Below are 43,509 nucleotides of genomic sequence, written 5' to 3'. Positions count from 1 at the left end.
AACGAGGAGCGCCTGTCGTACGTTGTCAAAGCATTGCGGCTGCAAAAATACCGGAAACCCATAAAAAGAGGGCGCCAGGCGCTCTCTTTTTATTTTTCAATGGCCAACCTGGTTGGTGCACTTCAATAGGGCGCCGCCTGGCCATGCACAAACACCCTCAGCTCCCCGTTCTGGAAGGGGATCCACTGCTCGTTCTGTGTCAGAGGGGCGGTGACGATGATGGCCACCTTGTCCTGGGGGGTGGTTTCGCGGGAGAAGTCCACGCTGAGATCTTCGTCGGACAGCTGTGCCTGGGTGAAGGGATGTCTACGCTCGATATAGCAGAGGTGGGTCGTGGCATGGGCCCAGAGCGCTTCGCCGTTGGAGAGCAGGAAGTTGAACGTGCCGTGGGGTGCGATCTTGGCGGCCAGCTCGCGCAGGGTGTGGGTCAGCTCTTCGATGCTGGGCACGCCGGCATGGGACTTCCACAGCTCCTGCATGATCCAGCAGAAGGCCCGCTCGCTGTCCGTGTTGCCAATGGGCTGGAAGTGGGCATGCAGCTTGGGGGCGAAGTTCTTGAGGTCGCCGTTGTGCGCGAAGACCCAGTTGCGGCCCCAGAGCTCGCGCACGAAGGGGTGGCAGTTCTGCAGGCTGACCACGCCCTGGGTGGCCTTGCGGATATGGGCGATGACGTTGGTGCTCTTGATCGGGTATTCGCGGATGAGCTTGGCGATCTGGGAGTCGACGGCGCGTTCGTGATCGACGAAGTGGCGCAGGCCCTTGTCTTCGAAGAAGGCGATGCCCCAGCCGTCGGTGTGGTCGCCGGTGTTGCCTGCGCGCTGTGTGAAGCCTGAGAAGCTAAAGCGCACATCGGTGGGCGTGTTGCAGTTCATTCCAAGCAGCTGGCACATGGCTTCGTCATATCTTTCAAGCAAAAAAGCTTTATAGCCCAAGAATCTATGGACGATCTCGTCAATGATGGTGCTGTATGGCAGAGATCGTCAACCGCTGCCCAGCCGGCATGAAAAAAGCAGCCGAAGCTGCTTTGCGCAAGAGGGCTGCGGCGACCTATTCGCGGTCCAGCCAGAGCTTGCCGCCAGTGGCCCAGTCGTGACGCTTGATGTCGGTGATGATGATGTCCACCGATTCGGGCGAGCCGCCCAGCACTTCCACGCTGACGCGGGTGATTTCTTCGACCAGCTTGCGCTTTTGTTCGACGGTACGGCCTTCCATCATTTCGACATGGTAGGTGGGCATGTGCAGGTTTCCTTGCTGGCTTGGGGTTGGGAAAAGAGGCCCATCATAAGGCCGGGCTGGCCAAGAGCCGTCCCAGGACGGCCTCGGCCGCGTGCGGGTCGGTCAGCTTTGCTCCGACCAGAGCTTGCCGCCGCTGGCCCAGTTGTGGCGCGGCACGTCGGTGATGATGATGTCCACGGATTCGGGTGCGCTGCCCAGCACCTCGGTGGTCACGCGGGTGATTTCTTCGGCCAGCTTGCGCTTTTGTTCAACGCTGCGGCCTTCAAACAGTTCAATGCGATAGGTGGGCATCAAGGTCTCCTTGCTGAATGTGGAATGCCCAAGCTGCACGCAGGATCAGGCAGGGGTGGAATCGTTGTCGAGCGGCCGCGCACAGGCGGGGCAGATGCAGGCCTTGCCACGTGCGTCTGCGGGCAGCCTCTGCAGCGCATCCCGGGAAACCGGGGTCTGCATGCACCAGCAGCTTTGCGGCGGCAGGCCGGCGCTGATGGCGCACTGGTTGGGCTGGCCGCACAGAGGGCAGCGGCTGGCGTCTATGAGGGGATCGGTGGGCATGGCCGCAGTGTAGAAGCGATAACGCACTGCGAGTGGCGAGGTCAAGAAAAATGCACTCGATGTACTGACATGGAGTACATTTTCGATAGCTGCCTGCGCTTTTGAGTCAATGGATTCAGGTAGAAATACCTTCAAGATCCATTGACATCAAGCGAAAGCTACTCCTTATTCAGGAGCAGCCTTGCCCGGCAATAATCAAGCGCCGGCCTTGACCTTCAGGCGCCAGGCGTGCAGCAGGGGTTCGGTGTAGCCGGAAGGCTGTTCCTTGCCCTTGAACACCAGGTCCAGAGCGGCCTGGTAGGCTGCGCCATCAGGGTTGGCCACCAGGCTCTTGTAGGCGGCGTCGCCGGCGTTCTGCTCGTCCACGATCTTGGCCATGCGGGCATAGCTGTCGCGCACCATGGCTTCGGTGACGATGCCGTGCTGCAGCCAGTTGGCGATGTGCTGGCTGGAGATACGCAGCGTGGCGCGGTCTTCCATCAGGCCCACATTGTGGATGTCGGGCACCTTGGAGCAGCCCACGCCCTGGTCGATCCAGCGCACCACATAACCCAGGATGCCTTGCACGTTGTTGTCCACTTCCTGCTGCTTTTCCGCATCGCTCCAGTTGGGGTTGGTGGACACGGGCACTTGCAGGATGGCGTTGAGCAGCTCATCGCACTCGGCGTCGGCGTTGGGGCTTTCCAGACCCTTTTGAACGTCGGCCACATTGATCTGGTGATAGTGCAGGGCGTGCAGGGTGGCACCGGTGGGCGAGGGCACCCAGGCGGTGTTGGCACCGGCCTTGGGCTGGGCAATCTTCTGCTCCAGCATGGCCTTCATCAGGTCGGGCATGGCCCACATGCCCTTGCCGATCTGGGCGCGGCCGCGCAGGCCCATGTTCAGGCCGACCAGCACGTTGTTCTTTTCATAGGCGGGCAGCCAGGCGCAGGTCTTCATGTCGGCCTTGCGGACCATGGGGCCGGCATACATGGCGGTGTGCATTTCATCGCCGGTGCGGTCCAGGAAGCCGGTGTTGATGAAGGCAACGCGTGCCGGTGCGGCTGCAATGGCGGCCTTCAGATTGGTCGAGGTGCGGCGCTCTTCGTCCATGATGCCGAGCTTGACGGTGTTCTCGGGCAGGCCCAGAACCTGCTCCACGCGGCCGAACAGCTCGTTGGCAAAAGCGGCTTCGGCGGGGCCGTGCATCTTGGGCTTGACGATGTAGACGGAGCCGGTGCGGCTGTTCTTGATGCCGTTGGCACCGTTGCCCTTGATATCGTGGATGGCAATGGCAGTAGTCACCAGCGCGTCCATGATGCCTTCGGGGATTTCCTTGCCTTCGACGCCCCACAGAATGGCGGGGTTGGTCATCAGGTGACCCACGTTGCGCACGAACATCAGCGAGCGGCCGTGCAGCTTCACGCTCTTGCCATCGGCGCCGGTGTATTCGCGGTCGGGGTTCAGGCCGCGGGTCACGGTCTTGCCGCCCTTTTCAAAGGATTCGGTCAGCGTGCCTTTCAGAATGCCCAGCCAGTTGGCGTAGCCGTTGACTTTGTCTTCGGCATCCACGGCGGCCACGGAGTCTTCCAGATCCAGAATGGTGGACAGGGCGGCTTCGACCACCACGTCGGCCACGCCGGCGGCGTCAGTGCTGCCGATGGGGGTGGACTTGTTGACGATGATGTCGATGTGGATGCCGTTGTTCTTGAGCAGCACCGATTTGGGAGCTGCGGCATCGCCCTGGTAGCCGATGAACTTGGCTTCTTCCTTCAGGCCGGTCTTGCTGCCGTCCTTCAGGGACACGACCAGCTTGCCGCCTTCGACGGCGTAGCCGGTGGAGTCCTTGTGCGAGCCCGAGGCCAGGGGCACGGCCTGATCGAGGAAGTTGCGTGCGAACTCGATGACCTTGGCGCCGCGCACGGGGTTGTAGCCCTTGCCCTTCTCGGCGCCGCCTTCTTCGCTGATGGCATCCGTGCCATACAGCGCGTCGTACAGCGAGCCCCAGCGGGCGTTGGCGGCGTTCAGGGCGTAGCGGGCGTTCAGAATGGGTACCACGAGCTGGGGGCCGGCCTGGATGGCCAGCTCGGCATCCACGTTCTCGGTCGTGGCCTTGGCGTCCTTGGGGGACTCGACCAGATAGCCGATGGTCGTCAGAAACTTGCGGTAGGCCACCATGTCAGTGATGGGGCCGGGGTTGGCCTTGTGCCAGGTATCGAGCTGCGTCTGCAGGCGATCGCGCTCGGCCAGCAGGGCTGCGTTCTTGGGGGCCAGATCGGCCACGATGGCATCGAAGCCCTTCCAGTAGGTGTCCTGGTCAACGCCCGTGCCAGGCAGCACTTGCGTGTTCACAAAGTTGTACAGCTCGGTGGCGACTTGCAGGCCGTGGACTTGGGTGCGATCAGTCATTGGAAACCTCTGGTTGTGATGTCTCTGGATTCAGGAGTCGTTGCCCATCACGGGCAGCATGTGGGGAGACTGTATTTGAATTTTTTGAGTACATAAATAGCCTAAATAGTTCAGAACTCATGATGTTTTTATATGGAGTTCCTGGAATTTATGCGTTTTACGTACCAAAGACGCCAGAGTTCGTCAGTTCTGACCGGGATGCTCGGCGGCTTCGGCGGTGACCGGCTCAGCAATGGATGAATGCGACTTGGAGGATGCAGCGCGAGGCCTCTCCCGAAGCAATAGCTTCAATCGCGTGCCAGGCCTGAGCTTGCGGCAGTTTGGACGGTGTTCTTACGGCCTTATTCTTGAGATTGAAGTAAGTGCGCGCAATCAAATGACAAGGCGTTGTCTGTCATAAGTCGATATCCGCGCTCAGAAATGATTTGTTAATCTTGAAACAAATTGAGCATCTTCCGATATCGGCCAGCCAATCTTTACCAAGGAGCTTCTGATGGCGAATCTGAACGAAAGCCTGCAAGATCTGATGACCCTGGATGGCGCCATGTGCGCGGCAGTGGTGGATTACAACAGCGGCATGCTGCTGGGCAGCATAGGTTCCGGCGTGGACCTGGAGCTGGCTGCCGCCGGCAATACCGAAGTGGTGCGCGCCAAGATGAAGACCATGAAGTCCCTGGGTCTGAACGACAACATCGAAGACATTCTGATCACCCTGGGCAAGCAATATCACATCCTGCGCCCTGCCGAGAAGATCAACGGCATCTTCATCTACTACGTGCTGGACAACGGCCGTGCCAACCTGGCCCTGGCCAGGCGCAAGGTCTCGGACGTGGAGTCCAAGTTCGTCATGTGATTCAGCCGGCCTGAAGACGCGTAACGGGCGTGGAGGCCCGTTCTTGTTTTTCGCGCCGCACCGGACTGATCAGGCCGCGATCAACGGGGCGCGGAACTGGTAGCCCACTTTCTGCTGGGACTGCAGCGGCACGGCCACGGGCGTCGCCTTTTCGATGCGGCGGCGCAGGCGGTAGATGGTGGCGTGCAGGTTGTTGTCGGACTCGGCTGCGCTGGTATGGGTCAGCAGGCTGCGGATATGGTCGCGACTGACGGTTTCGCCCTGGGCCTGCAAAAAGCACTCCATCAGCATCAGGTCGGTGGCGCCCAGCTCCACGTTCTGGCCGTCGGGAGCGGTCAGCAGGCTGCGGCGGCTGTCCAGCTTCCAGGCCGTGGCCGTCCGGGCCGTGGTCATGATGCGCCGGTGCACGGCGCGTACGGCCAGTTCCACCTGCTCGAAGGTCACGGGCTTGGTCAGATACATATCTGCACCGGCATTGATGACCTCGGCAAACACTTCGGGCCCCAGGCGCCCCGAGACGATCAGCACGCCCGCCTGGCTGCGCTTGCGGATGATGCGCAGCAGCTCGGTGCCTGCCACCCCGGGCAGCATCAGATCCAGTACATAGAAATCAAAGCGATAGGGGGCGTCGTCGGCCAGCAGGTCGCTGCTATCGCTGTATGCCGTGACCTCCACACCTTGTCCGCGCAGATGCTGGGCCAGAAATTCGCAGTACTCGGTGTCGTCGTCGACCAGGGCAAGAGTGGCAGGCAGCATGGGCGGCGGACCTCATTCGGCAAGACCTTGGGGAATGACCAGGCGCATGATCGTGCCATGCGGGCTGTGCGGCAGAGCTTGTACTGTACCTTGGTGCAACTGCAAGACCGAATGCACGATGAACAGGCCCAGGCCGGCCCCGGGGCGGCTGTGGCTGTGATGACCGCGCGCGCCTTTTGTGAATAGACGCGGGAGCAGCTCCTCGGAAATGCCGGGGCCCTGGTCCATGACTTCCAGAATCAGCGCCAGAGGTTCGTCGGACTCGGAGATGCGCAGCTGCACCCGGGTATCTGCGGGCGCATAGGCCAGGGCGTTGTTGAGCAGATTGCGAAGCGTCAGCCGCATCAGCGCCGGATGCAGCTGTACGGTGCGTGCCGTGGTCAGCCATTGAACATCGATGCGCGGGCGCAGGTCGGCAGCAATATCGTGCAGCACCAGCTTGATCAAGGTTGGCAGATCGGTTTCGCTGGAGGCGCCGGCCTTGCCGCCTGCAGCCAAAATCGTGCCGGCGGTCAGGGTGTTGTCCAGTGTGCCTATCACCTGCTGCAGCACATGCTCGGCGCGCAGCAAGGCCCTGGCGGCGGGCGCTGCATCGGCCAGATGCAGATCTTCGATGGCCTTGAGCGTGGCCTGCATGGCAGCCGAGGCGTTGTTCAGCGGCTGGCGGATTTCGTGCGACAGCAGCTGCAGCATCTCGTTGTGTTCGCTCAGCATGGCCGTGCGCCAGTTCAGCAGGGTACGCAGCCTGTCGAGCTCGCCCGCGTCCTGGCGGCTGCTGCGCAGTTGCTCGTGCAAGGCCTGCAACTGCTCGCGCTGGCGTGCAATGACTTCGCCACGCGCATATTCGCGTCCTGTGTCGCTGAGCTGCATCAGCACCTCGTGCCGGCCCTGGGCATCGGCGGCTCCCGGCGTGAGCTGTATGCGGCGGTGGCGCTGCGCACCGAAGTCGCCGCTGCGGGTGTCGTCGTACTCCTGGCGCAGACCCCGAGCGGCGGCGGCGAAGCGCTGGCCATGGGTGTGCCAGATGCTGGCAGGCAGCAGACCCCGCAGCGGCTGGCCGATGGGGCTTGCGCCCTCGGGCACATCCAGCCATTGGCACCAGGCGGGAGTGGCCATGAGCAGCAGCCCTTCGGCATTCCAGAGCGCGCAGCCCTGGCCGGAGCGGCCCAGCAGATCGGCCAGTTGGGCGGCAGAAATGGGTGAAAAGCTCATGACGGCAGGCGGCAGCGGATTTGTAAATGTGTTTTGCAAATCATAGGTTTAACGCCTGGCTCTGCCCACCAGCTCATGGCGCTGGCGAATAAGCGATATTCCTGCCTCAGGGAAAACGGTAAATTTTGATATAAACATATATAAACATCAAAGATTCACTGGCAACTTGTGACTTCTAAGTAAGATATATCGCAATGAAGTCACATGCGAGACAGGCATGCGGCGCTGATTGATGACTTTTATAGTGATAGCACTCAGCGCTCTTGTTTAAAGAACTTTCGATAAAAACATTTGAGAAATCAAGACTGCTTGTGCGGTATGTGCTCTTGTATTAATAGTGCACGCTACCGCAGCAGGAGACAACACGGACCAGACAGGAGCAGCGGTCATGGACAAACTCAAGGCATTTGAGTCTTTTGTATCGGTAGCGACCAGGGGCAGCTTGACGGCTGCCGCCAAGGCCGAGGGTGTGGCGCCCGCCATCATGGGGCGCCGTCTGGACGCTCTGGAAGAGCACCTGGGCGTCAAGCTCATGGTGCGCACCACGCGCCGCATCTCGCTGACCCATGAAGGCAGCGCCTTCTTGGAGGATTGCCAGCGCCTGCTCTCCGATGTGTGCAATGCCGAAGCCAGCGTGTCGGCCGGCGGTGTCAAGGCCACGGGCCATCTGCGCATTACGGCGCCTGCCGGTTTCGGGCGCCGCCATGTGGCGCCGCTGGTGCCGCGTTTTCGCGACCTGCATCCCGATGTCACCATTTCGCTGAACCTCAGCGATCGCGTGGTCGATCTGGCGGGCGAGGGCTTCGATTGCGCGGTGCGCGTGGGGGATCTGCCGGACTCGGCCCTGGTCAGCGTGCGCATTGCCGACAACCGCCGCCTGTGCGTGGCCACGCCCGGCTATCTGGAGCGCCGCGGCACGCCCAAGCATCCCAGCGAGCTGACCCAGCATGACTGCCTGACGCTGTCGTCCGACGCCTCGCAAACGCGGGGCTGGGCCTTTCGCATCCCGCATCCCGAAAGTGGCACCAGCGAGGTCGTGCACTTCAAGCCGGGCGGCCCGCTGGACTGCTCCGACGGGCAGGTGCTGCACGACTGGTGCCTTGGGGGCTGGGGCATTGCCTGGCGCAGCACCTGGGAGGTGGAGGCCGAGATCGCCGCAGGCCGCCTCGTGCCCGTGCTGGAAGAGTTTGCCGCACCTCCCAACGGTATTTTCGTGGTCTTCCCCCAGCGCAAGCACATGCCGCTGCGCGTGCGCATGTGGATCGACTACCTCAAGCACCACTACAACCAGCCGGACTTCTTTCGTCTTGGCGTGGATATCTGAGCGGGCCTGAAACGGTAGACAATGGACCGGTCGCCGTGGCCTCATGTGGGCCGCTGAATCCGTCCTTTTTTCTACTGTGAAGCCATGACCTTTGAAGCTGTTCTTGCCAGCGCCCATCTGCTGGCGATTCTGACCCTGGTGGTGTTTCTGACCAGTCAGGCCGCCCTGTGCCGTGTGGAGTGGATGAATGCCGCCGTGGTGCAGCGTCTGGCCAGGTTGGACATGATTTACGGCATTGCCGCCGTCGTCCTGCTGCTGACCGGTATTGCGCGCCTGCTCTGGGGCGTCAAGGGCATGGGGGCCTATACGGCCTCGCCGCTGTTCCACCTCAAGATGACGCTGTTTGTCATCGCCTTTTTGCTCTCGCTCAAGCCCACGCTGACCTTCCGCCGCTGGAAGAAGACGCTGGATTCGAGCGGCCAGCTGCCGGCGCCCGAGGAGGTCAGGCAGACGCGCAAATGGGTGATGTGGCAGGGCCATGTGGTGCCGGTGATCGCCGTGGTTGCCGTCTTCTGGGCTCGCGGCATGTAATCTGCGCCAGACCCTGCAAAAGACAAAGGCCGCTGCAAAGCGGCCTTTTTCATGCCTGCGGCATTCAGAACGTGCCGCGCAGCGTCAGCATCACATTGTGTGGATCGCCATAGTGGCTGCTGTTGACCAGGTTGCCGATCCAGGTGTAGCAGCGCTTGTCGAACAAATTGTTGAAGTTCAGCGATGCCTGCCACTGCCTGTTGATCTGGTAGCGCACATAACTGCTCCACAGGGCAGGCCCGGCGCGGTGATGTCCACCGTGCCGATCTTGGGGTCGCAAGCACTCTGGGTGATCACGCCGCCGCCTGGCCTGAAGGCACTCCTGGCGCCGGGCAACGGGTAGGTGGTCCAGAGGCGCAGCATGTGCTCGGGCGGGTGGGTATTGAAGTCCAGGCCCTGGTTGTTGATGTCGTGCTCGTAGGTGTTGCGGTTGGGGTTTAGCCGGCAGACAGGTCCCAGCCGCAGCTGAGCTCGCCGCCGAATGTGGTCAAGGTCTGCATTCCGGGCTTAAACGAGAATGACTTCCCTTCGCGCAGTGACTGTGCATGGCCGGCGAAACATACGGATACCGCCCACCGCTCTGAAACCTGTGAACCGGCCCCGTAACAAGGGTGTGGCGCCAGCGATTCGGCAGGACTTGAATCCGGCACGTAAAATCCCTCGATGCTCTCCGTCAAACAGGAATTGCTCGCAGCCCTGGCTGCTGAGCTCGAAACACTCTCGCCCGGCGCCGGCGCACGCGCTGCGTTTGAAAACCCCAAAGTGGCAGCCCATGGCGATTTCGCCTGCACGGCGGCCATGCAGCTGGCCAAGCCTCTGAAGGCCAACCCGCGCGCCCTGGGCGAGCAGCTCAAGACCGCGCTGGAGGCTACAGCCGCCTTCCAGCAGTGGGTAGATGCGATTGAAATCGCGGGCCCGGGCTTTCTCAACATCCGCCTCAAGCCTGCTGCCAAGCAGGAGGTGGTGCGCGAAGTGCTGGCGCAGGCCCAGAAGTTCGGCTACCAGGCAGATCGCGGCGAGAACATCCTCGTCGAGTTCGTTTCCGCCAACCCCACCGGCCCTCTGCATGTGGGCCATGGCCGCCAGGCGGCCATTGGCGATGCGATCAGCAATCTGTATTCCACCCAGGGCTGGAAGGTTCACCGCGAGTTCTATTACAACGACGCGGGCGTGCAGATCGACACCCTGACCAAGAGCACCCAGCTGCGCGCCAAGGGCTTCAAGCCCGGTGACGAATGCTGGCCCACCGACAGCGACAACCCGCTGGCCAAGAATTTCTACAACGGCGACTACATTGCCGACATCGCCAAGGCTTTCCTGGCCAAGGAAACCATCAAGGCCGATGACCGCGAGTTCACCGCCAACGGCGATGTCGAGGACTACGACAACATCCGTCAGTTCGCCGTGGCCTATCTGCGCAACGAACAGGACAAGGACCTGCAGGCGTTCAACCTGAAGTTCGACGAGTACTACCTGGAGTCCAGCCTCTATGAAAACGGTCATGTCGAAGCGACCGTGAACCGCCTGATCGCCAATGGCAAGACCTATGAGCAGGACGGCGCGCTGTGGCTCAGGTCCACCGACTACGGCGACGACAAAGACCGCGTGATGCGCAAGACTGACGGCGGCTACACCTACTTTGTGCCCGATGTGGCCTATCACATCCAGAAGTTCAAGCGCGGCTTCACCAAGGTGGTGAACATTCAGGGCACGGACCACCACGGCACCATTGCCCGTGTGCGTGCCGGCCTGCAGGCTGCCGATGTAGGCATCCCCGAGGGCTACCCCGACTACGTGCTGCACACCATGGTGCGCGTGGTGCGCAACGGCGAAGAGGTCAAGATCAGCAAGCGTGCCGGCTCCTACGTCACGCTGCGCGATCTGATCGAGTGGACCAGCAAGGACGCCGTGCGCTTCTTCCTGCTCTCGCGCAAGCCCGACACCGAGTACACCTTCGACGTGGACCTGGCCGTGGCCCAGAACAACGACAACCCCGTGTACTACGTGCAGTACGCCCATGCGCGCATCCAGTCCGTGCTGCGCGCCTGGCAGGAGGCCGGCGGTGCAGGCCTGGCGGCACTCAAGGATGTGGACCTGTCCGCTCTGGAAGGCCCGCAGGCCCAGGCGCTGATGCTGCTGCTGGCCAAGTACCCCGAGATGCTGACTGCTGCTGCCGAAGGCAATGCACCGCACGACGTGACCTTCTACCTGCGTGATCTGGCCTCCAGCTACCACAGCTACTACGACGCAGAGCGTATCTTGGTGGACGACGAAAAGGTCAAGCTCGCACGCCTGGCCCTGGTCGCTGCCACGGCCCAGGTGTTGCACAATGGCCTGGCGGTGCTGGGTGTGAGCGCACCCGAGCGCATGTAATCCCAGTTTCCTGTCCATCGGCCGCCTTGCCGGCCTTGCCTGTCAGGGGTCGATGGATCTGAGAGTGGAATAACTGAAGCAGAAAGCGTTAAGCGACTGATATGAAGAACCAGCAACGCGGTGGAACCATCCTGGGGCTTATCTTTGGCATGGTCATCGGTCTGGCTGCGGCTCTGGCCGTGGCCATCTATGTGACCAAGGTGCCGGTGCCCTTCCTCAACAAGGGCGGAAACAACACTCAGCGCGATGCGGCTGAGGCCGAGCGCAACAAGAACTGGGACCCCAACGCACCACTGCAGAGCCGCCAGCCTGCACCGCCCCCGGTGACGCCACCAGTTCCTCCGAGCGACGTGACGGTGTCGCCGCCCACGCCTGCGGTTCAACCTACTGCAACCGGCGGGGTCACCACGCCGCCGCCCTCTACGCCGGACAAGCCTGTCAAGCCTGCATCGGGTGATCCGCTGGGTGATCTGGTCAAGGAGCGCTCCGCCGCCGCCGACAAGGCAGAAAAGGCGCGTGCAGACAAGGAAAAGGCGGCTGCGCAGACGGCATCCTCTTCGGACTCTGCATTCAACTACTTTGTGCAGGCCGGTGCTTTCCGTGGCCAGAGCGAAGCGGAAGCGCAGCGTGCCAAGCTGGCCATGCTGGGCTGGGAGTCGCGCATCAGCGAGCGTGAGCAGAACGGCATCACCGTTTTCCGCGTGCGTGTGGGGCCGTTCAGCAAGCGTGACGACGCCGAGCAGCTCAAGGGCAAGCTCGATGGCGCGGGCGTGGACTCGACTCTGGTGCGCGCGGCCAGATAACAAGGCCCTGAGACGCGGAGCGCCTTCTCCTCGGAACGGGGGGCACCTTAGGTGCGAGGCGGCCCTTGCTTGAGGTTTCAGGCTTGTGCCACTGGTAGTTTTGACAACGCTGAACTTTTTTGGGCCTGTTGGCTCTGATACTGCAGACCTGATACAGGAGTTTGTTTAGATGAAACGTCGCGAATTCTCTCTGGCTGCCTCGGCAGCTGCTGCCGGTGCCCTGAGTCTGGGTGCCTCCTCCAGCTGGGCCCAGGGCGCTGCGCCCAAAGAAGGCAAGGACTACATCAAGCTCGGCAAGCCCGCCAGCGTGAGCGCGCCGGCCGGCAAGGTCGAGGTGGTCGAGTTCTTCTGGTACAGCTGCCCGCATTGCAATGTCTTCGAGCCCCAGTTCGAAGCCTGGGCCAAGAGCCAGCCTGCCGATGTGGTGGTGCGCCGCGTGCCCGTGGCTTTCAATGCCTCTTTCGTGCCGCAGCAGAAGCTCTACTACGCTCTGGAGGGCATGAACCTGCTGCCCCAGCTGCACGCCAAGGTGTTCCGTACCATTCACGTGGATCGCAATCTGCTCAAGACCGACGATGCCATCTTTGACTGGGTCGGCAAGCAGGGCGTGGATCTGGCTAAGTTCAAGGAGGTCTACAACTCCTTCACCGTGGCCAATCAGGCGCGCAAGGCTGCTCAGCTGCAAAACGAATATGACGTGGAAGGTGTGCCCGCCATGGGTGTGGCCGGCCGCTACTACACGGACGGCACCAAGGCCGGCAATATGGACAATGTGCTGCGCGTGGTCAATGCGCTGATCGCCTCCAGCCGCAAGGCCTGAGATCAGGCAGCAGACGCCAGTGACGTTTGACGCCCAACAAGCCCGCCGCCGTGCGGGCTTTTTTGTGGGTGTTTTTTACGCAAGTTGCAAAAAGGGAATGACTACAATGGATGCAAGAAACGTGCCTTCCATGAAAAAAACACTCCTACCTCTTGCGCTGGCCTGCGCCCTGGCAGCAGCGACCGGCATTGTCCATGCCGAAAAGGCCGACAGCGCCAAGCCCATGAATATCGAGGCGGATGCGTTGCGTCATGACGAGTTGCAGCAGACCAGTGTCTTCACTGGCAATGTGGTGATGACCAAGGGCACCATCGTGCTGCGCGGTGCTCAGCTCGATGTGCGGCAGGACGCCGAGGGCTATCAGTACGGTGTGATCAAGGCCGAGGCCGGCAAGCGGGCGTTCTTCCGTCAGAAGCGCGATACGGTGGCCGGTCAGCCCGAGGAGTTCATCGAAGGCGAAGGCGAAGTCATCGAATACGACGGCAAGGCCGATATCGTCAAGTTCATCCGTCGTGGCGAGATGCGCCGCTACCGTGGCGGTCAGCTCAGCGATCAGGTCACGGGCTCCATCATCGTCTACAACAACATCACAGATGTCTATACCGTCGATGGCCAGAAGACCAGTGGTGGCCTGCCCAGCTCCTCCGTGGGGCAGGGCGGTCGTGTGCGCGCCATCATGGCGCCCAAGGACGGAACGCCGGGGGCCCAGCCCAAACCTGCAACACCTGCCACGCAGCTGCGCCAGAGCATGACACTGGGCGGCGAGAAAGCCGACGAGAAGAAATGAGCGAGCCGACTTTCTCCAGCAGCCGCAGCGGCGAGTCCGACAGCCGCCTGGAGGCCAAGCATCTGGCCAAGTCCTACGGCAGCCGCAAGGTGGTCAAGGATGTGTCCCTGTCCGTGCAAAAAGGCGAGGTGGTCGGTCTGCTCGGCCCCAACGGTGCGGGCAAGACCACATCGTTCTACATGATCGTGGGCCTGGTGCGCAGCGACGGCGGCGAGATCTTCATCGACGGCCAGCCGGTGGGCGGCATGCCGATCCACCAGCGTTCGCGCCTGGGCCTGTCCTATCTGCCCCAGGAAGCCTCTATCTTTCGCAAGCTCAGCGTGGAAGACAATGTGCGTGCCGTGCTGGAGCTGCAAAAAGACGAGCAGGGCAAGACACTGACGCAGGGCGAGATCGAAAAGCGCCTCACCGGCCTGTTGCAGGAGCTGCGCGTCGAGCATCTGCGCCAGTCGCCGGCGCTGGCGCTGTCCGGCGGTGAACGCCGGCGCGTGGAAATCGCGCGTGCCCTGGCCACGCAGCCGCGCTTCATCCTGCTTGACGAGCCGTTTGCCGGTATCGATCCGATTGCGGTGATCGAGATCCAGCGCATCATCGGCTTCCTCAAGGAACGCGGCATCGGCGTGCTGATTACCGACCACAACGTGCGCGAGACGCTGGGCATCTGCGACCACGCCTTCATCATCAGCGACGGCCATGTGCTGGCCGAAGGCACGCCCGAGGAGATCGTGGAGAACGCCGATGTGCGCCGCGTCTATCTGGGCGAACATTTCAGGATGTGATGACTCCCACGCTCCCTCACTTTGTGTGGTCGCTGCCCCCGGAAGGGACCCTGACCGGCAGCGCCGAGGTTTGCCTTGGGGCAGCCCGGCGGCAAACCCATAGCACTGCGCGCGTTTGCAATGATTGTCTGGGGGCCGCGCCTCGATGAAGCCAGGTCTCTCGCTACGCGTTTCGCAGCATTTGTCGCTTACGCCGCAGCTGCAGCAATCCATTCAGCTGCTGCAGCTCTCCACTCTGGAGCTGGCGCAGGAAGTCGAGCAGATGCTGGTCGACAACCCTTTTCTGGAGCGTGCGGGCGATGAGGCTGAAACTGCGGGAGATGCTCCTGTAGATGTAGCTGCTAGCGCCAGTGAATACAGCACTTCAGATGGTATTCGTTCTGAAAATGAATCATTGCAAGCGCAATCAGCTACTGAAACGGTAGCGGAAGCATCAACCCCCGAAACCCCTGAAACGCTGAACTGGGAGGCCGACGGCATGGACGGCCAGGACGGGGAGTGGGGCGGCGAATCCAGCAGCGAGTGGGAGACGCCCTCGGCCAGCAGCTCCACGCGCAACCGCGATGGCGATGACGAAACCGATGCCATCGATCTGGCGCGCGAGCACCAGAGCCTGACCGACTTTCTCCATCGTCAGGCGCTGAGCCTGCATCTGGGCGCGGCGGACATGGCGGCACTGCGCTTTCTCATCGAGTCGCTCAGCGACGATGGCTATCTCGAGGATTCCCTGCAGGAGCTGGCGCAAAGCCTTGCCGGCGACGACCTGGAAGAGCGCGAGGAGCTGGAGCAGCACTTTGTCATTGCTCTGAAGCTGCTGCAAAGTCTGGAGCCCGTGGGCGTGGGCGCGCGTGATCTGGCCGAGTGCCTGCAGCTGCAGCTGCGCGACCTGATCCGCACTGCCGAGGACGAGGGCACGACCGAGGCGCATATGAACCGGCTGCTGCTGGCGCAATCCATCTGTGCGCAGCCCATGGACCTGCTGGCGCGGCGCGATCTGCGCAAGCTCACCAGCCTGTGCGGCGCGCGCGAAGAGCAACTGCGCGAAGCCATGGCCCTGATCGCCAGGCTGGAGCCGCGTCCGGGGCGCCGCTTTGTCGACGTGGAGCGCCATATCGTGGTGCCCGATGTCATCGTGCGCCCGGTGCGGGCCGGCGCCGGCCGGGCGGACTTTTCCGTGCAGCTCAACCCCGAGGTCATGCCACGTCTGCGCGTGCACGACATCTATGCCAGCGTGCTGCGTCGCCACAAGAACAGCGACGGTCATGCAGCGCTGCAGCAGCAGTTGCAGGAGGCGCGCTGGTTCATCAAGAACATCCAGCAGCGCTTCGACACCATCTTGCGTGTTTCCGAAGCCATCGTGGAGCGGCAGAAGAACTTCTTTGTGCATGGCGAGCTGGCCATGCGCCCGCTGGTGCTGCGCGATATCGCCGATACGCTGGGCCTGCACGAGTCCACCATCAGCCGCGTGACCACCGCCAAGTACATGGCCACGCCCCAGGGCACGTTCGAGCTCAAGTATTTCTTCGGCTCGGGCCTGGGCACGGAAACCGGCGGCAGTGCCTCCAGCACGGCCGTGCGTGCGCTGATCAAGCAGTTTGTCGATGCCGAAGATGCCAAGAAGCCGCTGTCGGACGCCAAGCTGGCAGACATGCTCAAGGAGCAGGGCATCGAGTGCGCGCGCCGCACGGTGGCCAAGTACCGCGAGCAGCTCAAGATACCGACGACCACGCTGCGCAAGGCGCTGTAGGGCGCCTTAGAAACAAGAAAGCCGCTGATGCATCGCACAGCGGCTTTTTGTTTAGAGCCATATGTCTTGATGAAGCAAGATCCAAGTGAGGGACAGCAAGCAAAGGCCGCCCTGCAGCGAAGATGTCGTCCCCCTTCCGAAGAGAAAGGGGGAAGGCGCAAAGCGCCTCAGGGGGTTAATTCGGTACCAACCACCAGATAAACCAGACCAGCACGCCAATCATCAGTCCGAACTTGAGGATCTTGTAGAAGGTCGGATTCCAGTCGCGGAAGGCACGGCGGTACTTGCCGGCATAGAACGAGATCTTGAACAGCTTGCTGATCATGCCGCGCGGATCGCCCTCGTTGTTGGGCGAGCTGGCGGCGGCCACCACGTTCTTGCCCAGCCAGTGATTGAGCCACTGGGCAAAGCCATTGGTCATGGGGCGTTCCACGTCGCAGAACAGCACGATGCGGTTGCCTTCCGAGCGGTTCTCGGCCCAGTGCATATAGGTCTCGTCGAAGATCACGCCTTCGCCTTCGCGCCAGCTATAGGGCTTGCCGTCGACCTCGATCATGCAGCGGTCGTCGTTGGGGGCCAGCACGGCCAGGTGATAGCGCAGCGAGCCCGCATAGGGGTCGCGGTGCAGATTGAGCTTGGCGCCGGGCGGCAGCTCGGCAAACATGGCGGCCTTGACGCTGGGAATCGACTTCACCAGGGCCGTGGTCTTGGGGCACAGCTCCATGGCCGAAGGGTGGGCATCGCCGTACCACTTGAGGTAGAAGCGCTTCCAGCCGGTCTTGAAGAAGGAGTTGAAGCCTGCGTCATCGTTGTTGGCGGCAGCCTTGATCTGCATGTTCTTTTGCAGATTGACGGCTTCCTCGCGGATCTCGCGCCAATTGGCCTGCAGCGGCGCCAGTTCGGGAAAGGTGCTGGTGGGCAGATAGGGCGTGCGCGGCACCTTGCTGAACATCAGCATGAAGACGTTGAACGGCGCTGTGAACGTGGAGTGGTCAAACAATTGCTTGACCACCTTGTGGCGCACCTTGCCGCGCAGATGCATGTACAGCCCGCAGCCAAAGAAAAGCAGCACCAGTGCCAGAACGATAATTTTTGCCATAAGGGCCAATTTTACCGGGGGCACCCCGGCGGCCACCATGGGGGCAGGTCAAACAGAACCGGGGTAGGGGAATATCAAAAGCTATAGCTGCCGGCGCTTGACGGCCAAGCGCAGCAGCCCGCTTGTTAGATATTCAAGGCAGAGCCAGCACGGCGCAGTTGCACAGATCCGCGCTCTCGAAGGCCGTTGTGTCGCCTGCTTTGAGCCCCGGCACGGGGAACAGGCGCACCGTCAGCGGCTTGTTGAGGCGAAAAGCCATGGTGCCCGTATCGCGCATGACGGCGGCGATCTGCTCGGCGCTGCTGTCGCCCGGCACAGGCACGGTATCGAGGCCGATGCCGCAGACGCTGCTGTAGGTCAGCAGGGCGCGGATATCGAATTCGTCATTCAGACTGGCCTGGGCCAGGCCTTGGTCCTCGGTCACGGCCAGCATCAGGCCGCTGAAGCCGATCTGCGTCACGCCGCTTACCGATTTGAAGACGCGGGTCAGCAGGGCCGACGCTTCCACCGTGCCGCTGGCGCCGAAATGGGGCACACCCAGCAGTTGGTAGACATCGACCATGGAGGCGCAGGACTTGGACGGCGCAGCCGAGGTGTCCATGCCCGCGATATGCCAGCCCTCGGCCAGTTTCACGCCGTCGGCACAGCGCTGGATGGCAGTGGCATGCTCGTTCAGGGTCTGGCTCAGGCGATCGAATGCGAGCTTGAACCACGCCGCGTGATCGAGTTGCAGGCGCTGCTGCTGCAGCGCCTGCAGTTCAGCCACCATGAGGTCTGGCGTTTCCAGGCCCAGCACCAGGGCGCCGTGGTGCTGTCCGCGGTGGTAGCTGGCCGGGAAATAGGGAATGCCGGGTGCGCAGTTGAAGTTGACCGTGAAGTTGAAATTGCCTTCGCCGCGAGGCGTGATGCGCGCGATTTGCTGAATCGCCTGCACGCTGTGGGCCAGCAAGCCGGTCTGCACAAAGCCATGTTCATCCAGATCGATGTTCACGCAGGCGTTGCACAGGTCGCCATAGGCTGCAATCAGCTGCGGCAGCAGCGCCACCTCCTGCGCATTGCGCGCTTCGCCCACGGCAAAGCGGATGCGGCGTTTGCCGGTGTTGATGGCCTTGAGCGTTTCGGCAATGTGCTGCAGGCCGGCGAGGGCGCTGTCTATGCCGCTGACGTCCAGGTATTCGCCGAACGGGTTGCTCACGATGCGGATGGACTGTACTTGGTAGCCCCGCGCTTCGATGGCATCGGCCACGGCATCGCATTGCTGCTTGGCCTGGGTCAGGCCGGCCTGCCACTGTGCCTCATCGGCGCTCAGGTTGACAAAGGCGGTGACGGTGCGCACGCGCACCAGCGGGTTGAAGCTGATATTCATAGCAGTATCCGTAGGCAGGAGAATGGCTGGCGGCCATTTTGCATCTGAATATGCCGATCACAGCAGGCGCGTTCCCAGCGGCACCTCCCTGTCGGGTACGCACAGGGCCACGGCTCCTGTGGCATCGTGAAAGCCGGTCACAAGACATTCGCTCATCAAGGGCCCAATCTGCTTCTTCGGAAAGTTGACCACGGCCACCACCAGGCGGCCAATCAAGTCCTCGGGCCGGTAATGCTCGGTGATCTGTGCGCTGGACTTGCGTTGGCCCAGCTCGGGACCCAGGTCCAGCAGCAGCTTGTAGGCGGGTTTGCGGGCCTCGGCAAAGACCTCGGCCTGCAGTATGCGGCCCACGCGCAGCTCCACCTTCATAAAGTCGTTCCAGCTGATTTCTTCCATGTTGTCATTGCTCCTTGGTCTGGCATCATGCCTGGGGCCCTGCATGCATCTGTAGAGCAACGCTTGTCGTGCGCGGGCACCGGAAAAGGCCTAGCGCGTATGCTTATGCCCTGTAAAGCGCACAACAGGCTCCCGTGAGCGTCCGGCGCCTGAGCCGTTGCTGGCGCGCACTGATTTCTATGAACCAACTGCATTTGTTTCTGCCCTGCGCCGCCGGCGTCGAGGGCTTTCTGGCCGACGAGGTCCACGCCATCACCGGCGCCAGCGGGCAGGATCTGCTCGTGGGCCGGGGCGGCGTCATGCTGCGCGGCATGTGGCGCGATGCCATGCTGCTCAATCTGCACAGCCGTCTGGCTCAGCGCGTGCTGATCGAGCTCTCGCACACCATGTACCGCAGCGAGAACGATCTGTACCGTGCCGCCAGCGAGGTGGCCTGGGAGATCTGGTTTAGCCCCAAGGAAACCTTCAAGATCGAAGTCACGGCCCAGCACAGTCCGCTGACCAGCCTGAACTTTGCGGCACTCAAGGTCAAGGACGCGATTGCCGACCGTTTTCGCGCCAAGCGCAACGGCGTGCGTCCCAGCGTGGAGACCCATCACCCCGATGTGCGCGTGCATCTGCACCTGACGACCGACGGGGCCACCCTCTATATCGACACCTCGGGCGAGGCGCTGTTCAAGCGCGGCTGGCGCGAGGACAAGGGCGATGCCCCGCTCAAGGAAACCCTGGCCGCAGCCATGATTGCGGCCTCGGGCTGGAACCCGCATGGCGACAACCCCCAGCCGCTGTACGACCCCTGCTGCGGCAGCGGTACCCTGGTGATCGAGGCCGCGCAGATCGCGCGCAGGATTCCGGCCGGCATTCTGCGTCGCTTTGCGTTCGAGAAGCTCGTGCCTTTTCAGCGCCATGTCTGGGAAGCCATGCTGGACGAGGCCGAGAGCCAGATCCTGCCTGAATCGCCGGTGGGCATTTACGGCTCGGACATCGCCTTCCGCATGGTGGACTTTGCCCAGCGCAATGCCGAGCGTGCGGGTGTGTCCGATACCGTCAGCCTGCGCGGCGGTGATGCCTTGCAGCGCATGCCGCCCAGCGAGCAGCCCGGCATGATGATCCTGAACCCGCCCTATGGCGAGCGTATCGCGGCCGCCGGCAGCGCAGGCCGCAATGCGGCCGAGCGCATGGGCCAGGTCGAACGCGCAGGCCGTGAAACCGCGCAGACCGAGGACGGCGGCGAATTCTTCAGTCAGCTGGCCAGCCACTGGAAGAAGAACTACAGCGGCTGGAGCGCCTGGATGCTGACCCCCGACCTCAAGCTGCCCAGCAAGATGCGCCTCAAGGAGTCGCGCCGCACACCCATGTGGAACGGCCCCATCGAGTGCCGTCTGTTCTGCTTTGACATGGTCAAGGGATCGACCAAGCCCCGCAAGGCCGCAGAAGGTGACGCACAGCAATGAAGATCGCCCCCCTGCGCTGGCCGGCCTGCAATGCCGGCTATGACGGCCCGTTGCCGCGCCCCATGATTCTGGACACCAATGTGGTGCTGGACATGCTGATCTTTGACGACCCGGATATCCCGACCATCCGCGAGCTGGTCGCCCGTGGCGACGTGCGCTGGATTGCCGACGAAGCCCAGCGCATCGAGCTGGGTCGCGTGCTGCACTACAGCCAGATTGCGCCGCGCGTCAGCTACTACGGCAAGACGCCCGAAGGCGTGATGGCCGCATTTGACGCAGCCGTCGAATATGTGTCCGCTGCCCCCAAGATCCGCTTTACCTGCACCGATCCCGACGACCAGCATTTCCTCGATCTGGCCAGCCAGCACAAGGCCTTGCTGGTCAGCAAGGACAGGGCCGTGCTCAAGCAGCGCAAGCGTGTGGCAACGCACTATGGCGCGACGGTTGGCAATGTGGTGGTGCTGGAAGAGGAGCGGCTGGCAGCCTAGTGTGGCGCAGCCGGGCGTGCTTCCCTGTATCGACTGGCCGCGCTCCTTGGAGCGCTGCTATATCAGACAGGCTCTTGTGCCTTTTCTTGCCTTCGTTGCCTGGCCGCCGATTCAGTCGAAAAACTGCATGCCTGCATAAGGCCGCAAGCGGCATTGCGCCAGGCGGCTTTGCAGCGAACCGACATGGGCTTCGAGCTGGTGGCCGTCCGGGTCCAGAAAGTAGAAGGAATCGCCTTCGCTGCGGTTGCTCTTCCATTCCTGGACACCGCATGACCTGGCATGCTCCACAAAGTGCGCGAAGTCCCGTTGGGCAATCGTGAATGCGTAGTGGGTGTAGTCAGAGCTGCGGGCCTGGCTTCGCTGTTCGACTGACGACAGGCACAGCCACAGATCGCTGAGTTCCAGATAGGCGCCCATATCCCACTGCGCGCGTGGACGAAACCCCAGCACGCGCACGTAGAAGTCCACGCTGCGCTGCAGGTCTGTTACGGCAAGTGTGAGGTGATTCAATCCGGCAAGCATGGGGGCGGTGGGCGCGAGCAGCACAAGGCGTGGAGTGTGCCACTGCAATGCATCACTTCGTTTTGGGTAGCCAGGGCACGCCGTTGATGTGACTGCCGCCATCGACAAATAGCGTGTTGCCCGTGACATAGCGGCAGTCTTCGCTGGCCAGGAATAGGGCCGCGCCGCCAATGTCCTGCTCGGGGTCGCCCATATGCCCCATGGGGTTCAGACGCAGCATGTCGGCCGCGTTCTCGGGCTGGCTTGCCGCAAATTTTTGATAGGCTTCGGTGGCCGCGCCGGGGCACAGTGCGTTGCAGCAGATGCCAAAGGCCGCCCATTCGCGAGCGGCAGAGCGGGTGAGCGTGCGCAGCGCTTCCTTGGCCATGTTGTAGTCCACCGAATAAGGGTGGGCATTGACGCCGTTGAGCGAGCACATATTGATGACCCGGCCCCAGCGCCGCTCCTGCATGCCGGGGAAGACTGCCTGCATGGCCCAGAGCGCCGATTGCGCACCTATGCGCCAGGCCCAGTCGGAATCGAGATCGCTGAGCGTTTCGACCCTGGCAAAGCCGGGCTGGCTGCCGGGGCGCCGGCCCCAGGCATTGTTGACGAGGATGTCGATGTGGCCGAACTGCGCCAGGGCGGCATCGACCATGCTCTGCACGGCGGCGTGCTCGCTCACATCGGCCACCGCATGTCCCACCTGAACGCCAAATTCGGCGCGGATTTCTGCGGCGACCCCGGCACAGGTTTCGGCATTGATATCGGCCAGCCACAGGCTGGCGCCTTCAGCCGCAAAGCGGCGTGCCACGCCTTTGCCAATGCCGGCACCTGCGCCCGTGATCAGGGCCACGCGGTCTTGCAGTCGGTTCATTGTTCAGTTCTCCTCGTTCCATGGACGAGTCACTGTGCGGCGTTACCAGCGTTGCGACATCGTCGAATCGGACGAGAAATCGGCCCATGAATGTGGCGGCCGAACCACCCATGGCTGGCCCGGATTTGCCCATGCGGATTAGGATTCATGCCGCAGGGACGACCTTGCCGGGCGATGCGATGCATGGCCTGATTTCCTGCCGGGACGGCCTGGCCATTCGATCTTCAAAGAGGTTTTCTATGGCTTGGGTTTATCTGCTGGTGGCCGGCGTTCTGGAAGTGGTCTGGGCCTTCACCATGAAGCAGTCCCATGGTTTCACCAACCTCAAATACAGCGCCATCACCATCGTGGCCATGATCGCCAGCTTCGGCCTGCTGTCGGTGGCCATGCGCAGTCTGCCCCTGGGCACGGCGTATACGATCTGGACTGGTATCGGTGCCGTGGGTGCATTCCTGGTGGGCGTCACGGTGCTGGGCGAGCAGCTCAGTGCCATGCGCGTGGGAGCGGCTGTCCTGATCGTCAGCGGCCTGGTGCTGATGAAGCTTTCGGCCGGGGAATAAGGCACCGTCCGTACGCGCTGAATCAGCGCTCCATGGCGGCTGGCGTCTCCGGTGTCATCGGGCATTTGCTCAGCCACAGTACCAATCCCTGCCGGTAGGCGGCCGGGTCCATGGCATCGCTGTGGCGGGGGATATGGTAGGTCTTGCCCTCGGCCGCGAGCCGGGCGCAGGCCACTTTGTAGAAATCGGGCGTGGCCTGCAGGCGCGCGATCTGCGCCCATTCGAGCCGCTCTCGCGCACCCCGGTCGTGGATCAGCGTGAAGCCCTGATCGTCCAGCTGCAGGCGGTAGCTGCCCTCCAGGCGCCGCAGGCGGGCCCGCAGGCCTGCGCGCACCAGCTTTCGGTGCAGGCCCTGCAGCGGCGCCTGGCGCATGGCTTGGTGCTGACGCAACGCGCCGAGCAGGCGCGCTGAGTAGCGCTTCCACAGCAGGATGCAGAGCACGGTCGAGACCAGCATGGCGATGATTTTTTCGGGGCTCGGCGGCTGGCCCGGCCGAGCGATGGCCAGCAGGCCGCCGCCCAGGCCCAGGCAGAGCAGCAGCGGGGCAAGCCAGCGCTCCTGCCAGCCCGCCATCCGGGCCTGCAGGGCGGCCTGTTGTCGCGCGTGCTGCTGCATCTCGCGCTGCATCGCGGCCTGCAGCCGGCAGTCGGTGTGGGCCGGGGTGATGGTGAACAGCAGTTCCATGGGCGGTGGCGTCCGGTCTTCTAGGGGCCGCCAGTCTACCGGGGCGGGGCGCTGTCCAGCCTTGCCTGACTGGCGGCTGCAGGCCGCTTACCGCAGCCACCGATGGGGGCGAGCGCGCGGGTTAAAGCGCATGGCGCGACAATATCGGGATGACATCCTCCACGACGCCCCTGCATCCCAGCGCAGCTTCGGCCCGCAAGGCCCAGCCCAAACTGACCACGCTGGACAAGACCCGCATTGACGACACACGCATCAAGATCGTGCGCCCGCTGCTGACCCCTGCACTGCTGGAAGAGTGGCTGCCCGTGACCGAAGAGGCGCAGCAACTGGTCGAGTCCAGCCGTGCCGCCATCTCGCGCGTGCTGCATGGCCAAGATGACCGGCTGGTGGTTGTGGTCGGGCCTTGCTCCATTCACGATCACGATCAGGCCATGGATTACGCGCGCCAGCTCAAGGTCCAGGCCGATGCGCTCAAGGACGATCTGCTGATCGTGATGCGGGTCTACTTCGAGAAGCCGCGCACCACCGTGGGCTGGAAGGGCTATATCAATGACCCGTACCGCGACGGCAGCTTTGCCGTCAACGAAGGGCTGGAGCTGGCGCGCCGCCTGCTGCTCGATGTGCTGGCGCTGGGCCTGCCGGCCGGCACCGAATTCCTGGACCTGCTGTCGCCGCAGTTCATCAGCGACCTGGTCAGCTGGGGCGCGATTGGCGCGCGCACCACGGAGAGCCAGAGCCATCGCCAGCTGGCCAGCGGTCTGAGCTGCCCCGTGGGCTTCAAGAACGGCACTGATGGCGGCGTGAAGGTGGCCAGCGATGCCATTTTGGCCGCACAGTCCTCTCATGCTTTCATGGGCATGACCAAGATGGGCCAGAGTGCGATCTTCGAGACACGCGGCAATCAGGACTGCCACATCATCTTGCGCGGCGGCAAGGCTCCCAACTACGACGCGGCCCATGTTCAGGCAGCGTGCGAAGTGCTGGAAAAAGCGGGCCTGCATCCGCAGGTGATGATCGACTTCTCGCATGCCAACAGCAGCAAGCAACATCGCCGCCAGATCGATGTATCAGCGGATGTGGCCCAGCAGATTGCCGGGGGCGACACACGCATCACCGGCGTGATGATCGAAAGCCATATTCATGAAGGCCGTCAGGACATTGTCGAAGGGCAGGAGCTGCAATACGGTGTCTCGCTCACCGATGCCTGCATCAGCATGGAGCAGACGACTCCGGTGCTGGAGCAACTGGCTGCCGCCGTGCGTGCACGTCGCCTCAAGGCGGCCTGATGCCGGGAAAACGAAGCTAGATGAACAAGAGGCGCCCAGGCGCCTCTTGTGCTTTTCAAATGGGGCGGGGCCGCCCTTGTCTTCAAAGCTCCAGCGTCAGCTTGAGCATGTCCTTGTGCTGTACGCCTCGCTCCCACAGCGGGGTGGTGTAGTTCTGCAAAAAGAAGTCGCGCTCGATATCGGTGACGCGAAACCCCAGGCGTTGATAGAACAGCAACTGGTCGCCAAAGCTGCCAGTCCCTACATCCAGCTGCTGCACGCCGCGTTCGCGCATCTCACGGATGGCTCGCTGCAGCAGGGCAGAACCTATGCCATTGCTCTGCCAGGCCGTGGACACGGCCATGTTCATCAGCTCCCATCGGTGAAGGCCGTCGCCCTCGGGGACGAGCACGCATACGCCGATCAGGGCGCCGAGGCCGCTGGGCGTGAACTGGGTCGTCTGGCGCGCTCCGAAGCAGGTGGATCCGGGCAGATAGCGCTTGATGCGCTCGCGTGAGGGGTCGGCCAGCAGCAGCAGATGCCAGGGGGCTTCTGCGGGGTTCATGGTGGTGATATGCCAGGAGTCGGTCGTGCCGGGGCCGGCCAGTGTGGAGCTCATGCGCGCACTCCCTTGCGGCGGAAGGCGGGCGCTGCATATCGGCCGGGCTGGATGTCGGCATTCACTCGATGGGACGAAAGCCCGTCCATCTGCTGCAAACCACAATCTCGCGCCATTTCCACTTTCCACCTGCGGGAGTTGTGAACCCGCCACAAATATTGTCAACAGGCCATAGCGTAGCAGTCGGCGGACAAATTCGGTGACGTACTGGTGAAAAGTACAGCGTTCTGCGGCAATTTTGATGCAGGAATCTCGCAAATATTGATCTGCACAGGCCTTGCAACTGCGTGAGCAAGCACTTCAAGGCAGTGCACTGACGAGCCTGACGCCCTTTGCGCAGGACGGGCTTTGCAAAAACGAAGCTAGTGGTTTATACTTAGTATCAAGGGTTAACCCTTAAGGTAAAACCCGCGAACGACAGTGCATGAGATGCGTGCTGTCCATCGCTTGAAGTGCATCTCTTGATTTCATAGAAAGCTCATCATGCGCCAAGCTATCAACTCCCTGATCGAATTCATCCAAGAAGCTCGCGAGTTCCATCTGGATCTGGCCAACCAGTAATCACGCACTGGTTTGAGAAACAGCCGCCGCTCTAGGCGGCTTTTTTTCGTCCCGAAAGAGGTGATCAGGCCGCCAGCAGGCCCTGTTTCTCTATGAAGGCCACCACCTCATCCAGACCTTCCAGTGTCTTGAGGTTGGTCATCACAAAGGGCTTGAGCCCCTTGGGCGTGGTGCGCTGCTTGATGGTGTCGCTGCGCATGATGTCCAGATTGGCGCCCACATGGGGAGCCAGGTCGGTCTTGTTGATGACGAAGAGATCGCTCTTGGTGATGCCGGGACCGCCCTTGCGCGGAATCTTCTCGCCTGCTGCCACGTCGATCACGTAGATGGTCAGATCCGACAGCTCGGGGCTGAAGGTGGCAGCCAGGTTGTCGCCGCCCGATTCGATGAAGACGATGTCGGCATTGGGGAAGTCCTTGAGCATGCGGTCAATGGCTTCCAGGTTGATGGAAGCGTCCTCGCGAATCGCCGTGTGCGGGCAGCCGCCAGTTTCCACACCCATGATGCGCTCGGCGGGCAGGGCGCCGCTGATGGTCAGCAGGCGCTGGTCTTCCTTGGTGTAGATGTCGTTGGTGATGGCGACCAGGTCCCATTTGCCGCGCATGGCCTTGCAGAGCATCTCCAGAATCGTGGTCTTGCCCGAGCCCACGGGCCCGCCGATGCCCACGCGCAGCGGCGGCAGCTTCTTGGTGCGGTTGGGGATATGGTGCAGTGCGGTCGACATGGTGAGTTCTTTAGTGAATGAGAGGGTTGCGATCAGCGGGCCTTGCCGTAGGCACGCTCCACCTTGGCAATGCGCAGCTCGAAATGCTGGTACCAGGTGGTGTGGCCTTTTTCCTGGGCGATCTGGTGCTCGGCGTTGTGCTTCCATTGACGGATGGCTTCCTCGCTTTCCCAGTAAGACACGGTGATGCCGAAGCCTTCGGCATCGCGGGTGCTTTCAGCGCCCAGATAGCCTGCCTGCTGGCCGGCCAGCTCCACCATGCGCTCGGCCATCTCGCCATAGCCCTGGTCCGTCTGGGTGCGCAAGGAGGTGAAGATGGCGGCGTAGTAGGGTGGCTGGGGCGTGGCGGCAAACAGTGCAGACATGGCGGATGGAGGTTCAGCTACGGAAAAGTCGAGAATACTGGTGTTCATGCTGGGCCGAGAGAATGGCCAGCATGGGCGAAAAAGCCTGTCTTGCGTTGTCCGGCAACGCCAGCGCGTATTCGACTGCAGCGGGAATTTCGGAAGTCAGCCGCGCCAAGATGCGCTGGCCGGCGCTCTGGCCCAGGGGCACGGTCTTGATGGCGGCCTGAACCATGTTCTCTGCCCAGCCAAAGGCATAGGCCAGCAGTGCATCACGCGGTGTGGCGCCGGTGCATTGGGCCGCCAGCGAGAAGGCGATGGGGTAGCTGGCATCCTGCGCAGCCAGCCAGTGGACGGAGGCCAGCGGGACTGCTTCGTCGGCGTAGCGGTTTTTCAGCCACTCGGTCAGCGAGCGGCCCATCTGCTCGGTCTGCAAGCGCAGCTCGCTGGTTTCGCGCGTGACTCTTACCCACAGGTTGAGGCTGGCAATGCGCGCCAGATCCGCGCCTTTCCAGGCCGGCATAGCCTGCGCAATCACGGCCATGTCCCCGCGCGACTGGGTCAGATGCAGCTGCTGCACCAGCCAGCCGGCGGCCTCTGATTCCGTTGTGACCAGCGCCGCATTGATGGCCGCTTCAAGCCCTTCCGAATAGGAAAAGCCGCCGATGGGCAGCGCCGGCGAGGCCAGCCACATCAGCTGCAGAAAGCTCTGCGCGCCAAGAGCCAGCAGTGGCTCAGTGGGCGTGGTCATGCGAGTGTCCATGGCCGTGATGATGGTGGCTGTGGCCGTCATTGGTCACATGGCCGCCATAGGCGCCTCCTTCGGGCTCGAAAGGCAGATCGGCCTCGACCACCGTCATATGCATGCTGCGCAGCATATCGGCCAGCACATGGTCGGGTTCGATCTTCAGATGGTCGGGCTGCAGCTCGATCGGCACATGGCGGTTGCCCAGATGGTAGGCCGCGCGCATCAGGTCAAACGGCGTGCCATGCTCAGCACAGGCCGTGATATGCAGCACTTTTTGCGGTGCGGCCAGCACGCGGATCAGGCTGCCGTCTTCGGCCACCAGCACATCGCCGCCGCGCACGGCCTGGCCGCGTGGCAAGAAGACGGCCAGCTCGCGACCCAGGCTGTCGGTAGCGGCAAAGCGGCTCTTCTGACGCACGTCCCAGTCCAGTTCCACGGACGCAGCGCGTTTGAGGATGACGGCGGAAAGGCCCTGGCCCTGGAGCAGCAGTTTGTTGGCAGTCAGCATGGTGAATTCACAATGAAATAAAAGGCCCGGACCAGATTGGCGCGCATGTTGCATGTGCTGCGCATATCAGTGATTTTGATGGTTCGAGCAAGATGACAACTCTTTTGGAAGCTTCGGCAGAAATGGCAGCCCCGACCTCTTTGCATGACGCGCCTGCTAACTGGCAGGGCTGTGGCGCAGCCTATGTGGCGGTGTATGGCACTTTGCGTGCCGGTGGCATCAACGATATTGCCAGGCTCCAGCCGGGCATCGCCTGTGTCGGCAGGACCCAGCTGACCGGAACTTTGCATGACCTGGGCTGGTACCCGGGCCTGAGGCTGCAAGGCACGCAAACCGTGCTGGCCGAGGTCTACCCCATGGACGCAGCGCTGGAGCGGGCCATGGATCGCATCGAAGGCCTGTGGCCCGAAGACCTGGGTGAATACGCCAAGCGCATTCTGACCCTGCCCGTGATGCTGACCCAGGGCGGTCAGCAGTCCATCACCGTGCTGGTGTACGAGGCCATGCCCGCCACCGTGAGCGCTGCGCCGCAGCTCGCCGTCAGTGACTGGCTGGCCTGGTTTGAGGGCAAGGGCATGCAGCATCCGGATACGGAGTTTCAGCTCAACACTGCTCAGAACAGGAAGTAGCGCTGTGCCATGGGCAGGCTGACCGCGGGCTCGCAGGTCAGCAGATCGCCATTGGCACGCACGGCATAGGTCTGGGCGTCCACCTCCATATGCGGCGCCAGATCGTTGTGGATCATGTGCTGCTTCTTCACATTGCGTATGCCCCTGACCGCCGACAGGGTCTTGTGCAGCCCGAAGCGCTGGCCGATGCCGGCGGCAAGTCCTGCCTGGGAGACAAAGGTCAGTGAAGTTCTGGCAACCGCACCGCCAAAGCTTGCAAACATGGGGCGGTAATGCACGGGCTGAGGCGTGGGAATGGAGGCGTTCGGATCGCCCATGGCCGCCATGGCGATGCTGCCGCCCTTGAGGATGCAAAACGGCTTGACGCCAAAGAAGGCGGGCTTCCAGATCACGATATCGGCCCACTTGCCCACCTCGATGCTGCCCACCTCGTGGCTGATGCCGTGGGCAATGGCGGGGTTGATGGTGTATTTGGCGATATAGCGCTTGATGCGGAAGTTGTCGTTGCGCGCGCCGTCGCCGCTCAGGGCACCGCGCTGCAGCTTCATCTTGTGCGCCGTCTGCCAGGTACGCAGAATGACTTCGCCCACGCGACCCATGGCCTGGCTGTCGGAGCTGAACATGCTGATCGCGCCGATATCGTGCAGGATGTCCTCGGCCGCAATCGTTTCCTTGCGGATGCGGCTTTCGGCAAAGGCCAGATCTTCGGCAATGCCGGCGTCCAGGTGGTGGCAGACCATGAGCATGTCCACATGCTCGTCCAGCGTGTTGATGGTGTAGGGGCGCGTGGGGTTGGTGGAGCTGGGCAGCACATTGGCCTCGCCCACCACTTTCAGAATGTCGGGCGCATGGCCTCCACCCGCGCCTTCGGTGTGGAAGGTGTGAATGGTGCGGCCCTTGAATGCGGCCACGGTGTCCTCCACAAAGCCGGACTCGTTGAGCGTGTCGGTGTGGATGGCGACCTGAGTGTCAGTGTCTTCGGCCACGTCGAGACAGTTGCTGATGGCGGCCGGCGTGCTGCCCCAGTCCTCGTGCAGCTTCAGGCCGATGGCGCCGGCACTGATCTGCTCGTGCAGGCCGCCTGGCAGGCTGGCATTGCCCTTGCCCAGAAAGCCCAGATTCATGGGGAAAGCGTCGGCGGCCTGCAGCATGCGTTCCATATGCCAGGGGCCTGGCGTGCAGGTGGTGGCGAAGGTGCCGGTGGCCGGGCCGGTGCCGCCGCCGATCATGGTGGTCACGCCGCTGGTCAGTGCTTCTTCGATCTGCTGCGGGGCAATGAAATGGATATGAGTGTCGATACCGCCTGCGGTGACGATATTGCCTTCGCAGGAGATGATTTCCGTGCCCGGGCCGATGATGATGTCCACGCCGGGCTGGGTGTCGGGGTTGCCGGCCTTGCCTATGGCCGCGATGCGGCCGTCCTTGAGGCCGATGTCGGCCTTGACGATGCCCCAGTGGTCCATGATCAGTGCGTTGGTCAGCACGGTATCGACCGCGCCACCTCCGTCGGGCCCTGTTCCCGTCCCGTTGCGTGTGCGCTGGCTTTGCGCCATGCCGTCGCGGATGGTCTTGCCGCCGCCGAACTTCACTTCCTCACCATAGCCGCCAGCGGCCAGGGTGTAGTCTTTTTCGACCTCGACGATGAGTTCGGTATCGGCCAGGCGCAGGCGGTCACCCACGGTGGGGCCAAAGGTTTCTGCGTAGGCTCGTCGGTCCATGGTGGCCATTGAGGAATCTCCGATTCAGGTATTCAGCGCAGGGACTGCTGCTGGGCTGCCGGTGGCAGGGCGACGGGGCTTGTGCTGAGCAGGTCGCGCAATGTACCCAGTGCCAGGGCCAGCAGCAGTGCGGCGCAGCAGCGGTAGGTAAAACGGCTCCAGTGGGCGGCAGCGCGGCGGAAGAGCCGGTCCACCAAGGCTGCGCAGACAAAGCACCAGAGCAGGGACGAAGTCATGAACCCCGCGAAGAACAGCCCGTAGTCGCTGGCGCCGGGCTGGGTCACTCCCACGGCTCCGAGGGCGCTGCCCATGGCGGCCCAGTAGGCCAGGTTCTGCGGGTTGGTCAGCGACAGGGCCATGCCGCGGCGCAGGACCTGCTTCTGCGTGGCGGTGGCCGAGGCATCGAGCTGGTGTTCGGTACGCGCGGCCTTCCAGCTGTCCCAGGACAGCCAGAGCAGGTAGGCGGTGCCCGCCAGACCAATCGGCCAGCGCAAGGCGTCGACCTGCATGACCAGACCAATGCCGGCCAGGCCCAGCAAGGCCCAGCTTGCATCGCCCACCAGGGAGCCCAGCTGCACGGCCAGCGCCGGGCGATAGCCGCCGCGCACACCTTGGCGCACGGTCTCGGCAAACACCGCTCCGGGCGCTGCGTTGAACACCAGGCCCAGGACAAAAGCAGAAGCAAAGAGCATCAGCATGGCAGGTCAGTCCCTGGCCGCTACGGGCAATGGGCCCTGGACCAGACTGCGAAAACCATAGATCTGGCGGTCGCCGCCGATCTCGACCAGCTCCACCGTGCGCTGCTGGCCCGGCTCGAAGCGCACGGCCATGCCACTGGCAATATTCAGGCGCATGCCGTGGGCGGCGGTGCGGTCGAAATCCAGGCCCGCATTGGTTTCGGCGAAGTGGTAGTGCGAGCCGACCTGAATCGGCCGGTCGCTGGCATTGTTCACCACCAGCGTGAGCGTGCGGCGGCCGGGGTTGAGTGCATGGCTGCCCTCGTCAAGAATCAGTTCGCCGGGGATCATCTTTCGCCTCCTTGCGCAAAGGCCTTGTGCTGCGCTGTGCCGGGGTGTTTCATATCAGGCCAGTTTCGTCAGCATGAAAGCGCCGAGTGCAGCGGTGGCGGCACCGCCGAACCGGGCCACCCATTGGTGGCGCCGCATGAGGGCATGACCGAGCACCATGCCAGCGATATGCAGCGTGGCCGAGCCCAGAGCAATGCCCACCAGTGCGCCGACGGCCGCCAGGCCGCTGTCTCCGGCCAGCTCAAAGCCGTGCGCTGCGCCGTGGAAGAAGGCAAACACTGCAGTCAGTGCGGCGGCAACGCCCCAGGGCATTTTTTGCTGGACCAGCACCAGCAGGCCCAGCACCAGCACGGACGCGGCAATCATGGGCTCCACGCCCGGTACCCACAGGCCGGCAAAGCCGGCCACGGCACCCGCCACCAATAGGGCCACAAAGGCCGCAGGTGCACGCCAGGCCGTGCGCAGGCTGGGCATGGTCAGCGCGCTCCAGGCGCCCACGGCCAGCATGGCGGCCAGATGGTCTGCACCGGTAAACGGGTGGGCAAAGGCATGGCCCAGGCTGTCGAGAAAGTGGTGATGGCCGCCTGCATCGGAGCCCATATGTGCGAGAGCGGACAGGGGCAGTGCAGTCGCCGCAGCGGCAGTGGTGGCAAGGAGCTTATTGAATTTCATAGCTATCTGCGCTTGATGGATAGGGGTTTGATGGCTGAAAGGCTTGAAGTCTCTGGATGCTGCTTCAGGCGATGGGCTCATGCACGGTGACCAGCTTGGTGCCATCGGGGAAGGTGGCCTCGATCTGGATGTCGGGAATCATCTCGGGGATGCCCTCCATCACATCGGCGCGGGTCAGCACGCTGCGGCCTTCGCTCATGAGCTGGGCCACGGTCCTGCCATCGCGTGCTCCCTCCATCACAAAGGCGCTGATCAGTGCCACGGCCTCGGGGTAGTTGAGCTTGAGGCCACGAGCCATGCGCCGCTCGGCCAGCAGGGCGGCGGTAAAGATCAACAGCTTGTCTTTTTCGCGTGGTGTCAGTTCCATCTTCTTCAATCCCTCAGTCAGCTAGCGCAGTCGGTGGCACCGGCAGAACGCACGCTGGGAGTTTCATGCCCTTTTATGTAGCAAGTGCCATGCCAAAGGCCAGTCTTTATTGCCAGCCTGCAGGCAAGCCGTTGCAGATGTTTTGCACCTTGTTGGTGCTGCAGGCACCCGGTTGTGCACCAGGGTGTATCGGTGAGGCCGCGATGGTGCTTTGTGGTGCATTGGCGAGCCGTAGCGGTGCATTGCATGGCACGAACTTTGCTGTTCTGGTGCATGTACAAAAGACCATTGAATAGGGGAGGCGCGCAGTGCCTGGGTACCACGGCAAGACTCGCAGTGCTGGTCTTGGGCGGTACGCTGTGGATGGCTTCAGCCGTACAAGCGCAAACAGCCGAGGAAGGCGACAAGGTATTGCCCGAGGTGAGGGTGAATGCCCTGGTCAAAGGCCAGGCGCTGGACGAGTCACAACGCGCGTTTTCCGTCACCGAGTTCAGGCGCGATGAAATTCGCGAGCAGCCCAGACAGGAGGTGGAATCATTGTGGAGCCAGGTACCCGGCATGCATGTCAATCACTACCAGCTCAGCGGTGTGGCCAACGGGCTGGTGCTGCGCGGCTTTGGCGGCGGTGGTCATGGCGGCGATGTGGCGGCTACCCTGGATGGCATCCCGCTCAACGAAGCCATGTCGCATGCTGATGGATATTTCGATCTCAATGTGGTGGTGCCGCTGGAGCTGGACAAGGTCAATGTCTATCGCGGTCCCGTGTCGGTGTTGCAGGGCAATTACAACCGAGCAGGGCTGCTGGAGCTGCGCACGCGGCGCAACGGCAACTATGCGGAGTTCGATGTCAGCGCCGGCTCGCATGGCATGTTCGATGCACAGGCCGCTCTCGGGCGCGAGCTGGAGGGGGGCGATCAGCTCAACCTGGCTACTCAGCATGCACGCGGTGATGGAGCGCGGCCCGCCTCGCGCCATGAGCGCAGCACCCTCAGCGGCACCTGGAAGCACCATGTGCATGAAAAGCTCGATATCTCGCTGTCCGGCCGTTGGCACGAGGCGCGTGGCGACTCGCCCGGCTATCTGACCGAAGCGCAGTGGCGGAAGGACCCACAGGGCAAGGACAGTCGCGTAGTGGGGGATGGTGCCAACAAGCACTTTGGCACGCTGCGCCTGGATGCGCAGTACGCACTGGATGCAGATACCCGGCTGCTGGGTTTTGTCTACGGCACGCAGCAGGATTTTGTGCGCTGGTTCACCCGCCCGCGCAGCTCCACCTGGATGCAGCGCGAGGAGCGTTACGACCGCAGCGTGCTGGGAGCGGGGCTGAATCTCAGTGGCAAGTCGCTTCTGGTGGCGCGCGAGCTGAACTGGATGCTGGGCCTGGAGCAGGTGCGCGAGTCCACGGACTATGGCTACTGGGATGGATTGCTCGACCGCCGGCGCACCGGCCCTGCATTGATTGATCGCAATACGCGGCTCGACAACACGGCGATCTACGGCCAGGCTGGCTGGCAGCCAACGGCCTGGTTGCAGACCACGGCGGCCCTGCGCTGGGACCACTTTGACGGCCGTTGCCGTCTGCTGGGGGCAGAGGCCGGTGGCGATGAATGCAATCGCATGCAGGGCCGCAGCCATGCCAGCCCCAAGCTGGGAGCACTGGCGCATCTCAATGCCCGCACAGCCGTGCGTGCCAGCTGGTCGCAGGGCTTTGCGCTGCCCAGCGACTTTGCCAAGTACGCGCTGCGCAACAGCGACCTGCATGCGAATATCTTTCGCCAGAGCGAGCTGGGCGTGGAGTGGAAGCCATCGGCCCATTGGCTGATCGATGCCTCGCTCTATCGCATCAGCTCCAACCATGAAATACGCAACACGGCACCCGGCGAGTACGAAAACCTGGGAGCGACCGTCCGCAAGGGCGCCGAGCTGCAGCTGCACTGGCTGCCCAGCCGCAACTGGCATGTGGAATGGGCTTATGGCCACAATCGCTCCCAAGTCACGCAGAACGCGAACGCCGCATTGCTTGGCAGGCGTGTGGTGGCCGTGCCCGAGTACACCAGCACCTTGCATGCGCGCTGGATGCCGCGCAGCGATGTCACCTTGCATGGCGTGCTGCGCCATGTGGGGCGTGCGCCCATCAACGCCAGTAATACTGAATGGGCGGGCAGCTATCGCTGGCTGGACCTGGGCCTGCAATACCGCTTGCCCGCAAGCCTGGCGCGCAATGCCAGCCTGAGCCTGTGGCTGCGCAACGCCGCCAACACCCGCTATGCCAGTACCTCCACCATGATTGCCGGCCAGCGCCTGGTCGCCCCCGGCGTGCCACGCAGCGTGCAGCTGGGCCTGCAGTTTTCCTTATGATTTTTCGGAGCTTCCATGTCTGTTTGCAGCACACGTAAAAACATCATCGCGCGCATTCTGTGCACCACGGCTGCTGCCTGGTTGCTATGCGCCCATCCGGCTTCTGCCCATAACGTGTGGCTGGAGCCCGACGCGCAGGGTGGCTATGTCATGCAGTTTGGCGGTCATGAAGGCAGGACCGAAGCCTTCGATCCGGCCAAGCTGCAGCGGGTGCATGCCTATGACCTGCGCGGCCGTGAAGTACCCAGTGCCGTGCAGAATGTGCAGGGCGGCATCCGAATCAAGCCCGATGCCGGTGCTGCGCTGATCGCAGTGGAGCTCGATAACGGCTATTTCAGCAGTACGGGTGCCGAGGGTGCCATGCTGCCTATGCCCATGGACCAGAACCCCGGTGCGGTTCGCGGCGTTCATGCGCGCAAGTTCCACAAGACCGTGGTGCGCTGGGGTGCCGTCATGCAAAAGCCGCTGGGTCAGATGTTCGAGGTGGTGCCGCTGCAGGGGCAGTCTCCCCATGCCGGTCAGCCGTTCAGGCTGCAGGTGTTGCTGCATGGCAAGCCGCAGCCTGGCGTCAGACTGTCCTGGGGAGAGAATGGCTCTCCCACGATGACGGACGCGCAGGGTCAGGCGAGCATGACGCCAGTTGTCGGCAGCAATACGCTGCAGGCCATATTGCGTCAGCCGGTGCAGGGCGATCCCAAAACCACCGAGAACAGCTACGAGTATCTGCTGCGCTTTGCCGTGCATTGATGAAGCCGCATTCCGTCAGTTCAAGATCCGTTTCACAGCCTGCCGCCATGACCGATTCCACGCCTGTTGTCCGCCGCACCCGAGAGCAGATTCTGCAAGCCATCCGCGAGGCGGCGATTGCGGAGTTCAGCAGCCATGGTTTCAAGGGCGCATCCACGCAGGCGATCGCAGAAAGAGCGGGTCTGACCAAGCCCCAGCTGCATTACTACATCGAGAGCAAACAGGCCTTGTATGACGAGCTGCTCTATGCGTTGCTGGAGGCCTGGTCGGCGGCATTTGCGTTCGATCCGGCACTCGACGATCCGGCGCAGATCATCGGAAACTATGTGCGGCGCAAGCTGGACTATGCGCTGGACAATCCGGCCCTGTCACGCATCTTCACCAACGAGGTGCTGGGTGGCGGCTTGCGTCTGAACCAATACTGGCCTGTCGCGCTGAGTTCCACGGCGCAGAAGGTGGATCTGATCAACGCCTGGATCGCGCAGGGCCGCATGCGCAGCCTCGATGCGCGCGTGTTGCTCATGCAGATCTGGGGCATGACCCAGCACTATGCGGACTATGCGGTGCAGGCCAGGGTCATGCTGGAGTGCGCCGACGACCAGCCGCTGGATCGCGAGCATATCGCCCGGGAGCTCACCACTTCCGTGCTGCTGAGCTGCGGTCTGGCACCAATTTGAAGACGGTCTGCGCAAGCCTGGTGCAGATGGCAGGGGCGGCAGGCCGCTAGCTCTCCCTGGCGTGTTCTGGCACACCGTTTGCTTAGATTTGACCAGTCGATCAAATCGGATGGTCAATCATGCCCAACACTGCCCCGGATACTCTGGAAACGCCCGTAGAAAAAGGCTTTGAGCTGGTATTGCTGCGTCAGGGATTGCGCTTGCCGGTGGAGCCCGCAGAGCGCATCACCGATGTGCTGCAACTGGCCGGTGTGGCCATAGAGACGGTGTGCGAGCAAGGCATTTGCGGCACTTGCGTCACGCGCTGGACGGCCGGTGATCCCGAGCACCATGACCGCTGCCTGACCGATGAGGAGCGCAGCACGCATGTGGCTTTGTGCTGCGCACGCAATCGCGGCGCGACGCTGACCCTGGATCTTTGAAGGGTCGACATGCGAGTGCTTGTGATCTTTTCTCATCCCGTGGAAACCAGCTATCAGGCCGCATTGCATGCCGAGGTGGTGCAGCAGTTGCGCGGCGCCGGGCATGAGGTCGATGACTGCGACCTGTACGCAGAAGGATTCAATCCCGTGATGTCCCGCGAGGAACGCCTGGGCTATCACGAGGTGCCGCACAACCGGCTGCCGGTACAGCGCTATGTGGACCGCCTGCTGTGGGCCGAGGCCGTGGTCTTCTGCTTCCCGACCTGGTGCTTCGGCCTGCCGGCCATGCTCAAGGGGTTCTTCGACCGCGTGCTGATGCCCGGTGTGGCCTTCGACATCAGCGATCCGCAGAACGTCAGACCGGCACTGACCCATCTCAAGCGCATTGCGGCGGTGGTGACTTACGGGCGTCCGCGCTGGACAGCGCTGTTCATGGGTGATCCACCGCGTAAATGCATCACGCGCTATCTGCGCATCCTCACGGGCGGCAAAGCGCGTATCGACTATCACGCCTGCTACCACATGAACGTGGCAACGCCGTCCCGGCTGCAGTCCTTCAAGGCCCATGTCGGCCGGGCCATGCGCCGCTTTGCCTAGAAGAGCTCTCCATGTCCTCACATCTGACACTTTGCAATGCACGGCTGCCGCGCTGGTTGCTTGCAGCACTGGGGCAGCGCAGCGAGATGCAGCTGTCGCGCCTGGAGATCGCCAACGGGCGCATTGCGGCCATAGCCGCCGAAACTCCAGGCCTGCCGCGCAGCTTCGGCTCCCAGGTCTGGGATCTTCAAGGAGCGCTGGTGCTGCCGACCATGGTGGATGCGCATTTGCATCTGGACAAGGCGTTCACGCTGGAGCGCATGGGGCCGGTGAAGCCGGGCCTGCTGGCCGCGATAGAGGCCATGATGGTGGACAAGCAGAACTGGACTGCGGCCGATGTGCGTCGCCGTGCGGGCCAGGGCCTGCAATGGGCCTATGAAGCCGGTGTTTCGCATGCACGCAGCCATTGCGACTGGTGGGAGCCGGACTCGGTGCCCGTGGCCTGGGAAGTGCTGCGCGAGCTGGCGCAGGAATGGGCGGGGCGCGTGCTGCTTGAGCGCGTCAGCCTGATTCCCCTGCATCTGTATGAGGAACGCAGCATGGCGATGCGTCTGGCCAAGCAGGTGGCGCTCAGTGGCGCGGGCGCCTTGCTCGGCGGCTTTGTCCATTCCACCAACTGGAGCCCGCAGGCCCTGCGCAATCTGCTTGAGGCCGCGCAGCAGCACGGCCTGGACGTGGACCTGCATGTGGATGAGGAACTCAACCCCGCAGCCCAGGGACTGGCCACCACGGCCGCGCTGCTCAAGGAACTGCGCTTCGAAGCCCGCGTGGTCTGCGGCCATACCTGCGCGCTGGCGGCGCAGCCGCTGGAGCAGGCGCTGCGTACGCTGGATGCCGTGGCCGGCACTCCCATCACCATGGTCAGCCTGCCGGTGACGAACCTGCTGCTGCAGGACGCGCAAACCGGTGTCACGCCGCGCCAGCGCGGCCTGACGCTGCTCAAGGAGGCCAGGGCGCGCGGCATACCGCTGATGATCTCCAGCGACAACGTGCAGGACCCTTTCTGTCCGCTGGGCAGTTTCGATCCGCTGGAGGCGCTGACCACCGGCGTGGCGGCAGCGCAGCTGACTTCGGCCTTCGACGAGTGGAGCGACAGCGTCTGTCGCCGCGACTGGCTGGGTCATGGTGTCGGCCGTATGCCGCTGCAGCCAGGCTCGACAGCCGATCTGGTGATCCTTCCTCAGTCCAGCGTCAGCGGCTTTCCATCTCGCAGCCAGCGCCGCGTGGTGATGCGCGAGGGGCGCGTCAGCAACGGCGAGCCGCTGGCTGCCTGGTTCACACCCTGCATTGAACGGAGCGTTGCATGAGCACAGATACCACAGGCATTGCACAGCCCCTGGCACGTTATGCGGCCTGGCGACGGGCGGGCGATCTGGTGTTCCTGTCGGGCGTAATCGCTGTGGACCCGGGCGCCAATCGCATCGTGCGCGGCTATGCCGACATTCCTGCTGAAGCGGCGGCGCTGATCGGGCGTACCGGTGAATTCAGCACCGACATCAAGGAGGGCCCCATCCTGGCGCAGAGCTGGTGGGTGCTGGACCGCATCCGCCAGACGGTGGAGGCCGCCGGCGGCCAGATGTCGGATGTCTTCAAGCTGGTGCAGTACTTCCGCAATCTGGACCAGTTCCCGCAGTACAGCCGCGTGCGCAAGCTGTTTTTTCCCGGCGAATCACCGGCTTCCACGGTGGTTGAGGTGACGGGCATGTTGCCCACGCCGGACATTCTGATCGAGGTGGAGGCCACGGCCTATCTTCCCTTGCGTTGACCCATTCATCACTCACCCCGGAGAACCCATGCTGCACGGATACACCCCTGCCGACCGCTTTCTGCCCTATCTGAGCTGGACCGAGGTTGCGGCCCTGCCGGACAAGGCCAATACCGTGATCGTGCTGCCTGTGGGCGCCATGGAGCAGCATGGTCCGCATCTGCCCTGCTCGGTGGACGCAACGATTGCGGCGGGCGTGGTCGGCGCCGCCATGGCGCAGCTGCCCGCAGCCGTGCCTGCATTCGCCATGGCCCCCATCGTCTATGGCAAGTCGGAAGAGCACCTGCACTTTCCCGGCACGGTCACCTTGAGCGGCGAAACCCTGCTGGCCACGATCAATGAAATCGGCGAGTCGGTGTATCGCGCAGGCTTTCGAAAGCTGCTGTTCGTCAACGGCCACGGCGGCCAGCCACAGGTGCTGGAGATCGCGGCGCGGGAGCTGCGCCTGCGCCATGGCGACTTCATCGTGGTGCCGAGCTTTACCTGGCGCGTGCCCCATGTCGCAGGCCAGTATCTGTCGAACCTGGAGAAAAAGCTGGCCATGCATGCAGGTCATGCCGAGACCGCGCTGATGCTGGCGCTGGCGCCGCAGACGGTGCACATGGAGCGGGCCGTCATCAACTACCCGCCCGTGTTCCCCTCCAGCCTGCTGTCGCCCGACGGCCGTCCCGCCTGCGCCTGGACCGCACGGGACTTCGGACCCAGCGGCGTGATCGGTGATCCGACCCCCGCAACCGCCGAGCAGGGGCAGGAGATCCTGCAATCCCTGGCCCGCAGCTGGGCCGCCGCCATTGCCGAGTTGCACGAGCTGCAATGGGCCAGCCGCGACGAAGCCACCTGGGGCCGGGCCCAGCATCAGGGGCATGTGGAGCCTGCCCTGGCCTGACGCCTTTTCACGCCTTGCCTGTTTCAAACCTTCGGAGATCCGCCATGATGAAGACTGCCAAACTCCTCAAACCCCTGACCTGCGCGGCCATGCTGGCATGCGGTCTGAGCGGCCTCGGCCATGCCGAGGAAAAATTCGTCTACATGACCAACTGGTATGCCCAGGCCGAGCATGGCGGCTTCTATCAGGCCGTGGCCACAGGGCTGTACAAAAAGCACGGCCTGGATGTCAGCATCAAGATGGGCGGCCCCCAGGTCAATATCACGCAGATGATGGCAGCCGGTCAGGCCGACTGTGTCATGGGCTCCAGCGATCTGCAGATGGTGCAGATGCGCGAGGGCGGTGTTCCCGTGACCACGGTGGCTGCGGTGTTCCAGAAAGATCCGCAGGTGCTGATCGCTCACGAGGATGTGAAGCGGTTCGAGGACCTCAAGGGCAAGACCATTCTGATCGCCGCTTCCGCGCAGCGCGGTTACTGGCCCTGGCTCAAGGCCAAATATGGTTTCACCGACTCCCAGACCCGGCCCTATACCTTCAATATCCAGCCGTTCCTGGTGGACAAGAATTCGGCCCAGCAAGGCTATCTGACTTCCGAGCCCTTTGCGATTCAGAAGGCCGGCGTCAAGGCGAACACGCTGATGTTCAGCGATCAGGGCTTCCCGGCCTATGCCACCACCATCTCCTGCATGGACAAGACGGTCAAGGAGCGCAGCAAGGCGGTGCAGGCCTTTGTCACCGCCTCCATGGAGGGCTGGAAGAGCTATCTGGCCGATCCCGCGCCGGCCAATGCCCTGATCAAGAAAGACAACCCCAACATGACCGATGAACAGCTGGCCTACAGCGTGGGCAAGCTCAAGGAAATGAACATGGTCGCCGGCGGAGATGCCGCCAGGCTGGGCATCGGCGTGATGACCGATGCGCGGGTCAAGGCCAGCTATGACTTCCTGGTCAGCGCCAAGCTGATCGATCCGGCCAAGGTCAAGCAGGCCGATGCCTACAACCTGAGCCTGATTCAAAACATCAAGGTCATGCCCTGAGGGCGTGGGCTGACAGCGGCAGCGAAAGGTGACTATGAGCGGCTCTGAAATTCCCGCAGCAGCAATTCCCGCAGTGGAGGTGCTGTCTGCAGAGAAAACCTATCCCGGCGGCACGCAGGCCTTGCTGCCCGTCGATCTGCGCATCGAAGAGGGTGAGTTCGTGACCTTGCTCGGCCCCTCGGGCTGCGGCAAGAGCACCTTGCTCAAGATGGTTGCAGGTCTGCTCGAGCCCAGCGACGGCAGACTGCTGCTTTGGCGCAAGCCGGTGCCGCAGCTGCAGGCCGGCGGCAAGAAGATGGCGTTTGTCTTTCAGCAGCCCACACTCATGCCCTGGTCCAGCGTGCATACCAATGTGCGGCTGCCGCTGGATCTGGCTGGCGTGCCGCGCGCAGAGGCCGATGCGCGCGTCGCGGAGGCACTGCAACTGGTGGGCCTGGCACGCTTTGCCAAGGCCCTGCCGCGCGAGTTGTCCGGAGGCATGCAGATGCGCGTCTCGATTGCCCGCGGCCTGGTGACCGAGCCCGATCTGCTGCTGATGGATGAGCCCTTCGGCGCGCTCGACGAGATCACGCGTCACAAGCTGGACGCGGAGTTGCTGGAGCTTTGGAGCAAGAAGAAGCTGACGGTGATCTTTGTCACCCACTCCATCCACGAGGCCGTCTTTCTGTCCAGCCGGGTGGTGATGATGGCGGCCAGACCGGGACGGGTGGTGGAGGAGTTTCGCATCGATGCTCCCTGTCCGCGGCCTGCCGATTTCATGCTCGGCCCCGAGTTCGCCCGCCATGCGCAGCAGTTGCAATCGAGCCTGCTGCGCGCCAGTGTCATTGTGGAGGAGAGTCTGTCATGAGCGCCTTGCCCGCTTCCATTCCCGATGATGCGGCCAGGGCCGCCGACGGCAGGCCAGCCGCGACCGGCGCGCGTGCGGTGGCTGCCGCCAAGCCCGGCAAGGCGGCCACCCCCTGGCTGCTGCAGCCCAAGGTGCAGCGCGTGCTTTTGCCGGCGCTGGTGGGCCTTGTGCTGCTGCTGGTCTGGCAGGCCCTGGTGACGGGGCTGGAGCTGCCGCCTTATCTGGTGCCTTCGCCGCTGCTGATGCTGCAGACCCTGATGACGGACTGGGCGGCACTCGGCCTGTCCCTGTGGGTCACCGTCAAGATCACCTTGCTGGCCTTTGCCCTGGCCACCGTCGCTGGCGTGCTGATCAGCTTTGTATTCGTGCAGAGCAAGCTGATCGAGACGGCCTTGTTTCCCTATGCCGTGCTGCTGCAGGTGACGCCTATCGTGGCCGTGGCTCCGCTGATCATCATCTGGGTCAAGGACCCGGTGCTGTCCATGGTGATCTGTGCGGCGCTGGTGGCGCTGTTTCCCATCATCAGCAACACCACGCTGGGCCTGCGCAGTGTGGAGCCGGATCTGCTGGCCTACTTCAAGCTCAACCGGGCCACGCGCCTGCAGGTTTTGATGCGCTTGCGCATTCCGAGTGCCTTGCCTTATTTCTTCGGGGGGCTGCGCATTTCCAGCGGCCTGGCACTGATAGGCGCCGTGGTGGCCGAGTTCGTGGCCGGTACCGGCGGGCAGGGGGCAGGTCTTGCCTACCAGATCCTGCAGGCGGGCTTTCAGCTCAACATCCCGCGCATGTTCGCTGCGCTGCTGCTGATTTCGCTGACTGGCGTGGCGCTGTTCGTGCTCATGGCCTGGTGCACACGCCGGGCGCTGGGTGGCTGGCATGCCAGCGAATCCGGTAGCGACTAGCGCTCTAGCCCTTTCTTCATTTCTGCTCCCGTCATGCCCGCAATGTGCGGCATGTGGGCCGACTCATGCCTTGCATTTTTGCGCCACGACCATGAACACCAATCCGATTGCCGAGAACAGCAGCCAGCTGGCCAGCGCCTTGCCTGCGCTGGACTGGATCACCGACTCCCTGAAAGTCTCGCGCCTGTCCCAGGATTTTTCCTGGTTCAGTCCGGTTCTGAAGCAGGCCCTGCAGGGCAAGCGCGGCGACATTGCGGTACGTCCGCGCACCGAGGCCGAGATTGCCCAGGTCGTGGCCCATTGCGCGCGCCGGGGCGTGCCCATCACGCTGCGCGGCAGCGGCACCGGCAACTACGGCCAGAGCACGCCGCTGCACGGCGGCGTGATCCTGGATCTGAGCGGCTACAACAGCCTGTGCTGGGTGCGCGGCAGCGTGGGCCGGGCACAGGCCGGCATACGCCTGGCGGACTTCGACCAGCTGGCGCGCGAGCAGGGGCA

The 43,509-nt window shown here is 63.0% G+C and carries 50 protein-coding genes and 1 pseudogene (1 of these 51 cut by a window edge); 27 read left to right on the top strand and 24 right to left on the bottom strand.

The features are described from left to right. Positions 1-122: 122 nt before the first annotated feature. From DFO48_RS11875 to DFO48_RS11855, 5 genes are all read right to left on the bottom strand, one after another. A complete protein-coding gene (locus DFO48_RS11875) occupies positions 123-890 on the bottom strand; it encodes a class II glutamine amidotransferase (RefSeq protein ID WP_003080920.1) in 768 nt (255 codons plus the stop codon). 157 nt (positions 891-1,047) lie between these two features. Further along, positions 1,048-1,236, bottom strand: a complete 189-nt coding sequence (locus tag DFO48_RS11870; RefSeq protein ID WP_003060524.1) for a 4-oxalocrotonate tautomerase — start codon at positions 1,234-1,236, stop codon at positions 1,048-1,050. 102 nt (positions 1,237-1,338) lie between these two features. Next, positions 1,339-1,527 carry a 4-oxalocrotonate tautomerase gene (locus DFO48_RS11865; RefSeq protein ID WP_114863491.1) on the bottom strand — a complete coding sequence of 63 codons (189 nt, stop codon included), beginning with the start codon at positions 1,525-1,527 and terminating at the stop codon, positions 1,339-1,341. 45 nt (positions 1,528-1,572) lie between these two features. Then, positions 1,573-1,791, bottom strand: coding sequence for a cysteine-rich CWC family protein (locus DFO48_RS11860; RefSeq protein WP_034350123.1), 219 nt, complete (start codon positions 1,789-1,791; stop codon positions 1,573-1,575). A 195-nt stretch (positions 1,792-1,986) separates the two neighbouring features. Next, entirely contained in the window at positions 1,987-4,179 is a 2,193-nt protein-coding gene (locus tag DFO48_RS11855) for a malate synthase G (protein ID WP_114863490.1), read from the bottom strand. Positions 4,180-4,672: 493 nt separating this feature from the next. Here DFO48_RS11855 and DFO48_RS11850 point away from each other — a divergent pair, with 493 nt between their 5' ends. Then, positions 4,673-5,032: a hypothetical protein gene (locus DFO48_RS11850; RefSeq protein WP_114863489.1), complete on the top strand. Its 360-nt coding sequence runs from the start codon at positions 4,673-4,675 to the stop codon at positions 5,030-5,032. 69 nt (positions 5,033-5,101) lie between these two features. Here DFO48_RS11850 and DFO48_RS11845 read toward each other — a convergent pair whose 3' ends face one another. Both DFO48_RS11845 and DFO48_RS11840 read right to left on the bottom strand, forming a co-directional pair. Beyond that, positions 5,102-5,788 (bottom strand): response regulator transcription factor, encoded by a 687-nt coding sequence (locus DFO48_RS11845; RefSeq protein ID WP_003080929.1) that lies wholly within the window; start codon positions 5,786-5,788, stop codon positions 5,102-5,104. 12 nt (positions 5,789-5,800) lie between these two features. Continuing rightward, on the bottom strand, positions 5,801-7,000 hold the full coding sequence (locus tag DFO48_RS11840; RefSeq protein WP_114863488.1) for a sensor histidine kinase KdpD: 1,200 nt from the start codon (positions 6,998-7,000) through the stop codon (positions 5,801-5,803). A gap of 388 nt (positions 7,001-7,388) precedes the next feature. On the opposite strand from DFO48_RS11840, the gene DFO48_RS11835 reads away from it, so the two are divergent. Both DFO48_RS11835 and DFO48_RS11830 read left to right on the top strand, forming a co-directional pair. Beyond that, positions 7,389-8,324 carry a LysR family transcriptional regulator gene (locus DFO48_RS11835; protein WP_034355246.1) on the top strand — a complete coding sequence of 312 codons (936 nt, stop codon included), beginning with the start codon at positions 7,389-7,391 and terminating at the stop codon, positions 8,322-8,324. Between the two features lie 84 nt (positions 8,325-8,408). Further along, entirely contained in the window at positions 8,409-8,855 is a 447-nt protein-coding gene (locus DFO48_RS11830) for a DUF2214 family protein (RefSeq protein ID WP_114863487.1), read from the top strand. A gap of 64 nt (positions 8,856-8,919) precedes the next feature. Here DFO48_RS11830 and DFO48_RS25625 read toward each other — a convergent pair whose 3' ends face one another. Further along, positions 8,920-9,072: a TonB-dependent receptor gene (locus DFO48_RS25625; protein ID WP_233506380.1), complete on the bottom strand. Its 153-nt coding sequence runs from the start codon at positions 9,070-9,072 to the stop codon at positions 8,920-8,922. A gap of 446 nt (positions 9,073-9,518) precedes the next feature. Here DFO48_RS25625 and argS point away from each other — a divergent pair, with 446 nt between their 5' ends. From argS to DFO48_RS11795, 6 genes are all read left to right on the top strand, one after another. Then, complete coding sequence (argS, locus tag DFO48_RS11820; protein WP_087079793.1) at positions 9,519-11,228, top strand: arginine--tRNA ligase; 1,710 nt, start codon at positions 9,519-9,521, stop codon at positions 11,226-11,228. 101 nt (positions 11,229-11,329) lie between these two features. Next, positions 11,330-12,031 carry an SPOR domain-containing protein gene (locus DFO48_RS11815; RefSeq protein ID WP_003080938.1) on the top strand — a complete coding sequence of 234 codons (702 nt, stop codon included), beginning with the start codon at positions 11,330-11,332 and terminating at the stop codon, positions 12,029-12,031. A 169-nt stretch (positions 12,032-12,200) separates the two neighbouring features. Further along, positions 12,201-12,851: a thiol:disulfide interchange protein DsbA/DsbL gene (locus tag DFO48_RS11810; protein ID WP_114863486.1), complete on the top strand. Its 651-nt coding sequence runs from the start codon at positions 12,201-12,203 to the stop codon at positions 12,849-12,851. Between the two features lie 130 nt (positions 12,852-12,981). Next, the gene (lptA, locus tag DFO48_RS11805; RefSeq protein ID WP_003080941.1) at positions 12,982-13,638 is read left to right on the top strand and encodes a lipopolysaccharide transport periplasmic protein LptA; all 657 of its coding nucleotides are present in this window, start codon (positions 12,982-12,984) and stop codon (positions 13,636-13,638) included. Next, on the top strand, positions 13,635-14,417 hold the full coding sequence (gene lptB / locus DFO48_RS11800) for an LPS export ABC transporter ATP-binding protein (RefSeq protein ID WP_003068196.1): 783 nt from the start codon (positions 13,635-13,637) through the stop codon (positions 14,415-14,417). Before lptA ends, lptB begins: the two co-directional genes overlap by 4 nt. 145 nt (positions 14,418-14,562) lie before the next feature. Then, the gene (locus tag DFO48_RS11795; RefSeq protein WP_114863485.1) at positions 14,563-16,164 is read left to right on the top strand and encodes an RNA polymerase factor sigma-54; all 1,602 of its coding nucleotides are present in this window, start codon (positions 14,563-14,565) and stop codon (positions 16,162-16,164) included. A gap of 175 nt (positions 16,165-16,339) precedes the next feature. Here DFO48_RS11795 and DFO48_RS11790 read toward each other — a convergent pair whose 3' ends face one another. The 3 genes from DFO48_RS11790 to DFO48_RS11780 all read right to left on the bottom strand — a co-directional run bounded on the left by DFO48_RS11790 (position 16,340) and on the right by DFO48_RS11780 (position 19,025). Next, on the bottom strand, positions 16,340-17,263 hold the full coding sequence (locus DFO48_RS11790) for an aspartyl/asparaginyl beta-hydroxylase domain-containing protein (protein ID WP_114863530.1): 924 nt from the start codon (positions 17,261-17,263) through the stop codon (positions 16,340-16,342). Between the two features lie 133 nt (positions 17,264-17,396). Beyond that, positions 17,397-18,629 carry a DUF711 family protein gene (locus DFO48_RS11785; RefSeq protein WP_114863484.1) on the bottom strand — a complete coding sequence of 411 codons (1,233 nt, stop codon included), beginning with the start codon at positions 18,627-18,629 and terminating at the stop codon, positions 17,397-17,399. A 57-nt stretch (positions 18,630-18,686) separates the two neighbouring features. Beyond that, positions 18,687-19,025 (bottom strand): tRNA-binding protein, encoded by a 339-nt coding sequence (locus tag DFO48_RS11780; RefSeq protein WP_114863483.1) that lies wholly within the window; start codon positions 19,023-19,025, stop codon positions 18,687-18,689. Between the two features lie 179 nt (positions 19,026-19,204). Between DFO48_RS11780 and DFO48_RS11775 the strand changes: the two genes are divergently transcribed. Both DFO48_RS11775 and DFO48_RS11770 read left to right on the top strand, forming a co-directional pair. Continuing rightward, positions 19,205-20,479, top strand: coding sequence for a class I SAM-dependent RNA methyltransferase (locus tag DFO48_RS11775; protein WP_114863482.1), 1,275 nt, complete (start codon positions 19,205-19,207; stop codon positions 20,477-20,479). After that, complete coding sequence (locus DFO48_RS11770; protein ID WP_114863481.1) at positions 20,476-20,967, top strand: putative toxin-antitoxin system toxin component, PIN family; 492 nt, start codon at positions 20,476-20,478, stop codon at positions 20,965-20,967. The genes DFO48_RS11775 and DFO48_RS11770 overlap by 4 nt, the downstream gene beginning before the upstream one ends. Positions 20,968-21,078: 111 nt before the next feature. Here DFO48_RS11770 and fos read toward each other — a convergent pair whose 3' ends face one another. Continuing rightward, the gene (fos, locus tag DFO48_RS11765; protein WP_114863529.1) at positions 21,079-21,489 is read right to left on the bottom strand and encodes a fosfomycin resistance glutathione transferase; all 411 of its coding nucleotides are present in this window, start codon (positions 21,487-21,489) and stop codon (positions 21,079-21,081) included. A 52-nt stretch (positions 21,490-21,541) separates the two neighbouring features. Continuing rightward, positions 21,542-22,345: an SDR family NAD(P)-dependent oxidoreductase gene (locus tag DFO48_RS11760; RefSeq protein ID WP_003080955.1), complete on the bottom strand. Its 804-nt coding sequence runs from the start codon at positions 22,343-22,345 to the stop codon at positions 21,542-21,544. A gap of 239 nt (positions 22,346-22,584) precedes the next feature. Between DFO48_RS11760 and DFO48_RS11755 the strand changes: the two genes are divergently transcribed. Beyond that, positions 22,585-22,905 carry a multidrug efflux SMR transporter gene (locus DFO48_RS11755; protein ID WP_003080957.1) on the top strand — a complete coding sequence of 107 codons (321 nt, stop codon included), beginning with the start codon at positions 22,585-22,587 and terminating at the stop codon, positions 22,903-22,905. A 22-nt stretch (positions 22,906-22,927) separates the two neighbouring features. Here DFO48_RS11755 and DFO48_RS11750 read toward each other — a convergent pair whose 3' ends face one another. After that, the gene (locus tag DFO48_RS11750) at positions 22,928-23,590 is read right to left on the bottom strand and encodes a hypothetical protein (protein ID WP_114863480.1); all 663 of its coding nucleotides are present in this window, start codon (positions 23,588-23,590) and stop codon (positions 22,928-22,930) included. Positions 23,591-23,739: 149 nt separating this feature from the next. Between DFO48_RS11750 and DFO48_RS11745 the strand changes: the two genes are divergently transcribed. Beyond that, positions 23,740-24,876, top strand: a complete 1,137-nt coding sequence (locus tag DFO48_RS11745; RefSeq protein ID WP_034355209.1) for a 3-deoxy-7-phosphoheptulonate synthase — start codon at positions 23,740-23,742, stop codon at positions 24,874-24,876. Between the two features lie 82 nt (positions 24,877-24,958). Here DFO48_RS11745 and DFO48_RS11740 read toward each other — a convergent pair whose 3' ends face one another. The 5 genes and pseudogenes from DFO48_RS11740 to ureE all read right to left on the bottom strand — a co-directional run. Continuing rightward, the gene (locus DFO48_RS11740) at positions 24,959-25,474 is read right to left on the bottom strand and encodes a GNAT family N-acetyltransferase (RefSeq protein ID WP_114863479.1); all 516 of its coding nucleotides are present in this window, start codon (positions 25,472-25,474) and stop codon (positions 24,959-24,961) included. A gap of 625 nt (positions 25,475-26,099) precedes the next feature. Next, complete coding sequence (gene ureG, locus DFO48_RS11735) at positions 26,100-26,759, bottom strand: urease accessory protein UreG (protein ID WP_114863478.1); 660 nt, start codon at positions 26,757-26,759, stop codon at positions 26,100-26,102. A 32-nt stretch (positions 26,760-26,791) separates the two neighbouring features. Then, positions 26,792-27,124, bottom strand: coding sequence for an antibiotic biosynthesis monooxygenase (locus DFO48_RS11730; protein WP_114863477.1), 333 nt, complete (start codon positions 27,122-27,124; stop codon positions 26,792-26,794). Positions 27,125-27,137: 13 nt separating this feature from the next. Continuing rightward, positions 27,138-27,854 (bottom strand): urease accessory protein UreF, encoded by a 717-nt coding sequence (locus DFO48_RS11725; RefSeq protein ID WP_199406985.1) that lies wholly within the window; start codon positions 27,852-27,854, stop codon positions 27,138-27,140. Then, a pseudogene (ureE, locus tag DFO48_RS11720) lies at positions 27,841-28,359 on the bottom strand (urease accessory protein UreE); the annotation flags it as partial. The pseudogene ureE and the gene DFO48_RS11725, both read right to left, overlap by 14 nt. A 122-nt stretch (positions 28,360-28,481) precedes the next feature. On the opposite strand from ureE, the gene DFO48_RS11715 reads away from it, so the two are divergent. Then, the gene (locus DFO48_RS11715; RefSeq protein WP_114863474.1) at positions 28,482-28,988 is read left to right on the top strand and encodes a gamma-glutamylcyclotransferase; all 507 of its coding nucleotides are present in this window, start codon (positions 28,482-28,484) and stop codon (positions 28,986-28,988) included. On the opposite strand, the gene ureC is transcribed toward DFO48_RS11715, so the two are convergent. The 5 genes from ureC to DFO48_RS11690 form a co-directional block, all read right to left on the bottom strand. Further along, a complete protein-coding gene (ureC, locus tag DFO48_RS11710; protein ID WP_114863473.1) occupies positions 28,973-30,715 on the bottom strand; it encodes an urease subunit alpha in 1,743 nt (580 codons plus the stop codon). The genes DFO48_RS11715 and ureC overlap by 16 nt on opposite strands. 23 nt (positions 30,716-30,738) lie before the next feature. After that, the gene (locus DFO48_RS11705; RefSeq protein WP_114863472.1) at positions 30,739-31,404 is read right to left on the bottom strand and encodes a LysE family transporter; all 666 of its coding nucleotides are present in this window, start codon (positions 31,402-31,404) and stop codon (positions 30,739-30,741) included. A 6-nt stretch (positions 31,405-31,410) separates the two neighbouring features. Continuing rightward, on the bottom strand, positions 31,411-31,734 hold the full coding sequence (locus DFO48_RS11700; protein ID WP_003080979.1) for an urease subunit beta: 324 nt from the start codon (positions 31,732-31,734) through the stop codon (positions 31,411-31,413). 54 nt (positions 31,735-31,788) lie between these two features. After that, positions 31,789-32,406: a HupE/UreJ family protein gene (locus DFO48_RS11695; protein ID WP_114863471.1), complete on the bottom strand. Its 618-nt coding sequence runs from the start codon at positions 32,404-32,406 to the stop codon at positions 31,789-31,791. 64 nt (positions 32,407-32,470) lie between these two features. Further along, complete coding sequence (locus tag DFO48_RS11690; protein ID WP_003068240.1) at positions 32,471-32,773, bottom strand: urease subunit gamma; 303 nt, start codon at positions 32,771-32,773, stop codon at positions 32,471-32,473. Between the two features lie 65 nt (positions 32,774-32,838). Here DFO48_RS11690 and DFO48_RS25150 point away from each other — a divergent pair, with 65 nt between their 5' ends. From DFO48_RS25150 to DFO48_RS11630, 13 genes are all read left to right on the top strand, one after another. Then, entirely contained in the window at positions 32,839-33,069 is a 231-nt protein-coding gene (locus DFO48_RS25150) for a hypothetical protein (RefSeq protein ID WP_147282735.1), read from the top strand. Between the two features lie 40 nt (positions 33,070-33,109). After that, a complete protein-coding gene (locus DFO48_RS11685; protein ID WP_233506378.1) occupies positions 33,110-35,131 on the top strand; it encodes a TonB-dependent receptor in 2,022 nt (673 codons plus the stop codon). 15 nt (positions 35,132-35,146) lie between these two features. Further along, on the top strand, positions 35,147-35,878 hold the full coding sequence (locus DFO48_RS11680) for a DUF4198 domain-containing protein (RefSeq protein WP_114863470.1): 732 nt from the start codon (positions 35,147-35,149) through the stop codon (positions 35,876-35,878). 47 nt (positions 35,879-35,925) lie between these two features. Further along, entirely contained in the window at positions 35,926-36,555 is a 630-nt protein-coding gene (locus tag DFO48_RS11675) for a TetR family transcriptional regulator C-terminal domain-containing protein (RefSeq protein WP_003080983.1), read from the top strand. Positions 36,556-36,674: 119 nt separating this feature from the next. After that, complete coding sequence (locus tag DFO48_RS11670) at positions 36,675-36,977, top strand: 2Fe-2S iron-sulfur cluster binding domain-containing protein (protein ID WP_003080984.1); 303 nt, start codon at positions 36,675-36,677, stop codon at positions 36,975-36,977. 9 nt (positions 36,978-36,986) lie between these two features. Then, positions 36,987-37,574 carry an NAD(P)H-dependent oxidoreductase gene (locus DFO48_RS11665; RefSeq protein ID WP_003080985.1) on the top strand — a complete coding sequence of 196 codons (588 nt, stop codon included), beginning with the start codon at positions 36,987-36,989 and terminating at the stop codon, positions 37,572-37,574. 11 nt (positions 37,575-37,585) lie between these two features. Further along, positions 37,586-38,881: an amidohydrolase family protein gene (locus DFO48_RS11660; protein ID WP_114863469.1), complete on the top strand. Its 1,296-nt coding sequence runs from the start codon at positions 37,586-37,588 to the stop codon at positions 38,879-38,881. Beyond that, positions 38,878-39,339: a RidA family protein gene (locus DFO48_RS11655; protein ID WP_003080988.1), complete on the top strand. Its 462-nt coding sequence runs from the start codon at positions 38,878-38,880 to the stop codon at positions 39,337-39,339. Before DFO48_RS11660 ends, DFO48_RS11655 begins: the two co-directional genes overlap by 4 nt. A gap of 28 nt (positions 39,340-39,367) precedes the next feature. Next, a complete protein-coding gene (locus DFO48_RS11650; RefSeq protein WP_003060635.1) occupies positions 39,368-40,225 on the top strand; it encodes a creatininase family protein in 858 nt (285 codons plus the stop codon). Between the two features lie 44 nt (positions 40,226-40,269). Continuing rightward, positions 40,270-41,262 carry an ABC transporter substrate-binding protein gene (locus DFO48_RS11645; protein WP_003080992.1) on the top strand — a complete coding sequence of 331 codons (993 nt, stop codon included), beginning with the start codon at positions 40,270-40,272 and terminating at the stop codon, positions 41,260-41,262. 34 nt (positions 41,263-41,296) lie between these two features. Next, a complete protein-coding gene (locus DFO48_RS11640) occupies positions 41,297-42,109 on the top strand; it encodes an ABC transporter ATP-binding protein (protein WP_114863468.1) in 813 nt (270 codons plus the stop codon). Further along, entirely contained in the window at positions 42,106-43,011 is a 906-nt protein-coding gene (locus DFO48_RS11635; protein WP_114863467.1) for an ABC transporter permease, read from the top strand. Before DFO48_RS11640 ends, DFO48_RS11635 begins: the two co-directional genes overlap by 4 nt. Before the next feature lie 91 nt (positions 43,012-43,102). Next, positions 43,103-43,509, top strand: the 5' portion of a protein-coding gene (locus tag DFO48_RS11630; RefSeq protein ID WP_114863466.1) for an FAD-binding oxidoreductase. The gene runs 982 nt beyond the window's last position; only the first 407 of its 1,389 coding nucleotides appear in the window; its start codon is at positions 43,103-43,105; the stop codon falls past the right edge of the window.

It is taken from the genome of Comamonas sp. AG1104 (assembly GCF_003350425.1).
Taxonomy (GTDB): domain Bacteria; phylum Pseudomonadota; class Gammaproteobacteria; order Burkholderiales; family Burkholderiaceae_C; genus Comamonas; species Comamonas testosteroni.
Note: the sequence above shows the minus strand (reverse complement) of the source record. Positions and strands in the feature narration are given on the sequence as shown.

What these genes read in the sequence shown, in the direction of transcription:
- DFO48_RS11875 (WP_003080920.1), bottom strand. Translation starts at nt 890, where the DNA reads ATGTGCCAGCTGCTTGGAATGAACTGCAACACGCCCACCGATGTGCGC.
- DFO48_RS11870 (WP_003060524.1), bottom strand. Translation starts at nt 1,236, where the DNA reads ATGCCCACCTACCATGTCGAAATGATGGAAGGCCGTACCGTCGAACAA.
- DFO48_RS11865 (WP_114863491.1), bottom strand. Translation starts at nt 1,527, where the DNA reads ATGCCCACCTATCGCATTGAACTGTTTGAAGGCCGCAGCGTTGAACAA.
- DFO48_RS11860 (WP_034350123.1), bottom strand. Translation starts at nt 1,791, where the DNA reads ATGCCCACCGATCCCCTCATAGACGCCAGCCGCTGCCCTCTGTGCGGC.
- DFO48_RS11855 (WP_114863490.1), bottom strand. Translation starts at nt 4,179, where the DNA reads ATGACTGATCGCACCCAAGTCCACGGCCTGCAAGTCGCCACCGAGCTG.
- DFO48_RS11850 (WP_114863489.1), top strand. Translation starts at nt 4,673, where the DNA reads ATGGCGAATCTGAACGAAAGCCTGCAAGATCTGATGACCCTGGATGGC.
- DFO48_RS11845 (WP_003080929.1), bottom strand. Translation starts at nt 5,788, where the DNA reads ATGCTGCCTGCCACTCTTGCCCTGGTCGACGACGACACCGAGTACTGC.
- DFO48_RS11840 (WP_114863488.1), bottom strand. Translation starts at nt 7,000, where the DNA reads ATGAGCTTTTCACCCATTTCTGCCGCCCAACTGGCCGATCTGCTGGGC.
- DFO48_RS11835 (WP_034355246.1), top strand. Translation starts at nt 7,389, where the DNA reads ATGGACAAACTCAAGGCATTTGAGTCTTTTGTATCGGTAGCGACCAGG.
- DFO48_RS11830 (WP_114863487.1), top strand. Translation starts at nt 8,409, where the DNA reads ATGACCTTTGAAGCTGTTCTTGCCAGCGCCCATCTGCTGGCGATTCTG.
- argS (WP_087079793.1), top strand. Translation starts at nt 9,519, where the DNA reads ATGCTCTCCGTCAAACAGGAATTGCTCGCAGCCCTGGCTGCTGAGCTC.
- DFO48_RS11815 (WP_003080938.1), top strand. Translation starts at nt 11,330, where the DNA reads ATGAAGAACCAGCAACGCGGTGGAACCATCCTGGGGCTTATCTTTGGC.
- DFO48_RS11810 (WP_114863486.1), top strand. Translation starts at nt 12,201, where the DNA reads ATGAAACGTCGCGAATTCTCTCTGGCTGCCTCGGCAGCTGCTGCCGGT.
- lptA (WP_003080941.1), top strand. Translation starts at nt 12,982, where the DNA reads ATGAAAAAAACACTCCTACCTCTTGCGCTGGCCTGCGCCCTGGCAGCA.
- lptB (WP_003068196.1), top strand. Translation starts at nt 13,635, where the DNA reads ATGAGCGAGCCGACTTTCTCCAGCAGCCGCAGCGGCGAGTCCGACAGC.
- DFO48_RS11795 (WP_114863485.1), top strand. Translation starts at nt 14,563, where the DNA reads ATGAAGCCAGGTCTCTCGCTACGCGTTTCGCAGCATTTGTCGCTTACG.
- DFO48_RS11790 (WP_114863530.1), bottom strand. Translation starts at nt 17,263, where the DNA reads ATGGCAAAAATTATCGTTCTGGCACTGGTGCTGCTTTTCTTTGGCTGC.
- DFO48_RS11785 (WP_114863484.1), bottom strand. Translation starts at nt 18,629, where the DNA reads ATGAATATCAGCTTCAACCCGCTGGTGCGCGTGCGCACCGTCACCGCC.
- DFO48_RS11780 (WP_114863483.1), bottom strand. Translation starts at nt 19,025, where the DNA reads ATGGAAGAAATCAGCTGGAACGACTTTATGAAGGTGGAGCTGCGCGTG.
- DFO48_RS11775 (WP_114863482.1), top strand. Translation starts at nt 19,205, where the DNA reads ATGAACCAACTGCATTTGTTTCTGCCCTGCGCCGCCGGCGTCGAGGGC.
- DFO48_RS11770 (WP_114863481.1), top strand. Translation starts at nt 20,476, where the DNA reads ATGAAGATCGCCCCCCTGCGCTGGCCGGCCTGCAATGCCGGCTATGAC.
- fos (WP_114863529.1), bottom strand. Translation starts at nt 21,489, where the DNA reads ATGCTTGCCGGATTGAATCACCTCACACTTGCCGTAACAGACCTGCAG.
- DFO48_RS11760 (WP_003080955.1), bottom strand. Translation starts at nt 22,345, where the DNA reads ATGAACCGACTGCAAGACCGCGTGGCCCTGATCACGGGCGCAGGTGCC.
- DFO48_RS11755 (WP_003080957.1), top strand. Translation starts at nt 22,585, where the DNA reads ATGGCTTGGGTTTATCTGCTGGTGGCCGGCGTTCTGGAAGTGGTCTGG.
- DFO48_RS11750 (WP_114863480.1), bottom strand. Translation starts at nt 23,590, where the DNA reads ATGGAACTGCTGTTCACCATCACCCCGGCCCACACCGACTGCCGGCTG.
- DFO48_RS11745 (WP_034355209.1), top strand. Translation starts at nt 23,740, where the DNA reads ATGACATCCTCCACGACGCCCCTGCATCCCAGCGCAGCTTCGGCCCGC.
- DFO48_RS11740 (WP_114863479.1), bottom strand. Translation starts at nt 25,474, where the DNA reads ATGAGCTCCACACTGGCCGGCCCCGGCACGACCGACTCCTGGCATATC.
- ureG (WP_114863478.1), bottom strand. Translation starts at nt 26,759, where the DNA reads ATGTCGACCGCACTGCACCATATCCCCAACCGCACCAAGAAGCTGCCG.
- DFO48_RS11730 (WP_114863477.1), bottom strand. Translation starts at nt 27,124, where the DNA reads ATGTCTGCACTGTTTGCCGCCACGCCCCAGCCACCCTACTACGCCGCC.
- DFO48_RS11725 (WP_199406985.1), bottom strand. Translation starts at nt 27,854, where the DNA reads ATGACCACGCCCACTGAGCCACTGCTGGCTCTTGGCGCGCAGAGCTTT.
- DFO48_RS11715 (WP_114863474.1), top strand. Translation starts at nt 28,482, where the DNA reads ATGGCAGCCCCGACCTCTTTGCATGACGCGCCTGCTAACTGGCAGGGC.
- ureC (WP_114863473.1), bottom strand. Translation starts at nt 30,715, where the DNA reads ATGGCCACCATGGACCGACGAGCCTACGCAGAAACCTTTGGCCCCACC.
- DFO48_RS11705 (WP_114863472.1), bottom strand. Translation starts at nt 31,404, where the DNA reads ATGCTGATGCTCTTTGCTTCTGCTTTTGTCCTGGGCCTGGTGTTCAAC.
- DFO48_RS11700 (WP_003080979.1), bottom strand. Translation starts at nt 31,734, where the DNA reads ATGATCCCCGGCGAACTGATTCTTGACGAGGGCAGCCATGCACTCAAC.
- DFO48_RS11695 (WP_114863471.1), bottom strand. Translation starts at nt 32,406, where the DNA reads ATGAAATTCAATAAGCTCCTTGCCACCACTGCCGCTGCGGCGACTGCA.
- DFO48_RS11690 (WP_003068240.1), bottom strand. Translation starts at nt 32,773, where the DNA reads ATGGAACTGACACCACGCGAAAAAGACAAGCTGTTGATCTTTACCGCC.
- DFO48_RS25150 (WP_147282735.1), top strand. Translation starts at nt 32,839, where the DNA reads ATGCCCTTTTATGTAGCAAGTGCCATGCCAAAGGCCAGTCTTTATTGC.
- DFO48_RS11680 (WP_114863470.1), top strand. Translation starts at nt 35,147, where the DNA reads ATGTCTGTTTGCAGCACACGTAAAAACATCATCGCGCGCATTCTGTGC.
- DFO48_RS11675 (WP_003080983.1), top strand. Translation starts at nt 35,926, where the DNA reads ATGACCGATTCCACGCCTGTTGTCCGCCGCACCCGAGAGCAGATTCTG.
- DFO48_RS11670 (WP_003080984.1), top strand. Translation starts at nt 36,675, where the DNA reads ATGCCCAACACTGCCCCGGATACTCTGGAAACGCCCGTAGAAAAAGGC.
- DFO48_RS11665 (WP_003080985.1), top strand. Translation starts at nt 36,987, where the DNA reads ATGCGAGTGCTTGTGATCTTTTCTCATCCCGTGGAAACCAGCTATCAG.
- DFO48_RS11660 (WP_114863469.1), top strand. Translation starts at nt 37,586, where the DNA reads ATGTCCTCACATCTGACACTTTGCAATGCACGGCTGCCGCGCTGGTTG.
- DFO48_RS11655 (WP_003080988.1), top strand. Translation starts at nt 38,878, where the DNA reads ATGAGCACAGATACCACAGGCATTGCACAGCCCCTGGCACGTTATGCG.
- DFO48_RS11650 (WP_003060635.1), top strand. Translation starts at nt 39,368, where the DNA reads ATGCTGCACGGATACACCCCTGCCGACCGCTTTCTGCCCTATCTGAGC.
- DFO48_RS11645 (WP_003080992.1), top strand. Translation starts at nt 40,270, where the DNA reads ATGATGAAGACTGCCAAACTCCTCAAACCCCTGACCTGCGCGGCCATG.
- DFO48_RS11640 (WP_114863468.1), top strand. Translation starts at nt 41,297, where the DNA reads ATGAGCGGCTCTGAAATTCCCGCAGCAGCAATTCCCGCAGTGGAGGTG.
- DFO48_RS11635 (WP_114863467.1), top strand. Translation starts at nt 42,106, where the DNA reads ATGAGCGCCTTGCCCGCTTCCATTCCCGATGATGCGGCCAGGGCCGCC.